This window comes from Ensifer sp. LC163 (assembly GCF_001695855.1).
Taxonomy (GTDB): Bacteria; Pseudomonadota; Alphaproteobacteria; order Rhizobiales; family Rhizobiaceae; genus Ensifer.
The window spans coordinates 1-57671 of the sequence record NZ_MBSS01000002.1 but is presented as its reverse complement, the minus strand read 5'-3'; the positions used below and the strand labels follow the sequence as shown (position 1 = coordinate 57671).

The window sequence follows — 57671 nt, the reverse complement described above, 5'->3', positions numbered from 1 at the left end:
GGCGTGGCGACATCAAGCGCGATCTCGCGCAAGGTCTGGCCCGTCTCGCGTGCCGTCTTCTTGATGCGGTCTGTCGTCGCGCGAAAGCTGTTCTTGCCGATATCGCCGATATCGGGGAAAGCTTCATCCAGCGGATAGGCGCTGAAATCGTGGTGATCGAAGAACCGGCCGAGGTAAAGCAGCGCTTCCTCGACAGTGACCAGCGCCCGGATCGCCTGGTACTTGGCTTCCGCCTCCTCGACGGTCGAGCCGACGATCGGGGCGATACCCGGGAAGAGACCGACATCGGTCGCCCTTCGCCCCTGCGCGATCGCGCTCTGCTTGATCAGCTTGTAGAAGCCCTGAGCATCTTCGATCGGGCCGCCATTGGTGAAGACGGCATCGGCATGTTTGCCGGCGAGACGGATGCCTGAATCGGAAGCCCCCGCCTGGAAAACCACCGGCTGCCCCTGGCGCGACCGGCTGATGTTGAGCGGCCCTTCGATGCGGAAGAAGCGGCCCTTGTGGTTCAACCGGCGCAGCTTGGCCTTGTCGGCATAGACGCCCGTCTCGCGGTCGCGGACAAAGGCGTCGTCGTCCCAGGAATCCCAGAGGCCCTTGGCCGCATCCAGATATTCGTCGGCGATCTCGTAGCGCAGCTCATGTTCCGGATGCTCGCGCCCATAGTTGCGGCCGGAGCCCTCCAGCGGCGACGTCACCGCATTCCAGCCGGCGCGCCCGCCGCTGATCAAGTCGAGCGAGGCAAACTGGCGGGCGATGGTGAAAGGGTCGCTGTAGGAGGTCGAAACGGTGCCGACGAGCCCGATCTTCGAGGTGGACGCGGCAAGCGCGGAGAGAATGGTCAGCGGCTCGAAGCGATTGAGAAAATGCGGGATCGACTGTTCGTTGATGTAGAGGCCGTCGGCAACGAAGGCGAAGGCGATGCCGGCCGCCTCGGCCTTGCGCGCTGTGTCGACGAAGAAGTCGAAATTGACGCTGGCGTCTGCGGGCCCACTCGGATGCTTCCAGGCATTCATGTGGCCGCCGGGGCCCTGCAGCATGATACCGAAGGTGACGTTCTTTCTGGCCGTGGGCGTTCTGGTCATGGGCGAGATCCTTTTCGGGATGTTCAGGCGACGAGCGAGAGCCGCTCTCTTGCGATGAGTTCGATCGACGCGAAGCGTTCGGCCGCAGGAAGGGCCGGCGTGTCGATCACGAATTCCTTGACGCCATAGCGCCGATGAAGCGCATCGAGTTGCTGGCGGACCTGACGCGGCGTCCCGTGCAGCACGCTCGGGCTCTTTTCCTCGACCCGGTAGTCGCTGATGCCGGCCTGGCGCGCGAATTCGGCGGCCTGCTCCTCGCTGCCGACATTGACGCTCTGGCCGTTGCCGAGGAAAACCTTGAAGATGCGAAGGCCGGCGACACGCGCGCGGGCATGTTCTTCCGTTTCCGCCGCCAGCGCCGCGACCGCCAGGATCGGCCGTCCGCCGCCCGTTGCACGCTCGTAGGCTGCGACGGTTCGCTCAAGGTTTTCCGGGTCGCCGTTGAGATGTGCGGCAAAGACAAGTTGCCAGCCTTTCGCTGCAGCGAGTTCGGCGCTCTCGACGCTGGCGCCGAGCAGGAACCGCTCCGGCGCATGCGCCGGCAATGGCGTTGCCAGAAGCGCGCTCGCTTCGGTCTTGCCGGGTGCGAGATAGTGGTTGAGATCGCTCAGTTGCTCGGCGAAACCCGGCTTGCGCTCGGGATCGGCTGCGATCTGCAGCGCCCGTGTCGCGAGCGGAAAGCCACCTGGCGCCTTGCCGACGCCGAGATCGACCCGTCCCGGCGCAAGCGACGCCAGGAGGTTGAACGTTTCGGCGACCTTGTAGGCGCTGTAATGCTGCAACATGACGCCGCCGGAGCCGACGCGGATCTTGGACGTGCGCGCCAGGAGATAGGCAATCAGCGTTTCCGGCGCCGAGCCTGCCAGGCCGGTCATGTTGTGATGCTCGGCCAACCAGAAGCGGTGATAGCCCCACTCCTCCGCTTTCGCCGCCAGCCTGGCGGTCGCCTGCAGCGCTTCAGTCGCGGTACTCCCGGGATCGATCGGGCTCTTGTCGAGAAGGCTGAGAAGATAGGACATGCCACGTGTTCCAGATTGTCTTAGCGCCACTGTCGGCCGCCGTTAATCTATAAAACACATAGACAATATGCATTATAAGAAATGCATTTCTATTTCGTGGCGGGTTGAGAGAAAACCCGCCCGGAGTTCGGCCCCTGAAATTCGGTTGAAGGCAGGGCCCGCTACACGCGCTGGCAGACAGGCGCTGGACGGAACGTGCAGGAGATGGGCTGAATTCAGCCTTGCGGGAATGACGCTCAAGCGTGGTCGCGCGGCAGGATCGCCCAGCCCTCAGCTTCGACTGCGGCAGCGCGGCGATCCGGAAAGTTAAGACGTCAAAGAAGACAGGAGAAGCATCGACGCGCAGCTGAGCCGCGCGCCGATAGAAAATCAGTTCACCGAGGTGAGCGTCATCGATGTGCCGGTGGCGGCGACATTGAGACCGAGCTGGCCCGTCACGCTGACCGTCTGCAGATGGATGGCGCCGGCCGTACCGCCGACAAGAATGTTGGCCCCGACGCCAGCACCGAGCGTGGCTTCGGCCGTCGCACCCTGGTAGATGCCGCTGAGCGACCCCTTGTGGTAGCCGGCAGTCGGCGCGAACACTGCCCAGATCAACCGGCTGCGGGTGGTGAAGCCGACGTCCACGCCGAGCTTGCGGATCGCGCCGGCATAGTGGTCGGAAGCCTCGGCACCGACAGTCGAACGGAAGACGCACTCGACTTCCTTGGCCGAACCCAGGACATAGCCGGCACCGCCGGCAATGTTGCAATCGAGGTAACCGATCTTCACGCCATTGCGCGCGTCCGGCTCCCGGTAGGTTTCCTTGTAGGTCGGCAGGTCGGCAGCATTGACAGCCCACGCACCGGCAAACGCCAGGGAGGCGGCGGCAAGTGTCAGCGCAAGACTCTTTTTCATAGGTTCGCTCCTTTTCGGGTCGTTATTGATCAACAGCACTCGGTCTTCTGGGAAACGAATCGAGCAACAGAGACGCCACCGTTGAACGCGGATCGGACATTTCGAAGGCACCGCGTCGGACGCGACGCCCCCCGCATGCAACTTTGCGGCGGACTGTTGCTCCCAGAGAACACCTAATCATGGAGAATACCAATCGCCGGCGGACACCTGCCGAACCGCAGCTGCGCCAACGTAGACATAGGATCGCCAGAGCATAGGACCAGTGTGGCGCGAAGGCCTCATATGGGGGAAAGGCCCGGAGAAGGCACGGCCGCAAAGCCTCTCCGCTTCGTCCGCCTGCGCGTCAGCTTGCCTTGCGGTCGAGTCCCGTCAACCACCCAATCGCCATCAGCAACAGGATTGCCGCGAGCGCGCATAAACCGACAGCATACATCACCAGGAATTCGACGAGACGCGGCACGAACAGGAGAACCTTCAACGACGTCGGCTGAGCGCCGCGCCACGCGGGCAACTCATCCCGATTGAAAGCCCCCAGCCGACGAACAAGGAAACGCATGCCTACCTCTTCCGGCCGGCAGCAAGCCAAAGCAGCGCACCGGCAAATCCTTTTCTAAGACCACAACCCGCCGCTTTCGCAGGCTCGCGACCAGTCCGTGGCGCCGCGCGCTCAATGCAACGGCGTCGCGCCTTCGGCCTCGCGCATCTGGTATCCGCCGATCGCCAGCTTTCCGTCACCGAACGGCAACGCCCGGCGCTGGCGAAGCTCGTCATCGATGACCGCCTGCATGCCGGCCTTGAACTTCCGGACGCTGAACTGTCCCGTGTGCGCCCTGATGACATCAGGCCGGAAGGCATCTTCCCGGGCCTCGAAGGCGTAGATCGCCTTGATCAGCGCATCGACGCTCTGCTGTTCGAAAAGCAGCCCCGTCAGATTGGGCACGACAGTCTCAAGCGCACCCCCGGCGCCAAAGGCAATGACCGGGCGGCCGCTCGCCATGGCCTCGACCGGCACGATGCCGAAATCCTCCTCTCCGGGAAAAACCAGGGCGCGGCAGCGTGCTAGCTTTTCCTTCAGCACCGCAAAGGGCGCTCGCCCCAGGAAGGTCACGGTGGGACCGGCCATGCGCTTCAACCTGGCTATATCCTGCTCCTTGCCGTCGCCGATCACGACGAGGTTCCTGCCCATCTTCGTGAAAGCCTCGACGGCCAGGTCGATCCGCTTGTAGGGGACGATCTGGCCTGCGCAGAGATAAAAGTCCTCGATCTGTATCGAGGGCGCGAAGTCCTCGGTGCTGACAGGCGGGTAAATCACCGTGGCCGGACGGCGGTAGTATTTGCTGATGCGCGCCGCCACGTGGTGGGAATTGGCGACAAAGCGGTCCACCCGCATGCTGGTGTTGACGTCCCAGGTCCGCAACATCGGTGCCAGCACCGGCATCATCACCCGCGACAACAGGCCCGCACTCGACCGATAGGCATGGTAGTGATCCCAGAGGTAACGCATGGGCGAATGGCAATAGCAGATATGGGCCGCATGCGGCGGCGGGATGATCCCCTTCGCCGGCCCGGATTCGCTTGAAATGATCAGGTCGTAGCCGCTGAGATCGAGGCTCTCCAGCGCGAAGGGCATCAGGGGCAGCAATGACTGATAGTGTCCGATGGCGCCGGGAATGCGTTGCAGGAACGATGAGGTCACCTTGTGTTTCTTGATCGTGTCGGACACGCGCCCCTGATCATAGACCAGCGTGAAGATGTCGGCCTCGGGATAAAGATCGCAAAGCGACTCGATCACCTTCTCCCCGCCCCGCATCGATACCAGCCAATAATGAACGATTGCGACGCGCATGGCGCTCCCCCATTGCAACGATCCTGTCGCAGCATGGGGCAGACGGGGCTCGCGTGCACAGCGCCAAGATCGGTCCGACGGTGCATCCGAAGGAACGATCGCCCTACTCGAAAGGTTTAGCGACCAGCAGTGGCCGTGCGGGGTTTAGACATCGGCAGAGGCTATCCTATCCGATGGTGCCGCCGGTTTAGAGCTGCTCCCCTAAAGGGATTAGCCGCGATTAGACCGCAGGGAATTTACCTCGAACGTTTTGGGCCGACAATCAGTCCGACGCGCCACGCCAAGCTGATCTGTCCGGCACCGTTGCGCCCAGGAACATCTGCGAGGCCCCATGCCCCATGCCGATCACCGTATCTTACATCGCCTGTCGTCCCTTGGCCGTGTCTCGACCCTGTGCCTGGCAATCAGCCTGAGCACTCTTGCTCCCCTCCATCAGGCTCAGGCCGAGCCGGTGTTCCGTCTGCAGCCGCAGACGAGGATCAAGGTGGCAATCGTCGAATGGGTCGCCTCGACGGGCGAGTACAAGGAATGGACCGCGCTCAACGGCGAGTATGTCGTCTCCCCTGCCGGTACGATCTCGGTTCCGCTGGTTGGTGAAGTCAAGGCCGGGGATAGAACACCCGCGGAACTGGCAGCCACGATCGCCGACCTCCTGAAGGAGCGCACCGGCCTCAGCAAGGCGCCGGAGACATCCGTCGAAGTTGTCCGCTACCCCATGATCTACGTCACCGGTCTGGTCGACCGGCCGAGCGAGCTGGAATTCCGGCCGGGCATGACCGTGATGCAGGCGGTGGCAATGGCGGGCGGACGCGAACGCCGTACAAACCCTGCCGGCGGCTACTCCGACATGGAGCAGATCCGCTACACCGGCGAATTGAACCGGATGGAACTCGAGATGATGCAGCTCGCCGCCCGTCGGGCCCGGCTGAGGGCAGAGTTCACGGACAGTACCAAGATCGAGTTTCCCCAAGCGCTCAAGGTCGCCGATGGCGCCGCCATCCAGCAGATCGTGCGCGACGAGAGTACGCTCTTCGACGCCCGGGTCGAGGCCATTCGCCGTCAGCTCGATTCCCTTGCCGAGCTTGGCACCCTGCTGAAAAACGAAATCGACGTGCTTGATGAAAAGACTGCCGTCCAGCAGCGTCAGATCGAGATCGCGCAGGATGAGCTCAAAGGCATATCCAAGTTGGTGAACGACCAGACAGTGACGAAGTCGCGCCAGACTTCGCTTGAGCGGATCGTCGCCGAGCTGCAAAGCGACAAGCTCGACCTTCAGGTGGCCGCCATGCGCGCCAAACAGAAACTCAGCGAGACGGAGCGCGACGCAGTGACCTTGCAGGGTCAGCGCCGAACCGAAGCCGGCCGCGATCTGCAGATGACGGAAGCCGCGATCGAGGATCTGAAGCTCAAGCGCAGTACGACGCTGCAACTGCTGCAGATCAACGGTGCTTCCCTCTCCCGTTTCGCCGATAGGAAAGCGATGGACCTGGAGCCGCTGGAGTACTGGATAACCCACGGCGGTGGGAACGGCACGGCCATCAAAGTCTTGGACACCACATTGCTGGATCCGGGCGACCTGCTCGACGTTCGCTCGGCGCTGACGGCTGCGCTGGACAACAAGCTCCTGACATCGGTGGGCATCGAACAGTCCCAATAGCAGCGGCAGATCGACTGAGGCGTAGTGTATTTCGTGGGGAACACCAATGGTCGTGCATGACATCTCAAAAATCGTGCTGGATGAGAACTTCGAGGCCAAGCGTTCGGCCGGTCAGGAGAACATATCCTTCCGCGATGTTTCCGACTTCCTGCGGCGACACCTCGTTCGCATCGCGATCTGTGGCATGATCGGACTGGCGCTCGGCGCCTTCTACATCTTCAATACGGCACCGACCTTTACGGCGACCGTCCGTCTGGTGATCGACCCCGAGCAGGGCCGCATCGCCTCCCAGGATGCCTCGACCGGAACGATCATCATCGAAGCAGCCGAGATCGCCAGCGAAGTCGAAATCGTCAAATCCGAGGCGATCGCCCGCGCCGTCATCGAACAGCTCGACTTGACCAACGATCCGGAAATCGTCGGCGATGGCGTTTCGATCCGAGGCATGATCGGCTCGCTTTTCTCGTCGGGTGCCAAAAGTGCCGAAGACAATGCGGCTGATGACGAATACCTGATGCGGCGCACCATGGCCACCTTCCTCTCGCGCGTCACCGTTCGGCGCGTCGGTCAGTCCTACGTCCTCGAGATTGGTTATTCCTCCACCGATCCGCAAAAGGCGGCCAAAACAGCCAATGCCATTGCCGGCGCCTATATCCGGACAGGCATGAACGAGCGATCCGACGCTGCAAGGAGCGGCGCCAGGTGGCTGGAGAGCCGCCTGATCGAAGTCGGCGCGCAGGCGCGTGCAGCGGCAATGACCGTGGAAGAGTTCCGGGCCAAGAACGACATCACCACGGTCGGCACCACGTCGACACTCGATCAGCAGCAGCTTTCCGAACTCAGCAGCCAGATGCTGGCTGCGCGCGCCGCGACTGCGGCTGAGTCCGCCAAACTGATGACGCTGCAACAACTCATGTCGAGAGACACGATGGTCGCCAGCGTCAACGACAGCCTCGACAACCCACAGATCCAGAAGCTCAACGAAGAAATGCGCCTGGCAACCGCCAAGCTCGATAATCTCAAGACCCGATACGACAGCGGAAACCCCGCCATTGTCGCCGCCGAGGCGGATATCGCTCGGCTGGACGCCGCACTTCGTAACGAATTCCTGCGCATCGAACAGTTCTACAAGTCGAATGTCGAGATCGCCAAGACCCGGGAAGAGCTGCTGGAAAGCGAGCTTGCCAATCTGACCGCGACGGGTGCCGGCAAGAACGTCGCCCGCGTCGAACTCTCCGAGATGGAAAGCCGCGCCACGACCTATCGCAATATGTACGAGGGTATTCTTCAGCAGCTCATCGGCGCGATGCAAAAACAATCCTTTCCCCTCGGCAAGGCTCGTATCGTGACGGCGGCGACTGCACCGTTGGGCAAGACCTGGCCCAAGCCTTCGACGATCATGCCGTTTTCCCTGATGTTCGGATTGGCGACCGGGCTTATCCTGTCTGTGCTGCGCGATGGCCTCGACCGACGCGTCAGCTCCAGCGAGCGCCTCCGCGCCGAGCTCGGCATTACATCGCTCGGCCATGTGCCGATGTTCAGAAGCAGCCCGCGCCCCCATCAGCCTCCGATCGCCTCCACAATGCTGCCGCTGCGATCGGTTTTGGACATGCCCTATTCGCGGTTCTCCGAGGCCTTGCGCGGGGTGAAGAACTCCGTCGATTCCGCCTTCCCGGCCAATGCGTCCGCGGTCATCGGCGTGACCTCGGTCGGTCCCGGCGAAGGCAAGACCACGATCGCTGCCAACCTCGCCCAGCTCTACATGAACGAAGGGGCCTCGGTCCTGCTCGTGGATGCGGATTTCGTCGGCTCCCGCCTCAGCCGCGTAGCCACCGAAGACGGCGCGGGCTTCGGCATGGAGAGCCTGCGGATCCTGGGCATTCCCGGCCAATATTCCCGGCGCAGATCGAGCGAGGCGCTGCAGCACGTCGAGGAATTTGACGGCAAGGCCGTGCGCTGCGTGCCGGTTCTGACGGTCGACCAGACGCGCAAGGCCGCCGTCGCGCATCAACGCTACGGCCACCTGCCGGCGCTGAAATCAGAACTCGAGCTGCTGAGACAGCGCTACAAGGTGATCATCGTCGACATGTCCGGGTTCGAAGATTCCGCCGATACGCGCGTCATCTGCACCTATCTCGACGGCATCGTCGTGGTTCTCGGGCAATCCGACAAGATGACCGTCGAACGGCTCGGCGAGGCCCTGGCGACATTCGGCAAATCACGCGTCGCGCTGCTCGGCGTCATTTCGAACAGAAGCGACGGCCCGCGCCGTACCAACATCCGCTGGGACCGAAAACAATGGCGCAAGTTGAGAAAATGATGTCAGCAACGGATGACCATCCCGACGTTCGCCCGGTAACGGTTGCCATCGGCATACCGAGCTGTGGGCGAAGAGACATTCTCTCCGCCGTCCTGCCCCTCATCGCCAGGCAGACCCGGCAGCCGGACGAAATTTACGTCTGCCTCTCGTCGCCGGAGGATATGGACCCGAGCTGCGTGGAGGGGCTTGCGGTCCGCGTCATCGTCATCATCTCGGAGCGCGGCAGCTGTCGACAGCGAAACCGCATCCTCGCCGCCGCCACGTCGGATGTCATTCTCTTTCTGGACGACGATTTCCTGATGGCGCAATCCTATATCGAGGAAGTCGGGCGGCTATTCGCCGAAAACGAAGACGTGGTCATCGCCACGGGCACGCTGGTCGCCGATGGCATCATCGGGCCCGGCATTTCGGTCGACGGCGGCCTGGAGCTGATCGCAGCGGACGATCGCCTCCCCAGATCGACGCAGGCATTCAGGCCGATCTACAACGCCTATGGTTGCAACATGGCGGTCAGGACCGGCCCCGTCCGCGACGCCCAGCTGGCTTTCGACGAGAACCTGCCCCTTTACGGCTGGCTGGAGGACGTCGACTTCAGCCGGATGGCCGCAGCGCTCGGTCGGGTGGTGCAATCCAGCAATCTCGTCGGCGTCCATCTCGGAACCAAGCTGGCGAGGACGCCGGGCATCAAGTTCGGCTACTCGCAGATCGCCAACCCGATCTACCTGATCCGCAAGGACACGATGAGCGTTCGGCACGCCAGCGTGCAGATCGTGCGCAATCTGGCGGCGAATTTGGTCAAGGTCTGGAAGCCTGAGCCCTGGGTCGATCGAAAAGGCCGCCTGCGCGGCAATGCACGCGCATTCCTGGATCTGCTCACCGGTCGGCTGGCGCCGCGGAACGTCGAAAGGCTCGAGTAGTGCCATGATGGTTCAGCCGCCCGACCGCGTCGTCGTCATCAACGATCGTTCCACCAGGGTCGGCGGCGCCACGAACCTCGCCATACTTTCCGCCGAGCTGCTCCAGCAGCGCGGAATCTCGGTCACGTTCTTTGCCGGCGACCGTGCGCCGGACGACAAGCCGGCCGCCGATACGATCAATCTCAACGCTGTTCCCTTGCTGGAGCGACGGCGGAGCGACGCAATGCGTCTCGGCCTTTACGATCCGCCCGTCTACGAGGCGCTCAACCGGCTGATCACAAGCCGCGATACCCCGTCGACGATCTACCACGTTCATGGTTGGTCGAAGATCCTGTCGCCGGCAATCTTCCGGGCGCTCGCGCCCGTGCGCGACCGCGTGGTCCTCCACGCTCACGACTATTTCCTCGCCTGCCCCAATGGCGGCTTCGTCAATTTCCAGACCCACCGCGTCTGTCAACTGAAGCCGATGTCCAGCCGTTGCCTCACAACGCAATGCGACAAACGCGGCCTGCACGAGAAGGCTTGGCGCTCGGCGCGGCATATGCTGCGCGAACACCTTTTCCCGACCAAGCGGGTGGCCGCAAACATCATCGTCGTGCACGAGAGGATGCGGGGCTACTTCGAGCGCGCCGGCACGAACGGGGCTCAGATCGAAACGATCCGAAATCCTGTCCTTCCCTTCCTCAGCGCCGGGCTCCAGCCCTGGACCAACCGCAACTTCGTGTTCGTCGGCCGATTGGAGCCTGAAAAGGGGTTCGAGGATGCAGCCAAGGCGGCAAACCTTGCCAAGGTGCCGCTTCATTTCATCGGCGATGGCGCCGGCCGCGCGCTTATCGAAAAGGAGTTTCCCCAGGCAACCGTTCACGGCTGGAAATCCAAGGACGAGATGCGGGATATCATTCGCAGCGCACGCGCCGTCGTGGTCTCGTCGCGTGTACCGGAACCGTTCGGCCTGGCGGCCCTTGAAGCCATCTCCACCGGCATACCGGTCATCCTGACCGACGCCGCCTTGCTCGCGGACGAGATTGCGGCCCTGGGCTGCGGCGTCAAATTCCGCATCGCCGATGTCGAGGATCTTGCCGCCGCGATGCGCTCCCTTGCTGCCAACGACGCACTGGTACGGCAAATGAGCGGAAACGGCTTCAGGGCGGCGGCCACGCTCGCGCATACGCCGGAATCCTGGGTGGACGCGTTGATCGACCTCTACGGTCGCGTGTTGCAACGCGCCAACCGGAGCACGGTCGACATCCGACGGCACCAACTGGTCGCCGCCGCGGCTCTAAGTGATCTGCGCAGTGGTGAGCCCCGATGAAACGGCTTCGATCAGTGCTTGGAACAAGCTGCCAGCGAAGGGCCTCCGTCTCCCGCCGATTAGGACGTTTAACCGGCGGCACGGCAATCCTGCCCGGTGCGTACCTCCATTGGACTAGGCCTTGCCCATCAGGATCGATTGTAAATCAAGGCGCCCGCTGGCAGCCTGTTATTGGCGAACGGTGTTGGGGGGGTGAGAGATATGCTGTCTGTTTCTGATGGCGCTGCACATCAAGGACACGCCGCGCGCGGAACCATCGCAGCACGACGCGGCAGCAGGTCTAAACGCCTGATCGACGTGACGGTATCCATCCTGGCGCTCATCTTCCTTGCGCCCGCCCTCGCGCTGATCGCAATCGCGCTTGTCATCGTCGACGGCCGACCCATCATCTTCCGGCAAGCCCGCGTGGGTGCACAGGGGAAAATGTTCGAGTGCCTCAAGTTCCGGACCATGCGCCGCGATGCGGCGGAACGACTTGCCGAACTTCTGGCGACGGACCCAGAGCGAAACAGGGAGTGGATGGAAAAACGCAAGCTTGTCGGCGACCCGCGTGTCCATTGGCTCGGCAAGATCCTGCGGATGACCTGCCTCGATGAATTGCCGCAGTTCTACAACGTGCTGCGCGGCGATATGAGTCTTGTCGGGCCTCGCCCGATCTCGCTGGAGGAAACGGAGAGATACGGCCCGAACCTGCACTACTACACAGCACTGAAGCCGGGCATCACCGGTATGTGGCAAGTCAAAAGACGGCCGGAAACCACCTATGACGAGCGGGTTCAGCTCGACATTGACTACTACCAGTCTCGGTCGATCTACCTCGACATCGTGATTATCGTAAAAACGGTAGGCGTCGTCCTCTTTGCAACAAACGAGATCTGACGGGGGCGTTTACCAGATGAAAAAGATTACGGCCGCCCAGAAAACAAGGCACAGCACGACCACGGACCAGCGAATGGCCAGCTTCGTGTTCCATGAAGGCCGATTGGTCATGGCGCCCTCTTTATCCAACGAGATCCGTCTCAACATCTATTGCGAGCTCCCCTCTCCCGCGGACATCTTCAGTTTTTCCCTGGCCGCAACCGGCCATGGAATTCAGGCGAACTGCGGGCGCCAACGTTCATGCCATAGCGCATTCCGCCGCACAAAACGGCCTATACCCGAATCACGGCGTCAACGCACACCATACCTTAGGAGTTGCGAATTTTCAGCAAAACGGGGCAATTTCGCAAAAGCCGGCATGCAGGACCTGCCACGCCCACTTGAGCCCGGTGCCTTCTCACGTTCCCGGCAACGCCGCTTACTCCCCGCCGTGGTGCAATGATGTCCCGCTGGTTCGAGATGGCACTTCCGCAGCTGCGAAGGCTATTACCGGGCTTCCCCCGCGCATTGCGCCTACCGCATCTGATCGGCGACGGCTTCGCTGCCCTGTGCGCCAAAGTCATCTCACAGGCCGCTCAGTTGTCGATCTTCATCGTTGCGGCGCATGTACTCGCGGCAGCCGAATTCGGCTTCTTTGCCTTCGCCTCCTCCTTCGCCATTTTCGTTCTTGTCGTCGCCGAGGGCGGCTGGGGTGAGTTCGTGATGAAAGGCGGCACTGACAAAACCGACCTCGATCAGCTTGCGACCCTGTCGATATTGTCCGGCCTTATCGCCACGCTCCTGGGGCTGTGTACGGCTGCAACCATGCTCATGCTGGGGCATGGCTGGAACGCGTTGCTGATCGCCCTCTTCAGTTCCTGGTATCTGCCGGCGTCGCTGTCGACGGTTTACGACGGCATTCTCATTTCGCATGGTCGATTGCGAGGCCAATCCATCATCAGGATCGCGGCCGAGATCATCGGGCTGCTGGTGGCCATCGGCGGGCTTTCACAGGGGTGGAACATCGTTGCGCTCATCTGCGGGCGGTTGGCGCAACAGCTGACGATCCTGATTGCCTCGATGATCCTGCTGCGGTGGTTGCCGCGTCTGCGCCTACACCGCTCATACGCCAAGCAGGTGCTGGAGTTCTCGCGCCATATCGTCGCCAGCCGGCTCGTCGTGTTCTTTCGCTCATACGCGGGCACGCTGGTGGTCGGCAGTTTCCTCGGTCTGGCTGAAGCGGGCTACTACCGCGCGGCGGAACGGATCGTCGCCGCCTTCTCCGAGCTCTTGGGCGAACCGGCCCGGATGTTTGCCTGGATCCTCTTTGGCCGCGCCGCGGGCAAGGACAAGGGTGATGTCGACCGGGTCGCGATCGGGACGACTGCCACCACGTTCATGACCGTTCTGATGGCCATCTCGACACCGATCTATCTCGGTCTCGCACTGATCTCCGCAGAACTGATCGACGTCGTGCTGGGTGAGAAATGGGCACCGGCGGCGATCCTTGTTGCAATCCTCGCCGCGAAACAGACGCTTCTGATTCCGGGCTATGTGACCGAGCCGCTACTTTCCCTGAGCGGCAACATTCACAGGATGCCGAGGGCGGTGCTGTTGAACGGCGCGGTTTCCGTCGGCCTGATCATTCTCCTGACCCCGTTCGGCGCCGTTGCCACGGCGCTCGGACAATGCGTCGCCGCAGTGTTCTCGTTCAACATATCGATGCGGCTGCAATCGCGCGAGGGCGAGCTTGCCTGGAACCGCGTCCTTCGCGACTGCGGCCTGGTTGCGATCGCCGTCTGCGCCATGGCGGCCGCCGTCTTTCTGTTCGGCCGGATAGCCGAAGCGTCGTCGCTGAGGCAGATGTCGACGATCGCCTTGCAGGTCGTTGCCGGTGCGGCGATCTATGTCGCAGCACTCGCCATTCTGCAGCGATGGAGCGACGCCCTGCGGCCGATCTTCGCGTTCGGTCGCCACGGATGAGGAACGCACGGAATAACGCAGGCGCAAAAATCAGGGGAGACGCATCGTGCTGACCAGCGACATCAAGAACACTGCCTACCCGCTTCTGCGTCGCGCGATGCGTAGCCTCAACCGCTCCCTGACCCCGCTGAAGGCAGCCGGCGGACGGCTGCGATACATGTCGAGCGAAAGCGCCGGTTTCTATTTCAAACTGCAATGACGACCAGACGCCAATAGGGGAAGGGGACCGACATCAAAGCCCGGGTGCGGCAACTGCGTCTTCAGTGACCGCGCGAGGCGTCGACGTCGCTGCCGAATGTTTTTCCAGCCGCATCTTCAGATGGTCGGCGAGACGCATCGCCAGGCCAAGCGTCATCAATGTCGGATTGGCGTGGCCGGGCGTCGGAAAGATCGAGCCGCCGGCGACAAAAAGGCCTTCCACCCCGTGCACCATGGCATTCGGATCGACGACGCTGGTGGCGAGGTCGCTTCCCATGCGTGTCGTGCAGGACGGATGCGCCATGTCGGTGAACGCAGCCTTCCCATCGTCATCCCAGGCTATCCAGTCGACCAGATGCGGCTGTGGAAGGCCATTGCGTACGAATTCGGAGGCCAGTGCCCGGGCAAGCCGTTTGACGCTCTGCACCTCTGTGGGGCCGATTTTCCAGGCGACGCGCGGCAGCGGCACGCCAAGTGGGTCCCGCTGATCCGAGAGGGTGACGCGGCTCTCCGCGTCGAGCTTCTGCTCGACCATGACATCGAAGCGCAGCTCATCGGATCTGTGCATCAATCCCCGCTTTTGTACCATCCGTCGGAAGGTGCCCTTCGCCAGGAAGGCAGGCGATCGAGCGACGACGGCAAGATCGCTCGCAAACCGCGTACGATCGCCCCGCATCAGTCGCTTCAGTGCCGCCCAGGGATCACCAGCCGAATGGATCTGCACGGGATAGGCAGCACAGTTGACGAGCGCCTCGCGTCTTTGCACGCTCGGGCTCAGGCGCAGACCATGGAGATAGAATCGGGTCGCCCCTTCCTCGGACAGGCCGTAGAAGTTGAAGTGCCGTGCCACCGCGTCGATATCCCGCCGGTCAAACCGGAGAAGCGTCGAGCGCGGGTGATCGGCGAGGTAGCGCCCAACGACACCTCTGCCATTACCGACGCCGCCTGGCATGACCGATCTCGAAGCCAGCAGCAGGCGGGCGTTCTCGATGCCGCCCGCACACAGAACGACAGTCTCGGACCGCACACTTGCGGCGGTTCCGTCAAGGCTGCGCAGATCGAGAGACGCGACACGCCGTCCGCCCTCGTCGAGATGGATCGCCGTGACCGTGGCATGGGTGAGGATGTCGATGTTCGGCGCCAGCAAATCGGCAACCACATTGGCAAACCGCATGGGTTCGCCGTGCCGATCGCGTTCATGGCTGAACTGCCAGAAGAAGGGACGAAGCAGATCGCGGTCGAAGCCGCGTTCGTCCGGCGGCGAATGCAGCCGGCCAAAGAGCCTCTCGTCATAGAGATTGGGTCCAAGATTGAGCAGGCGCGCCGCGCGATCAAGCGCCGGCGCCAGACTTTCGCGTGTCATCGGCCAACCGGACACCGGCAGCCACGGCCTTTGCTCGAGATCGATTTCGTCGAAGCTCGCGCATTTGCCGATCCAGGTATGCGTGCTGCCGCCGAGCACTCGGTTGCGCAACTCGAAAGGGGGGATGTCATTCAGCCACGCAAGGCTGCCGTTATAACCGCGACCGGGTTTTTCGACCCCGTCTCGGGCAATAGGCTCGCCGACATTCACGACGGCATTCAACGCCTGCTGCGCGGCCTCGAAGTCGGCGCCGCCGCTTTCGATGACGAGCACGCGGCAGCGGCTGTTGGCGAGTTCCCGGGCTATCGTCAGGCCGACGGGGCCGCCGCCGACGATCGCCACATCCGGACGAAACTCGGTGCCTTTGGGCGCTGATCGGAGGTCACGGATCGGCATGAAAGGAACTCCCGCGTGCTACATATCGGTCGTAGCACCAGCGCTATCGCGCCGAAATCTCCCAATATGCATAGGGGAGTAGGGCAACTACTGATTTCGGCTAGCTGGAGCCTGCACACTTTGTTCAGGCGCTGGCCGGAAGGCCATTTTGAAACGATGTCGCGACACGACTAGGCTTGTTCATTGGGGCCGGTACCCAGCAGGCGATTTGTCTTCATCCCTGGACGCCGATGGTCGGCGCGCGCGGAGAGCCGGCGAGGATCGGAGAGCACAGGATGGCGCGTGTAGGCATAAGGGAATGGCTGGCTCTCGCACCGGTCTTTGCGTCAGGAAACCTCGCCCGCTTCGGCGGTGACGGCAACGGGCCGCTCACGCGCTTCGAGGCGGATTTTTCGGCCAAGTTCGGCACAGGCCATGTGCTGACCGTCAGTAGTGGCACGGGCGCCTTGATCGCTGCTCTGGCGGCAGCGGGCATCGGGCCGGGCGACGAAGTGCTTGTGCCCGCCTATACCTGGATCGCCACTGCCGGCGCCGCACTGGCCGTCGGAGCTGTCCCCATCATCGTCGAGATAGACGAGACCTTGACGATGGATCCGGCAGATGTTCTGCGAAAGATCACGCCCTATACGCGCGCCATCGTTCCCGTGCACATGGCCAACATGGTGTGCGACATGGACGGCATCATGCAGATCGCCCGCCAGCACGGGCTCGTCGTCATCGAGGATGCCTGCCAGGCCGTCGGGTTGACCTACAAGGGCGTGCGCGTCGGCACGATCGGCGATGCCGGCGCCTTCAGCTTTAACCAGTTCAAGAACATCAATGTCGGCGAAGGCGGGGCAGTCGTGACCAACGACGACCAGCTCTTTGCAAGGGCCCGCATGTATCACGACATCGGCGCGCTGTTTCGCGGCCACCTCGACAATGCCAACGAGCCGCCCATGCTCGGCGTCAATCTCAAGGCCAGCCAGATCCAGGGCGCCATGCTGAACGTGCAGTTGAAGAAACTGGACCCGATGATCCGCCGTATGCGCCGTCGCTACGATGCGATTGCCGAGATCCTGTCCGCCAGCAATGCGATGCGCGTCGGCCCGCACAACGATCGGCCAAATGCCGCCGGCCTTCACGTGATCTTCGACACGGCCGAAGAGGCCCGGGCCTTTGCCGCCGAAAACAAACGCGGGGTCTACCGCCCCTACGATTCCAGCCGGCACGTCTACAGCAACTGGTTACCGGTGCTGGAACAGCGCACGGCAAATCCGAAGATGAACCCCTATGCCTGGGCGTCCCGCAAGATCGAGTACGCGCCGGATATGTGCCCCCGGTCGCTGGATATCCTGAAGAGGACGTGCCGCATCGGGCTCGGCGAGAACTATCCCTTGCCGCTCATGACCTATTTCGCCCGACGCATGCTGCGCCAACGGCCCGCCTCGAAGGGGAGCCTCGTCTATGCGACCTAGCCTGGACCGGATCGGTCCCAACTTCATCGACATCTGGCGCTGGAACCTCGACCCGGCCCAGGGCGAAATCGATCCGTTATTCCCTATGCTGAGCGGCGAGGAAAAGGCACGAGCCTCACGTTTCGTGTATCCGGAACACCGTCAACGTTTCATCGCCGGACGTGCCGGCCTGCGCCTCGTGCTTGGCCACTACCTCCATGTTCCGCCACACCGCATCGGTCTGACCTACAACGTCTTCGGCAAGCCGCGCATCGCCGGCGCATCAGAGTTGCTGCATTTCAATCTCAGCCACAGCGCCGACGTGGCGATGCTGGCGGTTTCCGACCATTACCCGGTGGGCATCGACATCGAAGCGATCAAACCTCTGGAAGAGGATATTGCCGGGCATTTCTTTTCGAAACGCGAGTGCAATGCTCTAGCCGCGTTCGACGGCGACGACTATCTCAACGCGTTCTATCGCTGCTGGACGCGGAAGGAAGCTTTCGTGAAGGCCCACGGCGCCGGACTGTCGCTACCACTCGACTCCTTCGACGTCACCGTCGACGCGGCCTCCCGCCCTAAGCTCGAATCCCTGGATGGAGATAGGGACGCGCCGCTGAACTGGAGCCTATTTGATGTCGCGACCCCGCCTGGGTTCGCCGGCACCCTGGCGGCGCTGACCCTCGGCAACGCCGTCCATCTTCGTTACTGGAATGATGATGTGCTCGCGCTCAAAGCGTCAGTCGCGCATCCAGCACATAGCGATCCCCGGCAGCGTCAAAATGGTGGCAACCGAGCAATCCGGGTTTGAAATCGGGTTTGATCGTCCTGATGCACCGTTCCCGATAGTTCTCCAGGTCCAGCTGCTCGATCTCCATGATGTTCAACCCATAGCCGTAAATGCCGTGGGCATTGTGCTGGGACGGGCGGAAGACGCGGCCCTCGCGCGCGAAGATCCGGCCGGCATTGCGCGCAAAGGTGCTGCCGAGCACCACCGGATTGCGCTTGTGCGGCGTAATGCGCGCCAGCCCCGGCCCGTCGACTTCAAAGATATGAAGCTCGCTGCAATGGTCCTCATAGGCGTGGAACTCGGAGAGGTTCGTAAACAGCCACCACCGCCCGTCATGGCGGGTGAGCACGCTGTCGGCGGCGGACAGGCCGTTGAGCGCCGTTGCGTGCAGCTCCCACTTCAACGGGAACTCGACACAGCGCCAGATTTCGATGCGCTTGGACTGATGCGTCTCCGGCATCATGAAGATGTCGTCGCCGTCGCGGAAGACGAACGGATAGGACAGATGATAGTCGCAGTTCAGCGCGATACCCACCGGCTCGAGGCGGTCGCCGTCGAAGCGGCCCACAGCAATATGCGCCTTGCGGTCGCCATTGGCATAGGCCTCGTAGAACAGGTAGCACTCGCCTTCATGCTGGAGCAGGAACGGATCGGCCTTGATATCCGTCAACGTCGGCGGGATCTCGACGGAAACGCCCGGCTCGAAATCGTCGATACGGCCGCTCCCGGTAAAGAGCGTCCAGACGGCCGACCCGGTCCCGGCCTTGTGTTGCACTGCCTTCTTCACTCGCCCGGCGAGGTGGCTGCTGAGGATGCCGAGGTACCTGGCCAACTCATCAATCGACGGCGGCGAGGCTGGCTGGCGCGTCGGCAGCGGTGTCGTGATCAGCTCACCGGTATCGGCCAGCCGCGCCAGTTCGCGTAGCAGCAGAGTAGCGGCACGTTCCTTGACAAAATTGATGTTTCTGACCGCGCTGAACTTGATGTTGAAGGAGGATGAAGCGATGGCAACGGACGACGCCGACGCCCCGAGGCGAACATAGAGCGCCAGGTCCACGGCCGGCGCGCCACTGACCACCTCCAGATAGCTGAACCACTCGCCTGCTCCCGATTTCTGGTCGGAGAAAGAGAGCGCCCATTCGCCATAGGGCAATTCGCGCACGGCATCGTCGGGCAGGCCGCTCGGCGTCATGCGGATCACCAGATCAAGTCCAAGCTCTGCCACCTGCGCCTGGACGGCGCCAGGCTGCGATGATGCCAATGGCACGATGCGCTGCTTGCGCCCATCGAAGTTGCAGGGATTGTATACCGCCTGGCGACCGAACACCGCCTGCTCGAGCCGATGCGCAAGCTTGAAGAGAACGGAACTCCTGCCCGCCCCATATGGCGCCGGGTGAGCAAGCAAGGCGGTCAAGGAATATCGCGGATCGGCAACGATCCGATCAAAGACCATCAGTTGCCAATTCTCGAAATGCTCGTTCTGTTCGACCAGGATGCCGATGCGCAATGGGAGGCTTGTGACACGCATGGATGTTGCCTTCGCACGTCGTGTTCAGCTCTCGCCATGAGAGCGGAATCTGTTGATGACGATGGTCGCCAGGGCCTGAATGCTGTTGCTGTTGAGACTATCCTCATGCCAGCCTTCAAGATCGAAGACTTCGCTGTCCCCGGCAATCGCACCACCCCAGCCGAAGAGCAGCTTGCGTGCGCGGCGATGCGTTGCTTCGCTGCGAAACAGCAGCACCGACTTTTCATTCGTCGGTGGCGGCCGGTAGCGACGGGCCGCATTGACCAACAGGTCGGTAACATCGGCGTTGGCGGCTTCTTCCTGGGAATAGGTCCCCGCCCGCAATCCCAGACGCTTGAGCAAGGCAAGCGTGAAGTTGAACTCCCTGAGATAGTCGATGAAACTGACGCGTCCGGAAAAGAGCTTTCGGGTGAAGTAGCAGATGCGCTTCACGCGGCGCTCGCTGTTCCAGTGAAGGCGTCGGAGCCGGGGCTGCGACCGGACATAACCCGGGGCCCAGGCATCGATCACGGCGGTGAAACGAAGATCGGCGCCGCGGTCGCGCATCTGACGGGCGATTTCGACAGCCAGCACGCCGTTGACGCAAAGCCCCATCACGCCGACCGGCCCTTTGAGAATGTCCGCGCCCATGCTGTCGACGGCATGCCCGGCGATCTCCTCGAGCGACATTGAGGCGAGGTGACCGGTGAGATCCGCATGGAACATGTTGGCGTTGTAGACCGACACGGCATCGCCGAGATCGGTGGCAAGGCGGTAGTACAGAAACGGGTGATTGAGCGTGTAAAGCGTATAGGGCGCATCGGTGCGTCCGCAGGCGCTCACGCTCCAGGGACTGGGACTTGCCGGTTCCAACGCATTCTCGCTCCGCTCCGCGCCGCCGAACAGCGCATTGGCGAAGCCGGCGAATGTCGGCTGCTTGAAGAGCAGCTCCAGGTCAGCCTTGGCTCCGAGCTTCGATCGGGCGCCCGAGAGCATGCGCAATGCCAGGAGCGAGTGGCCGCCGAGCGCAAAGAAGTTGTCATCGGGCGCTATCGTCGGGACACCGAGCACCTCTGCCCAGATCGCCGCAAGCGTCTTGGTCTGATCAGCTCGCGCTGTCGGTAGCGCCACCGGAACACCGGCCGGTTCGACGCGACCGGTCACGGTCTTGGCGAGGGCGGTCGGCGCTGCCGGGATGCGCAACGCGGCGCGATCGACGGCGCCGCTTGCATCGCGCGGAAAGTTGAGGAACACGCTGATGCCGCCCGGCATGGCCGTTTGGGACAGTTGCCGCCCGAGATACTCCATCAGATGCTCCGGCAGGCGGTCGAGCGGCTCGGTGATCGTCGATGCCGGGGTGACAAAGGCATGCACGCGCTTTCCATCGTCCTCGACCAGCACCACGGCCGAGCCGACGGATGGATGGGCGGCAAGCATCTGTTCGATCGCCGTTGCCCGACCGGTCTCTACCCGTTGGGTCTTGATCTCCCGCGTGGGGATGACCAGCGCCGAAAGCGGAGCCGAGGGATGCTCCAGTGCCGCTTCATAGGCCTCCTGCCAAAGCCGCAGCAGGGATTCGATCGTGCTCTTTTCGAACAGATCGGCATTATACTCGATGGACATGCGCCATCCGCTCGGCCTGCCGACCATGATGAAGCTCAGATCGTAGATAACGCCCGGAGATTGCGACGGCGCGCTGATCAGCTCGAAACCGCCATATTGCTGATCTTCCAGGAAGGCCTTCTGCAGGTTGAAGTTGACTGAGATCAGCGGGTTGCGCGAAGGGTCGCGGACCGGGTTGACCAGCTCGACCAGTTTGTTGAACGGCATCCTGTGATGGTTGAGCGCAGCCGTCACCTTTTCACTCGCCGAACGCACATGCTCGGCGAAGGAAATGTCGCCGGCCATGTCGAAGCGCAGAACGACATTGTTGATGAAGACCCCGATGAGGTTCTCCAGGTCCGTCTCGTCGCGCCCGGCAACCTGGGACCCGAACATGACGGTGTTTTGTCCGGTGTAGCGATGGAGCAAAGCGCTGACGACGGCAGCCCCGAAACTGTAGAGCGACACCCGGTGTGCGCGTGCAGCAGCGTCGATCCGCTCGCTGAAATCACCCGTATTGTTGACGGAGAGGATGTTGCCACGGCTGGTCTTTACCGGCCCGCGCGGCGTATCGGGAACAACCTCGAAATACGGCGCGCCGGTCAGTTGCTCGCGCCAGAACGATTTCTCCGTCTCAAAGCCGTAACTGTTCAGATACTCCTGCTGCCACAGCGAGAAATCGCCGTATTGCAGCGGCAGATCCGGAACAGACGGCTGCCGGCCGACATCAAGCGCCGCTGCGATCTCGCCGACCTCGCGACCGAGGACGCGGATCGACCAACCGTCAAAGCAACTCTGGTGGGCGGTGATCAGCAAGAAGCCCCGCTCGTTCTCCACCATCAGCAGAGATACGCGGAAGAGATACGGGATGGTGAGATCGAACGGCGCGCGGGCGGTTTCCTCGCCGATCGACAGGATGCGCTGATCGCGCTGTTCTGCCGGCACGTTTCGCAGGTCGATGACGGACATCTTGAAGTCGACCTGATCGACCACCTGCTGGCAGGGCCTGCCGCCGACCTCTACGAAGCGAGTGCGAAGGATCTCGTGGCGCTGGATCACCGTTCGGAAGGCCGCCTCCAACGTCGAGGAGCGGAACGCGCCACGGATCTCCCAGCGCACGGCAACGTTGAGCGCCGGGTTGCCCGGCCTCAACTGATCGAGGATCCAGCAGCGCAACTGTGTCTGGGAGCAAGGGAACTCCGCAATCACGGTGGGTTCGGCCACAGGTGCAATGTTGTTGGTCTCTTTCATGCTCGTGATACCTGCTCAAACCGGCGCCGGGCGCCATTGCGGAAATCTCTCAGCGAAGGGACCTGCGGCTGGGTGCCGTTCAGATCGATGTCGTCGCGTGTCTCGGCAAAGGTGGCCAGTTCTGCGATGGAGGGATGCATCATCAGATGTTTCGCCTCCAGGCGCAGGCCACTGTCCAGCATGCGGGCGGCGATGCGGAAGATGATCAGTGAATCCGCCCCGAGCGCGTAGAGGTTGTCCTCGACGCCGATCTCCTGCGAGTTCAGGACGTCGCACCAGATCTCGCAGAGCCGTGTCTCCATGGCGGTGCGCGGCGGTACCCTGATGGCGGCGACCTCGCGTTGCGGCAGGCCGCGCTGTTCGAGCGTCTTGCGGTCGAGCTTTCCGTTCGCCGTCTGGGGAAGCGCCTCCTCCAGCACCCAGAAACCGGGCACCATATGTGCAGGCAGATTGGCCTCCGCATGCGCGGCAAGCATGGATGTCGACGGCTTGCTGTCCTGGTTTTCCGGAATGACATAGCAGACCAGCTGCTTGTCGCCGTTGCTGTTCTGGGCGGCGACAACAGCGCATTGGCGAACACCGGGAGCACTGGCTATCGCAGCCTCTATGTCGCCGAGCTCGATGCGGAAACCGCGCAGCTTGATCTGCTGGTCGCGCCGGCCAAGCAATTGCAGCGAACCATCCGCGAGCCGCCGGCCGACGTCGCCGGTCTTGTAGAGACGCTGGACAGTTCCGGTGCCGATGTCGATATCGACAAAGGCCTTCTCTGTCAGATCCGGGCGGGCCAAGTAACCGTTGGCGAGGCCCTCGCCACCGATATGCAGTTCACCAGTGACGCCGATGGCGGCAACCCGGTTGGCCTTGTCGAGGATGAGGAGCTGCGTGTTGGCAATGGGATGGCCGATGGTGACCGGCTTTTCGCCATCTTCGATCCGCTGCACCGACGACCAGACCGTCGTCTCGGTCGGGCCATACATGTTCCACAGCTCGGCCCCGCGACCGAGCAATGAGGATGCCAGCGCCTTGGGAAGCGGTTCGCCGCCGCACAGCATCTTGAGGCCCGGGCGGCTGAGGCCGGCCTCGACCAGCATCTGCCAGAGCGTCGGCGTCGCCTGAAGCACGGTCGCACGGCTGCTTTCGACGAGCCGCACGAGAGCAAAACCGTCCTGCACCGTGTGCCGGCCGGCAAGCACGACCTTGGCGCCGGTGATCAGCGGCAGGTAGAGTTCGAGGCCGGCAATGTCGAAGGAGATCGTCGTCACCGCGACGATCGTGTCGCGATCGTTAAGCCCCGGTTCCCGCGCCATCGACGTCAGAAAGTTGACCAGGGCACGATGGGAAACTTCGACCCCCTTCGGGGCTCCGGTCGATCCCGAGGTAAAGATGATATAGGCGGCTGTCGCTGCGTCCGTCGGGATTTTCGGCAGCTCCGTTGCCAAGTTTGCAGCCCCGGCGGCGCCGTCGATGCGGAGGATGGCGACATCCTTGCCCGCCAGCCCCTCCGCCCGGTCGCTATCGCAGATCATGCCCGCGACCCGCGCAACCTCCAGTGTCTGCGACAGGCGCGTTTCCGGATGCGCCGGGTCGAGCGGCACGTAGGCATGTCCCGATTTCATGATCGCCAGCAGGGCGATCACCATTTCAAGCGACCGTTCGACCAGAAGTGCCACGCGCTGCCCCGGTTCCGGGATTGCCTTCTGGATCCGGCAGGCCAGCTGGTTGGATCGCGTTTCGAGATCGCCATAGGTCATCGTCTCGCCGTCGAGTTCGACGGCGACCGCGGTCGGCTGCTCGGCAGCCCTGCGGGCAAACAGCGAGAAGACGAATGCGTCGCGATCGTAGTCGGCGGACGTATCGTTCAGGCCCTCGGCAAGCCAGGCCTGTTCGGCCGCAGACAGCAGCGGCAGATCGTGGATCGGCCGGGTCATGTCGGCAGCCAGCGCCGTAACCAGTGTCGCGAAATGGCCGATCCAGCGCTCGATCGTGCTGCGCTCGAACACTTCGGCATTGTAGTCGACATCGATGCGAACGCCCTTGGGGCTTTCGGTCAGATTGAAGAACATGTCGAAATTGGAGAACGCCTTGGCGTTCGACGCGATCCTGGTCTGCAGCCCGCCGAACTCCAGATTGTCCGGAATCCGCTCCAGATTGAACTGGATCTCGGTCAGCGGCAGGCGATGCGTATCGCGCTTGACGCCGAGCTTTCGGACCAGCGTACCGTAGGTGTAGTCCTGGTGCTCGAACGCGCCGAGCACGAGCTGCTGCGTCGCCTTGAGGTGCTCGTCGAAGCGTTTATCGGACGAGACCGTCTGGCGAAGCGGCAGGAGATTGACGCAATGGCCGACGAGCGTCTGGCCATCGAGCAGGCTCTGCCCGGCCGAAGGCACGGCGACGACGATGTCGTCCTGCCCGGAGAGGCGGGAGATCATGATCTGCAGCGCCGCCAGCAAGGTCGAAAACAGCGTGGCGCCGGACTTTGCACCCGCCTTCTTCAGGGCTTTGTAGGTTTCCGCCTCTATGTTGCCGGTGACGGTGCCGCCGGCAAAGCTGCGGCGATCCGACCGCGGCCGATCCAGCGGCATTTCCGGCAGGTCGGGGACATCCTTGTATTGGTCGAGCCAGAACTGTTCGGTCGCGTTTGATATCTCCGCATTGGGAGCCAGATCGGTCGCATAGGTGGCAAAGGACAGCGGCGGCGCCAGCCCGGCCTCGGCGTTGCGCACATAGGCCGAATAGGTTGTGGCAAGCTCTTGGATCAGGACATTCACCGACCAGCCATCACAGACGATGTGATGCGCCGTGAGGACCAGGCGGTGGCTATCGGGCGCCACCCGGACGATGGAAGCCCTGACCAGCGGCCCGTTGGCAAGATCGAAGGGGGTGTGCGCATCCTCATCGATCAGCTGTCGGAACAACGCCTCGCCATCGCTCTCACCGGCAAGGTCGATATCGGCCACATCGAGCTCGAAATCGGGAATGAATTCGAAATGATCGCCTGCCCGGCCGAAGCGGATCTGCAGTGCGTCGTGTCTTGCGACCACCGCGTCGAGCGCCCGACCAAGGCGCTCGCGGTCAAGCGGCCCGTCCAAAACCATCGTGAAGGACTCGTTGAAGGAGCACGAGGCTTCGTCGCCGACCTGGGCAGCCAGCCAGATCTCCTTTTGCGCTTCCGTCAGCGGCGCCGTTGACGGTCGGGCAGCGATCACGGCTGCGGGCGCTGGCGCAATATCCTCTGCCTGGCGTTGCGTGCCCAGGATGCCGACCGATTGAAATGCGTCAAGGCTCGTGCGGAAGGCGGCGGCAATCGCTTGGAAATCCGCCTCACTGTGGGCGGTCGTCAGGAAGCAGGGATAGCCGTCCTGGATATGGACGCCTTGCATGCGCATTTTGGCATAGATGAGCGAGCCGAGCGGGTCGTTGCTGCCGAAGTCGGTGAAGAACCAGCTCTTGTAGCCGTTGACGGTCTTGGCGATCCCGCGCCGGGTGAGATCGGCGTTGATCTCCGCGACCAGAGCCTGTGTACGATCGGCGACGGCGCCATAGAGTGCGGCCCCTTCGCCCTTGATGTGCTGGAGAACGGCCCTGGCCGCCGCAAGCACGAGAGGATGGCGCACGAACGTCCCGGCAAAGAAGGTCGGCGCGGTCATCGGAACGCTTTCATCGCCGTAGTTCCAGCATCCGCCGTCAAGCGCATCCATGAAGCGGCTGTCGCCGACCAGCACGCCGATCGGCATGCCGCCGCCGATGACCTTGCCATAGGTCGCCATGTCGCCCTTGATGCCCCAGACCGCCTGAATGCCGCCGGGGTCGACGCGGAAGCCGGTGACGACCTCGTCGAAGACCAGTGCGAATTCGGATTTCGTCGCGATATCGCGCAGCTCGCGCACGAACTCGACCGGCCGCAATTCCGGATGACGGCTTTGAACCGGCTCGATGATCACCGCGGCGATATCGCCGGCGTTGGCTCTGATCCACTCAAGGCTTTCCGGATCGCCGTAGCGAAGCACCGTCATGTTGGCGACGGAGGCAGACGGGATCCCGGCGGCAACCGGTATCGCGACGGGCGCGCCCGTTCGGTTCTTGCCCTTGACCAGCACCTCGTCGAACTGCCCGTGATAATCATTGCCGAAAACCACGATCCGGTCCCGGCCGGTCACCGTGCGCGCCACCCGCATGGCCGCCATGACGGCTTCCGAGCCGGTGTTGCAGAAGGTCACGCGCTCGTGTCCGGTCATATCGGTGATCATCTCGGCGACTTCGCCGGCAAGCGGCGTCTGCGGGCCGATGGCAAATCCGGCGTCGGCCTGCGCCTTCACCGCTTCCACGACGAAATCCGGCGCATGGCCGAAGGCCGTCTGCCCCATGCCGTTGACCAGATCGATATATTCGTTGCCGTCGACGTCCCAGATGCGCGATCCCTTCGACCGGTCGGAAACGACGGGGAAGACGATCTCCTTCCAGTCCTGGCGGAATCCGGCAGCGGTGCGCGGATCGGCCAGCCATTTCCGGTTCTGGTCGGTGAAGCTCTTCGACTTTCCGTTTCGCTCCTCATAGGCCGCGATCAATTCCGAAACGAACGCCTGTTTCTGTGGGGTCATCTCCGCCGCGAGGCTCTTGGCGCCCGGGCGGTAGAGCTTGATGCGCTCCGCTCCGATCTCGCCATCGGCCGGGCGATCGACCTGCTCCTTCGGCGCCGGCTGCGGCTCATTCGACGCAATCGGGCTGGGGATCGCCGCCGAAGCAGCAATCGAGATTGCAGGCGGGGTGGCGACGGAACCCGTCGCCTGGAGCACCTGCAACTGCTGTGAAACGATCGTCTGCAGCAGCTGCAGTTGCGACTGGAGGACGGACTCGATGCCGGCAACAGTCGCTGCCGTCGTGACGGGCAAAACCGGCAGCGGCGCCTGTGCTGCTACGGCCGGAGCCACGGCCGCTGCGAGCGGCGGCGTGGCCACCGGTGCGGCTGCCGGCGCCTGCTGCGGCTCGGGCGGCAGCTGCCGATCGAGATGCGCGGCCAGATCCTGGATGGTGGGAATATTGCTCAGGAGCTCCCGGAACGAGAGCTTGATCTTGTAGTCCTTCTCGATCCTCTGGGCGAACTGGCCGATGAAGAGCGAGTCAAAGCCGAGCTCCAGGAATGTCGCGCCCGTTTCGCCCGGTCCGAGCGCCTCCCCCGACATGTCGCTGAGCAAAGTGATGAGGGAAGTTTGCAATGCAGGGATACGGCTTGCGGCAGCAACTGGTGTGGCAACATCCATGATTTTCATCCCGTCAATCGGTTGCGCTTGAGTGTCGATGGAAGCCGGTTCGGTGGCAGGTGGCTGCACGGCCGACGACGCCGGCCGGCTTACGCCGCGCCGCGCCGAGGCTGGAGCGTCGATCCAGTGGCGCTGTCGCTGGAACGGATAGGTAGGCAGCACCAGCGGTGCCCTGCCGGCAGAAGACGACGTCGGCCAGTTGATGTCGCAGCCCGACATCCAGAGCTTGCCGTGCGCCTCGGCGAGGGTTTCGCCGGCGGCATGCGCGCGGTCATGTTCCGGCAGCGACTGGACGACTGCGGTGACGGCATCGCGGGCGAGCGTCTGTGCGGCAAAGACCGACAGAGTGCGACCAGGGCCGACCTCCAGCAAGACAGGCTTCCGCCCCTCGCAAAGGGCCGACAGCCCGTCGGAAAACCGGACGGCGGCGCGGCAATGCTTCGCCCAGTAGTCGGGTGACATGCCCTGTTCGATCGTCTGCCAACCGCCGGTGACGCAGGAGATATAGGGCGTTATGGCAGTACCGTAGGTGACCTTTGCCGTCTCTTCGCGCAGGGCATCAGTGACGCCGTCCATCATCGCCGAATGAAACGCATGGGACGTGTGAAGCCGGCTGAAGGCGATACCGGCGCGCTCCATCGCAGCGCACGCCGCATCGACGGCGGCGAAGGTGCCGGAGATCACGCAGAGTTTCGGGGCATTGACTGCGGCGATTTCGACCTCGTCGCCGAGATGGGCGGAGACTGTCTCGACATCCGCACGCACGGAAACCATCGCGCCTTGCGGCTGCGACTGCATCAAGCGTCCGCGCGCAGCGACGAGCCGCACTCCGTCCTCGAAAGAGATGACATTGGCGAGCGTCGCGGCGACGAATTCGCCGACGCTATGGCCGATCATGGCGTCGGGCTTCAAGCCACGGCTCATCCATAGCCGTGCCAGAGCATATTCGACGAGATAGAGACAGGGCTGCGCTATGCGGGTCTCGCGCTGTTCGTCGGCCATGGCCTGGCTCACCGTGCCAGCGTGGCAGATGAAATCGCGCAGGTCCGTCTTCAGCGGTGCCCGGAGCAACTCCGTGCCCCTGTCGATCCAGCGGGTGAATTCCGGCTCGCGGTTATAGAGCGCCGCTCCCATGCCGACATATTGCGATCCCTGGCCGGGGAACATGAAGGCGAGCGACGGCCTGTCCGTCGCGACCGCGCTCGGCGTTCGCTCGCCGCCGAGGCGCTCGATCGCCTGGTCGATATCGTTGACGGCAATGGCAGTGCGATGGCTGAAGGCGCGCCGTCCAGTTTGCAGCGTGTGCGCGACCTGCGACAGCGGCAACGCCGGATGCGCCTGCAGATGATCACGCAGGTTCAGCCGCATGGCCGCAAGCGCGGCTTCGTTGCGGGCAGACAGCGGCAGGATATACGGCCCCCGCGCCATGTCGGCGACGTCGCCTTGCGACACCGGCGCCTGCTCAAGCACGAGATGGACATTGGTGCCGCCGACGCCGAACGAGCTGATGCCGGCACGGCGCGGACCTTCGGTGGCCGGCCAGTCGGTGGTGCTGGCGGGAATGTAGAAGGGGCTGTCGTCGAGATTGATGCGCGGGTTCGGCCGTTGATAATTCGCCATTCCCGGTATCTTGGCGTGATAGAGCGCCAGCGTGGTCTTGATCAGTCCGCAGACGCCCGCGGCCGCATCGAGGTGACCGACATTGCCCTTGACCGAGCCCAGGGCACAAAGCTGCCGCTTGTCGCCCGCCTCGGCAAAGGCGGCGCACAATCCGCCGAACTCGATCGGATCGCCGAGCGGGGTCGCGGTGCCGTGGCATTCGACATAGCCGATCGTCTGGGGATCGACGCCCGCGTTTGCCAGAGCCGACGAAATCGCATCCGCCTGCCCGTCGACGCTTGGCGCCGTAAACCCGATCTTGTCCGAACCGTCGTTGTTGATGCCATAGCCGCGAATGACCGCGAAGATCCGGTCGCCATCCCGAAGCGCGTCTTCAAGCCGCTTCAACAAAACGATGCCCGCGCCACTGCCGAAAACCGTTCCGGCCGCCTGTTCATCGAACGGTCGGCAGACGCCGTCGGGCGAAACCATGCCGCCCTCCTGGTAGATATAGCCGCGCCGTTGCGGGATCGTGATCGATACCCCACCCGCAAGCGCCATGTCGCAGCTGTAGGTCAGCAGATTCTGGCAGGCCTGGGACACGGCCAACAGAGACGTGGAGCAGGCCGACTGGATGGCGATTGCCGGTCCGCGCAGGTTGAACTTGTAGGCGATACGGGTCGCCAGAACGTCCGTCACCGAGCCGACGATCTGCTGGAAACAACCGATCTGATAGTTGGAGGTGAACTCCTCGGTCTTCGCCCTCTCGCCCAGGACATTGTTGATGAGATAGGTGGGCATCGAAGCCCCGGCGAAGACACCGATCAAGCCGGGATAGCGGTGGGGATCGTACCCGGCCCGCTCCAGCGCCTCCCAGCAGACCTCGAGAAAGACGCGGTGCTGGGGATCTGTGACCGCCGCCTCCCGCGGGAACATGCCGAAGAACTCGGCGTCGAACATGTCGATGTAAGGGAGCTGCGGCCGGGCCGGCACATAGTTCGCCGCCGCACGTTCCTCGTCGGTGAACGCATCCTCGATTTCTTCCGGTCTCAATTTCGAAAATGCGTGCCGCCCCTCGCACACGAGATCCCAAAGCGCCTCGACCGACGGGGCATCCGGAAAGCGGCCAGACATGCCGATGATCGCAATACCCGTCACCTCCTGGTCATTGCGATCCGAACCGCGGGCGTCACCCGCATCGTTGAAAACGGTCATGAAGCGCTCCTGCGGAAGTGGGACATGTTCTTCTTTTGCAACGCGGCACGTTCGGCCGCTGTCATCGCCCGGGCACTGGCCGACGATTTTCCGTCGAGGAAGCCAGCCAACTCGCGAATGGTCGGGTGCTTGAACAGGGCAACCACGTCGATCGGACGGGCGAGATTTGCCTCCAGCCCCGCATGCACCCGCATCAGTTGCAGCGACGTACCCCCCAAATCGAAGAAATTGCGATCGAGCTCCACGGCCTGCAGGCTGAGCACGTTGCGCCAGAGGTCTTGCAAGAGTGCCTCGGTCCGACTGGCGACCGGCGCGTTTTCGGCCGGCAAAGCGTCCACCGGTAGCGGCAGGCTGGCACGGTCGACCTTGCCCGACTGATGCAGCGGCAGTTGGTCGAGCACGATGACGCTGCTCGGGATCATGTAGGCGGGCAGACTGTTGCGCAGTCTCTCCATCACGCCGCGGATCAGCTCGGCGTCATCTGCACGGGTGCCCTCACGCGGGCACAGGTAACCGACGATGCGCTTGTGCGACTGATCCAGATGCTGGCAGATGACGACACCGTCGGCGAGCCGCGGGTCACGCCGCAAGGCGGCTTCGATCTCGTCAAGCTCAATGCGTTTTCCGTTCAGCTTGATCTGCCGGTCCCGCCGCCCTCGGAAAAGCAGGATGCCGTCGTCGCCGAGTACGGAGAGGTCGCCCGTCAGGTAACCGCGCACATCGCCCTGTTCGGTGCGGATGGTGACGAACCGTTCAGCCGTCAGCTCGGGACGCCGGAAATAGCCGATGGCAACGCCCTCGCCGGTGAGGACGAGCTCACCCTCTATGCCGCACCCGACCGGGCGATGGTCCTCATCGACGATCAATATTCCGGTGTGGCTGACAGCCCCGCCAATCGGCACGTCCTTGCCGTCGAAACCCGCGGGAATGTCGAAAGCAGTGGCGATGACGGTGATTTCCGTCGGTCCGTAACCGTTGGTCAGGCGGCAACCCGGGTGTGCCTTCTGAAAGCGTTTGACGTGTTCGGCCGAGGCGACTTCGCCGCCGAACAACATGTGCCGCAACGCCGGCAGCTCGCCGCAGGAGAAATCAGCGAGCAGGTTGAACAGGCCGGTGGTGAGCAAGGAAACGGTGACGCCGTTGTCGCGAATGACGTCCCTAAGCCGGCCAATCGAGAAATTTCCGTCTGGCAACCCGGCGATGGTCCCACCGTTTGTCAATGTGGCCCAAATCTCGAACGTGGAGGCATCGAAAGCGATTGTAGCGGCGTGCAGCATCACGTCGGCACTGCCGATCTGCACGTAATTTTGATCGAGGCCGAGGCGGGTAATGCCACGATGCGGAATGGAAACGCCCTTTGGCCGGCCGGTCGAACCCGAAGTGTACATAACGTAGGCCATATCGCCGCCGCCGACAGGCACTGGATCGAACGGCTTTTTCTCGGCTTGCTGCGCGAGATCGGCGACAACGGCATCCAGATCGGCGATCATCCCCTTGACGCTCGGCACCAGACGCATGGTGGCGAGCGTACAGGTATCGACAAAGATCACCTTGGGCTCACAGTCGCCGATGACATAGTCGAGATGATCGACGGGAAAGGTCGTGTCGAGGGGAAGATAGGCAGCGCCGGCCTTGAGGGTGGCCAGCATGGCGACGATCGTTTCAAGGGAGCGCGGAACGAAGAGGCAGACAATATCGCCCTTCTTTACGCCCTGCCCCATCAGATAGGCGGCGAGCAGATCGGACAACAGATCAAGTTCGCCATAGGTGATCGAGTGGTCGTCGAAAACGATCGCCGTTGCAAGCGGGGCAGCCTGGGCCTGCTGGTGAACAACGGCATGAACGGAGCGGTCAGGGTCATAGTGCAGCGTTTCCCGCGAGCGGCCCGCCGCACCGCCGGACATCGCCGCCGAACCGTCGGGCTCGGGAAATCGGAACTCAGCCATCTTTCGCCTCCTGTCCCTCTCGCTTCGCTACCCCCGCGGAAGACGAAGACGTCTCCTTGCAGCGGACGGCCGGCGAAATTTGCTGCAATGCCGTCGTCAGCCAGAATTCCATGGTGGCGGAAAATGAACAGATGATCATTGGGATAGCCGCATCGCCACCCGGCCATCAAAAGGGTTAGGCCCGCTTAGTCCTTAGGGGGATGCAAGCCACGGAGATGCACGAACGACACGCAGGCCTGGCGGTCAAACCCGCTCGTCATCGATTTGTTTTTCTGGATTTTTCCCGATCGCAGGCAGAACGCGCCCGAGTGGAGCGAGGAAGGCGAAACGACTTGGCCGGCGCCGCCTATTGAAGGTCGTAGGCCCTGACATAGTCGATGAACATGTGAGATGGATCCGGCGCCTGGTCGGCGGTTTTTTCGACGAGCGCGAGGTTGAGCAGCACGTACATCGGCTGCCGGTGTTCAGGCCGCGTTTCGGCCTTCCACACGAGTTTCCGATCGAAATACATCCGGATGAACTGGGAATCGATCTTCACCCCATAGCTATGAAATTCTCCGGGGTCGGCATCGCGAAATACCTCGATCCGGCTGAATTGGGAATCGTCCTTGTCACCGCGATGCCAGACATGGATGACCGAGGAATAGCCTTCCGGCTTGTCGCCGTAGAATTCCATCACGTCGATCTCGGCCGTCGACTTCGAGCGGTCCTTGCCGATCAGCCAGAAGGCGGGCCACACGCCCGGGCCGACCGGCAAACGCGCGCGCATTTCGAAATAGCCGTATTGCTGGGCAAAGCCATTGCCCTTGGCGTCCACCGAGGCCAGCAGGCCGGACTGCCAGTCGCCTTCCGGGTCACGCTTGGCTTCGATCCTCAGTATGCCATTCTCAGTCTTGAACGGAGTGCGTTGACCGGGATTGGCAAAGCGAGCTCCACCGAAATCCCCCGACCAGGGCGTATGTGCGATCCACCGGGTGCCGGGCCCCCAGGCAGATACGCTCAGATCGTCGAAATTCTCGTCGAAGGTCAGCGGCATGTCGTCGATCGGAAGCTCATCGCCCGTATCGCCGGCCGTGTATCCGTCGGCATAGGTCACCGACATATGCATCATCAAGCACAGGCAGCCGACGACAGGCCGGATGAAAAACCGAACTGGCAGGCGGCGGGCCGGGCAAGGGCAAGCTTCGCGAACAGATGGGGTCATGATGCAAAACTAACGCGGCCCCCCATCAAGGGTCCATTACCGATTCAGGCCGCCGCTTTATGCGAAAGGCTTAGCCGCAGGCGTAAATACGCGACATGCCGCCTTTGATAGGATTGTTCCGGTAACTGGAACTAGTGGCATGAGCTTCGAACTGATCGGCTTCGCTACCGTACTCGTTGGAGTGGGCGTCCTGATGGCGCCGATCCACTGGGCATTGACGTTCATGGTCGTTTCAACGGCTCTCGGCTCTGCGGCCGCCATCAACCTTCCCGCGCTCGGTGGTGCATCCATCCTCGTTCCCAATGTTCTCCTGTTGTTCTTCGGCCTTCGCATCCTGATGGCCTATGGCGAGGGGCCCGTGCTTGCTGCCTTCGCGCCCGCCGGTGCCGGCTTCTGGCTGATGGTGCTCACTTTTTTCGGCGTGCTGACGGCGGTCCTGTCGCCTCGCCTCTTCCAGGGCGCCGTCGACGTGATGACAGTCGAGCGATCAGTCGGCGCGAGAAGTTTCATATCGCTGTCGCCGCTGCGATTTTCGTCCAACAACATAACGCAGGCCGTCTATGCGCTCGGCGGCCTTGCCTGTTTCGGATTCTGTCATGCCTATCTGCGCCGGACGGCTGCACCGTCACACCTCGTCAACGCCATCCTCATTGCTGCAGCGGTCAACCTCGCCTTCGCGGCGGCCGACATTGTCACCTATTTCTCCGGCACCGAATATCTGCTGAGCGTGGTGCGGACGGCCAACTACGCCCTTCTGACCGCGGCGGAAAAAGGTGGTCTGAAGCGGATTTCCGGATCGTTCCCCGAAGCATCAGCCTTTGCCGATTACACCCTGGTCCTGTTTGGCGCGACCGCCAGCCTGTGGCTCGACCGGGTGCGTTCGCCGGCGACAGCCTTCCTCGCGACCGCCTCGCTCGCAGGGCTGGTGTTCTCCACCTCGGCGACCGCACTGCTCGGGCTTGCGGTGGTCTTCCCATTTCTCTGGATACGCGCGCTGGTGACGGTCTTCGAGCGAAAAAAGCCGGCACGTCCAGTCTTTCTGGCCGCTCTCTTCCTGGTCGTGCCGCTCGTCATACTCACCGTCGTCAACGTGTTTCCGGAAACCGTGTCGACTGTTTACGACTTTCTCGATGAGATGCTCCTGTCAAAGGTCGACAGCCAGTCCGGCCGCGAGCGGGCGATGTGGAACGCTGCCGCCTACGAGGCCTTCGTCAACACCTTCGGCATGGGGGCGGGCCTGGGGAGTGCACGCGCCTCGAGCTATCTGATGGTTCTCCTTTCGAATGTCGGCGTCCTGGGGCTCGTCATTTTCTGCGTCTTTGTCACGACCATCCTGTGCGCTCGCGTGGCGCCAGGCGCCCAGCGGCGAGCAGAGAGCGTTGCCGCGCTGAGGGCGGCGAAAGCCGGCGTTATCGCCGCACTCAGCACGGCTCTCGTATCGGGCACCGTCTATGACCTGGGCCTTATGTTCTACATCCTCGCCGGTAGCGTGTCGGCGCTGACATGCCGGCAAATCGCCGAGGCAAGAACGGCAAGACCGCGGTTGGTTGATGCGACCAGTCCGCGCCGCATGGGAGGCTCCTGATGAAGATCGTCATCTTCAACGTCAAATACAGCGAAAACCTCGGCGACGGCATCCTTGCCCAGTGCCTGGAGACGGCGCTGGCGCGCGGCGCCAGGGGACTGGAGGTCAAGACGATCGATCTGGCCGGCAGGACGGCTTTCGGTACCGGCGGTGGCGGGCGGCGCCGGCGGTTGTTGAAGGTGCTGCAAGCACTGCCGTCATTCGCGCGTCGGCTGGTCGTAAGGCAGGCACTTGGTCCGACACTCCGCCGATTACAAGTGGAATGGCAGAAGGAGATCGACGATGCCGATGCTGTTGTCATTGGCGGGGGAAACCTGTTTCAGGACGATGATCTGAACTTCCCGCTCAAGGTCGGCGCGGCGCTCGATTGCGTCAAACGCAGCGGCAAACCTTTGGCTGTCTATGCCGTCGGCACCAGCCGGGACTGGTCGTCGCAGGCAAGGCAACTCTTCGGCGTGCTCGAGGAAAGCCAACTCGTCCACGTCTCGGTTCGCGATACCATTGCCGGCCGCAACTGGCTCGGCCATTTTCCAGCCGGGCCGCACGCCCGGATACTGCCCGACCCCGGGTTGCTCGTTCGCGAGATCGTCGCAAGCCACGCACTCGAGCCGCTGAAAGTCGATGACCGGGCAATTGGTATCTGCGTCACCGATCCGCTCATCCTGCGGCGTCATTCCAGCCACGGTTCGCAAGGAATTCCGTTCCGACACGCCGATGACTATCACCAATTGCTCGACCTGATGCTCGATGCCGGATATCGGGTCTGCCTCTTCACCAATGGAGCGCAGGAAGACCAGGCCTTTGCGCGGCGCGTTCTTAACGGCGGGGGTCTCGCTGCCCATATCGACAGCGGTAATCTCTGTCTCGCCCCCCGCCCCAAAACGCCCGAGGAACTGATCCACATCCTCGCATCGACTCAGGTCATACTGGCGCATCGCCTGCACGCCTGCATCGCCGCCTATTCGCTCGGCGTGCCACAGGTCGGTCTTGGCTGGGATCCAAAAGTCGACGGCTTCTTCCAGTTCGTCGGCCGGTCGGAATATTTTGCCGGAGAAGCCGATATCTCCGCACAGCATGTGGCCTCACTGCTTGAGGAGGCGGCCCGCAAGGGCATCGACCCCGCGGTCCACGGCTCGGTCCTCCATCAGGCCCGCGAAGGTATCAGCCAGCTGCGAGATTGCCTGGTAGCACATCAAAACCGCGGCGTGAGCCGGAAGACCCAGCCAGCGGTTGCGACGAGCGACAGAGGCATGGCCGACTACGCCTGGTCAAACGGTCTCTAGCCATCACGGGTCACGCCCACTGCGGCGCGCGGTCTTCGGCACGGCCGACGCCTAAAGCACAAGCGCTTCAGCCTCTTACCACCGGCCCCACCCAGCCGGATTAAGCTCATATCGATGTGTTTTCCCGCCATTACTAACCATCTTGGGTAATATTCCTAACCACCGGTTGTTTGCTATATACTTAAGTACAATCGAAAAGATCGAAGAGAGAGTGCGCCTTTATGGTGGGGCAACTTGGTGCATCGATAGGCTCGCCCGTGTATCGCGAACCGTCGAGTTTCGACACAGACCAGCAGAAGTCGGAACTCTCCATCGCGCGAAAGCGGGTGTTCCCGGCGGGCTCGATTCTTTTCGAGCCCGAAGGCAGATCATGCGTTCTGTTCTTCATCTCCGGCTGGAGCGTCAGCCGCAAGATTCTGGCGAACGGTACCCGCATTGTCATCGAATTCATGCTGCGCGGCGACATGGTTTGGACCTTGTCTTCGGACATGACGCAGGAAACGATCCAGGCACTTTCCGACGTTACCGCCTACGAGTTCGCGGTGCCTCCCGGCACCAGGGGACCCGATTTGTCACCCAGAATCCAGCAGAACTTCGTGCACGAGATGCTGAAGCGCCAGGCCAGACTGACAGAGCGGTTGGCAAACATCGCACGTCGCGACGCGTTGGAGCGTACGGGGCACCTTCTGCTCGAGCTCGCAGTCCGGGCGGGTAAACCCGACAGGCCGGGATTTGACGGCTTCGAATGCCCGCTGACGCAGTCCGACATCGGCGACGCCGTCGGACTGTCGACCGTGCACATCAATCGCGTTCTGAAGGAGATGAGGTTGAAGGGATTGTTATCCTTCAGGAATGGCATCGTCGAATTTCTCGACCGCAGACGGCTGGCCGAACTGGTCGACTTCGATCCGGGCTATCTCAGCACGAATCCCGGTTGATTCCTGGCTGTCCTTTAACCTGTGTTAATGCGCACCACCAATATATGTGGTCTGATTGCCAAGCTATAACAACAAAATATGAGAGGAACCCGAAGGAATACTAATACCAATACTTGTATGTAGAATATTTACACCCATGAAAATAAGAATAAGAAGGAGCAAATTCAATGGATATTCGTACAGCAACAATTGCAAGAAACACCACGACGCGGCCGACATCCTTCCCAAGCGTACTGGAGCAGCGTCCGCCGCAAAGCCTGGCCGGTTCGGATATGACCGATCAGGAGGAGGACCTCGACTACATCCTGCTCATCGACCCTCGTGCTCTCGACCGGGAGTGTCTGTCGAAAAGCCTGACGGGCTACGACCCCGGGCTGACCATCGTCACCGTCGGATCGTTTGACGAATGGCGCAGCCGCAAGCTGCAGACCGACCCTTCCGCGATTCTTCTTATCGTCGGCGGCAGCAAAGTGGGCGACCTCGCAGTCTGCGAAAAGATCGAGACGCTGGTTGAGAAGTTCAAGTACAGCCCGGTGATCGTGGTCGCCGAAACGGATGAACTCGGCCAGATTCTCAAAGCATTGGAATGCGGTGCCCGTGGCTACATTCCAAGCAATGTCGGCATCAATGTCGCTGCCGAAGCGATTGCGCTTGCGCGCGCTGGTGGCGTCTTCGTTCCGGCAAGCAGCATCCTGACGATGAGAGAGGCAATCAACTCCGTCGTCAATGGCGCCCGTTGCTCCGACAGCCTGTTCACGCCGCGGGAAATCGAAGTGGCCGAAGCCTTGCGCCGTGGAAAGGCAAACAAGATCATCGCCTATGAGATGGATCTGTGTGAAAGCACCGTGAAGGTTCACATCAGAAACATCATGAAAAAGCTGAACGCGACCAACCGCACCGAGGTCGCCTACAAGATCAGGGAGTTCATGAAGTAGGCCGGCTGCGCAAACGACCCGGCAGGCCTCACGAACAATGAAGGCACCGACAGGCGTGTTTTGATCACCGTCTGCGGACGGCGGCTCTGACCGGCGAACACGTCCCTCCTATGTCCGGCAATGCGGCCGGCATGGGGAGACATGTGTGGCGATGAAATCACCCGCCTTCGCCAGGCTTGGCAAGAGCTCGACGTGGACGTCTTGTTTCAGCGCGCCGATCGGCCTTCAAGGCGGTCTGTGCTGATGACCTGCGTTCCGAGGTGCGGGTGGAGATCCGTATGCGGCTGCGTCAACGACTTGCGGCACCATTGACGAGTTTGAGGATCAGCTGGTGGATATTGCCGCCGTCGCTGAGTTCGACCCGATCGAAGTCCCGGCTCCTCTGGCGTTGAGCAACGGACAGCTCGCCCAGACGCCTTGTCAGCTCGGTCCTGATCTTGCGGCAGTTGGGGTCAGCGTCAACGAAGAGCCCGACCGACGTGCTTTCTATCGCCTTGACCAGATCCTTGATGAAGTCGCCATGGACCAGCTCGTGCCTGCGAACGCCTGAGATAAAGGCTTCCCAATTCTGCGCCATGGCTCCCTGCAGCGGTCTCGACGGCTTCGGCAGTGTATAGGTGATGATGAGCTTCGGCTTGGCCGAAACAAGCGTGCAGGCATTGCCCTGCGGCTCATATTTCCTGGTCCAGGTCAGTTTGAAATCGGTGTGAGCAATGGCGCGAACCAATCCGCCGACCTTTGGTCCCCGCTCGCCGATCGACGCATAGAGCTCAGCCCCCGTCTGGCCGGAGATCGCATAGGTGCTGACCTTTTCGACCGCCTGCCATTCCGCATGCGCCATGTGCGGCCACGAAAATGCGCAGATCATAATGCTGCAAAAGAGAACGCCTAGCTTCACCCGAATCCCCTGGAAGGCCCCTGAACGCGCGTGACACTACTGCATAATTCCTGAGATCGGCATCGATTTAAGCAGAAAGGCGGCCGCACGTTTTCACGTTCGCGCGCCCGCCTTCATTCAACCGACTTTCCCGGCGCCGCCGAGCTTGCAACAGCTTTGGCGGCTGCGCTGTCATTTGATCCTACCGGCCGCCGCCCACCGACGGCATTGGATGCCACCCCCGTCGGCAGTGCTATTCGGCGGCGACCGCCGGCGGATAGATCATCGGTATGGCAGGCTCGGCTTCACCCTTTTGAGCGGTTTCCGGCTCAGGCGTCTGCTTCTTCGGCTCCCGGCCGAAGAACAGCGCGTAGCCAGCCGGCAGCACCAGAATTGTCAGAACGGTGGCGACAAGGATGCCGCCCATCATCGCATAGGCCAAAGGCCCCCAGAACACGCCGCGCGAGATCGGGATCAGCGCCAGAACCGCTGTCAGTGCCGTCAGCATGATCGGACGGAACCTGCGCACCGCCGAGCCGATGATGGCTTCGGAGCGATCCATGCCCGCAGCGATATCCTGATCGATCTGGTCCACCAGGATGATCGAGTTGCGCATGATGATGCCGAGCAGCGCGATAACCCCGAGGATCGCAACGAAACCGAAGGGCGCGCCGCTGATCAGCAGTGCTGCCGCCGCTCCGATAATGCCGAGCGGACCGGTTGCCAGAACCAGCATCGCCTTGCCGAAATGCTGGAGCTGGACCATCAGCAGCACGACGATGACGGCCAGCATGATCGGCGCCTTGGCGGCGATCGAACCCTGGCTTTCGGCCGCGTCTTCGGCACCACCCTGGATGCTGATGCTGTATCCGGGAGCAAGACCATCGCGTAGCGTCTGCATGTCGCCATACATCTTCAACGCCACATCGTTCGGCTGCACACCGTCGGGCAAGGTGCCGCGAACGGTAATGGTCGGCAGCCGATCCCTCCGCCATTCGATACCTTGTTCGAGCACGGGCACGACCTTGGCCACCTGCGAAAGCGGAACGAAACTGCCGAAATCGGTCGGGATATAGATGGACTCCACCGACGACAGCAGCGCGCGTGTGGCGTCCGGTTCACGGGCGACGATCGAGACCGTCTCCTCGCCATCGCGGAAGTTGTCGAGCGGCACGCCGGACATGGTGGCCTGCAGCATCTGCCGGACACGCTGCGAGGTGACGCCGAGGGCACGGGCGCGATCCTGGTCGATCACCAGCTTCATCGCCGTCACCGGCTCCAGCCAGTCGTCATGCACGGCACCGAGCTGCGGGTTTTCGGCGAACTTCGCCTTGACCTGATCGGCGATGCGGCGAACCTCCTGGCGATCCGGCCCCATCACGCGCATCTGCACCGGCCAGCCGGTCGGCGGGCCGAGGAAGAGGCGATCGACCTTGGAGCGGATCGACGGGAAATCCTCGGCAAGGATCTTGCGCAGCTTGACGATCAGCCGTTCGCGCGCCGGCTCGTCATTGGCCATGACGAGGAGCTGGGCGAAGTTCGGATTGCGCAGTTGCTGGTCGAGCGGCAGGAAGAAGCGCGGCGCGCCTTCGCCGATATAGGTCGCAATGAAGCGCTTGTCCGCATCGTCCATCATCCGCGCTTCGAGCGCCTTGGCCTGGGTCTCGACTTCCTTGATGCTGGTGCCTTCCGGCAGCCACAGATCGACGAGGATTTCCGGTCGGGAGGATTGCGGGAAGAAGTTCTTCGGAATGAACTGGAACGCCCACAGGCTGACGACGAAGGCGACAAGCGTCATCGACAGCACGATGATGCGATGGTGAACCGCCCAGGACACCGTCGAGCGCAGGCGCCGATAGAAGCGCGTGTCGAAGACATCGTGGTGGCCGCCGGCATGGTGGCGCTGCTTCAGGATCATATTGCCGAGCCACGGCGTGAAATAGACGGCAACGAACCAGGAGACCACCAGGGCGATGCCTACCACATAAAACAGCGAGCGGACATATTCGCCCGCCGTCGAGGCGGCAAAGCCGACCGGAATGAAGCCGGCGGTGGTGATGAGCGTGCCGGTCAGCATGGGGAAGGCCGTCGAGGAGTAGGCGAAACTGGCGGCCTCGACCTTGACTAGCCCCTCCTCCAGCTTGCGCTCCATCATTTCAACGACGATCATCGCGTCGTCGACCAAAAGCCCGAGGGCAATGATAAGCGCCCCAAGCGAGATGCGCTGCAGATCGATGCCAAGCTCGTACATGATGGCAAAGGTCGCCGCGAGCACCAGCGGGATGGTGATGGCGATGACCAGGCCGGAGCGCCAGCCAATCGACAGGAACGAGACGACAAGGACGATCACCAGCGCTTCGCCGAGCGCCTTCATGAATTCGCCGACGGCTTCCGTGACCACTTCCGGCTGGTTGGAGATCTGGTCGACGACGACGCCGTAAGGCAAGGCCGCCTCGAAACGCTGATAGGTCTCTTCGACGGCAGTGCCGACATCGGTGACCTTGAAACCCTTGGCCATCACCACGCCGATCTGGACGCTGTCCTGGCCGTTGAAGCGGAACTTGCGCGAATAGGGATCCTCAAGACCAGACGTGACGGTGGCGATATCGCCAAGGCGGGTGACCTGATCACCGGCGCGCAGGCTGAGGTTGCGCAGATCCTCGACCTTGTCGAGGCCGCCCTCGACGGAAATGCGCACGGAGCGCGTACCGGTATCGACCGAGCCCGCCGGATCGACATTGTTCTGTCCGGCGATGGTATTTCTAAGATCGTTGAGCGTCAGACCGCGCGCAGCCAACACCTTGGAGGAAACGTCGATATAGATCTTCTCGGGCTGGTCGCCGAGGATCACCGCTTTCTCGACGCCCGGCGTCGTCAAAAGCATGTCACGCGCCTCGATCGCAAACTTCTTCAGCTCGGGATAGCTGTATCCGTCGCCGCTCAATGAATGCAGGGTGATGAAGGTGTCGCCGAACTCGTCGTTGAAATACGGCCCGAGCAGCCCTTCAGGCAGCTCATTGGCGATATCGCCGACCTTCTTGCGGACTTGGTAGAACGCGTCAGCCACCTGCTCAGCATTGGTGTCGCCCTCGACCTGCAGGGTGATGATCGCGCTTCCGGCGCGCGTGTAGGAGCGCACGAAATCGAGATGCGGGGTCTCCTGCAGCTTGCGCTCGATCTTGTTGACGACCTGGTCCTCCATCTCCTGGATCGAGGCGCCCGGCCAGAAAGCCTGCACGACCATGACGCGGAAGGTGAAATCGGGATCTTCCTTCTGACCCATGCGCATCAGACCGAGGGCACCGGTGATGATGATCAGGCCGAACAGGAAACGCGCGATGCTGGGATGGGCGATCGCCCAGCGCGAAAGATTGAAAGGCCGCTTTTCTTCGGTGGGCATGGACATCGGCATCATTCCGCGGTTGGGTTGTTTCAGCGCACGATTTCGGCGGCAGCGGTCTTGTCGGCCGCAGCAGACTGGCGGACGACATCGCCCGATATCGCTACCTTCAGGTCTTCGGTCATGAACTGCGTGCCGGCCGCAACGACGAGATCGCCGCGCTTCAGCCCGTCCATCACGCGCACGCCCTCACCGGTAAAATCGGCAATGGCGATCGACCGGCTTTTCACGGTTTGGCTTTCAGGGTCGACGACCCACACCGTTGTCCCACCGTCCTTCTGAGCCAGAGCACTTAGGGGCACGGACATGTGACGCTCGGCATCACCTGCCGACGCCAGGATCGTCGCGGTCATGCCGAGCAGAACGCGTGGATCGTTGGGCAGGCTGACGCGCACAGCAAAGGTTCGCGACGGCTGTTCGGCACTGCCGGCCACCTCGCGGACCTTGCCATCGAGCATCAGGCCCTGGTCCGACCAGAAGGCGGTCTTGACCGCCATGCCAGGCTTGAAATTGGCAACGTCGACCTCCGGAACGGCGATGAGCACTTCCTTCTCGCCGTCGACGGCAACCGCGGCGACCGGGGTACCTGAGCCGACCACCTGACCGACATCGGCCGCGATCGCGGTGACGATGCCGCTGCGGTCGGCAACCAGTTCGGTATAGGTCACCTGGTTCTTCGCCTGAGACAGCGCCGAGCTCGCGGCGTCGCGCGTTGCCGCGGCCTGGTTATGGCTGAGTGTCGCCTGATCCAGTTGCGCCTTGGAGGCGACCTTCTTGGCGAAGAGCTGTTCGGCCCGCGTGCGGACCAGCGCCGTGGTTTCGACCTGACGCTCCGCGGCCTCAAGGTTCGCGGCCGCGCTCTTGACCGAAAGGTCATAGTCCGTCGCGTCGATGCGGGCGAGCCGGTCGCCGGACTTCACCCGGTCACCCACGTTCACCAGACGTTCGGTGATCTTGCCATTGACGCGGAAGCCGAGGTTCATCTCCGTTCGGGCGCGCACGACACCGGAATAGTTCATCGTCCGCGCTTCGCCGGCATCGCCAATTTCAACCACCTTGACCGGCCGCACGACCGGCTTGGCCTCCTCGGCCTCCTCGGAGCAGGCCGCGAGAACAACGGAGATCGCAGCAAGAAGAGCCATCCTTCCGCGGAACGCGAAACGGCTACGGGTTTGAACGGGCAAGGGCATTTCCGCACTCCTGGGGTGGCATCAGCCAAACGGTTCACATCGGGGCAGCAGGCGGCCAGGTCAGTTTTTCAGTGCCTTGATCGCAAATTCGATCAGCTCATCGGGCGTCGCCCGGTTTTCCTTCGAGAGACATTGCGCCACCATCTGCGGGTGGCAGAGGATCACGGTTGCAGCCCCAAAGCATCTGGAGGCAGCATCGGCGTCCTGTTCGGGGAATTCGCCCGCAAGAATGCCTTCGCGGATCACCTCGGCGACAAGGGCGTGCAGGCGATCGATATGCTTGTCGATCACATGCCAGTCGCGCTCCATCGCGATGACGACCATCTCGTGCACCTTCTGGTCGTCGAGCATGACCTCCACGGTCATCTGATGCTGTGCGCGGATATATTGCCGCAAGCGCTCGGTCGCGCTCAGCTGCAACCGACAGATCTCCTGGGCCTGCTGGTAGCTGGCCGCCAGCATGCGACCGCAGATCGCCTGGTGAATCTCGGCCTTCGAGGCGAAGAAGCGGTAGATGTTGGCCGGCGACATGCCGAGATCGCGAGCGATGTCGGCGACATTGGTCTTCGAGTAGCCGAAATGCCGGAAGAGCTGCTCGGCCGAATCCAGAATCCGCGAGACGTTTTCTTGACGCGTGGTGTCCAGCTGGCTTTCGATGCTGTCGTCCATTTAAACTTGCCTTCGACTTACGACTGACGATTTTCGTATTTCGTCATTCGTAAATCGAAAGTGACTTTGCGTCAATCCAAACGAGCCGTTTTTCGCCTCACAATATGGTGTCCGCCCACCAGCCGTTTTGCATGTCGTTGACTCGACACGCTGCGGTGGTTACTGCCGAATCCTCTGGAGTAACCGCTCCACGGAATTTCAGCGCAAAGGGTTAGCGTTCAATGGCTACTGGTCTCATCGCCCTGCTCGACGACGTTGCGGCCATCGCCAAGATGGCAGCCGCTTCGCTTGACGACATCGCCGCGCAGACCGCAAAGGCCGGCACGAAGGCGGCAGGCGTGGTCATCGACGACGCAGCCGTGACACCGCGCTACGTCGTCGGGCTGACACCGGAACGCGAGCTACCGATCATCGGCCGCATTGCGCTCGGCTCGCTCAAGAACAAGCTCTTGTTCCTGCTGCCAGGCGCATTGTTGCTCAGCTATTTCGCCCCCTGGGCGATAACTCCCCTGCTGATGCTGGGCGGCATCTACCTCTGCTACGAGGGTGCCGAGAAGCTCTATGGCGTCTTCTTTCCGCACGCGGCCCACCAGCACGAAAACGCCGTGCTCGGTCAAAAGACCGACCCCGTCGCGCTGGAAAACGAGAAGGTTGCCGGCGCAGTGCGCACCGACTTCATCCTGTCGGCCGAGATCATGGCGCTGACGCTCTCAACCGTTGCCGACGCCAGCATCTACGCCCAGGCCGCAGTGCTTGCCGCGGTTGGCATCGCCATCACGCTCGCCGTCTATGGCGTCGTCGGACTGATCGTCAAGGCCGATGATGCGGGCGTCGCATTGGCCAGAACCTCCATATTGGCCCTGCGCGCCATCGGCCGCGGCCTGGTCGTCGGCATGCCGATCTTTCTGAAAATTCTCGCCGCCATCGGCACCGCCGCGATGCTCTGGGTCGGGGGCAGCATTCTCGTCCATGGCCTCGCGCAGATGGGATATGCCGGACCTGAACATATCATCCATGACATCACCGAAGCCGTGGTCCACGCCCTGTCTGTTGCCCCGGGTCTTGTCGGCTGGATCGCCACGTCGGCGCAGCAAGCCCTGCTCGCAATCGCCGTCGGTGCGGCGACGATCGCAATCATGGGCAACATTGTCGCCCCGATCTGGGGACGGCTGAGACCCGCAACCCACTGACCTCGCCGCGTACCGGCGCCACCAAGCTCCGGCCCTATCGGGGCCAGAGATATGTACGTTCATTGGGCAACACCTGCCGACCCGCCGCGATCAACTGGTTGCGAGGTGCGCCTTCGACGGGTCGGGAATAACGACGATCGGGCTGCCGTCACGGACCTGATCGTGGAGATAGACCACGTCCTGATGGAGCATGCGGATACACCCGGACGAGACGGCCTTGCCGATCGAACGTGCCTCGGGACTGCCGTGGATACGGTAGAGCGTGTCCTTGCCGTCCTTGTGGATATAGAGCGCGCGCGCGCCGAGCGGGTTCTTCAGGCCCGGCCCCATGCCGCCGTTCTTGATGCTGAAGGGCTCGAGCTTCGGCTGCCGCGCCACCATTTCGTCAGGCGGCGTCCAGCGCGGCCATTTCCGCTTATAGGCCACGACCGCCCGCCCGGACCAGGCAAAGCCCTCGCGGCCGACGCCGATACCATAGCGCATGGCCCGCTGGCCGGGCAGCACATGATAGAGATACTTCGCCGGCGTATCGACGATGATCGTGCCCGGACGCTCCTCACTGAGATAGTCGACTTCCTGGCGCCAGAATTTCGGATCGACCTGGGACACATCGACCGCGGGAATGGGAAACGGCTCGTTCGGCATCGCGTAGTACATCGGCGGAACGCCGCCCTTGGACGGCGGCGTCATCTCGACCACCGCCGGTTTCGGTGTCGGACGCGCGGTTGCTGCACAGCCTGAAAGCAGCATGGCAGTCGCACCAACGAAAAGGCTGCGGCGCGTCAGCGCGCCGCCTGACCACATATCGGGTTTGGCTGATGACAACTGGTTCGGTTCAACTCTATCGGACATTCATCGACTCAGGGCTTGTTACGATGACGCCCAAAGGAATGCGCTACCTTAAGGCTGCCTTAAGGGAGGTGCTAAACAACGACCGCCGATTATGTCGTGGAGATCTAAGTGCGGGTACTGATTGTCGAAGACGATGACATCTTGCGGGACGGGCTGAAGGTCGGGCTGGCGCTCGCCGGTTTTACGACCGATGCCGTCGCCACCCGAGAGAGCGCCGAGGCGGCGCTGGCCGCCGGCAGCTTCGACGCCGTCGTGCTCGATCTCATGCTTCCGGACGGCTCCGGCACGGACGTGCTGAAGAAACTGCGCGACGCCCGCAACGATACGCCGGTGCTGCTGCTGACGGCCCGTGACACGGTGGCCGATCGCGTCAGCGGGCTCGACATGGGCGCTGACGATTACCTCGGTAAACCCTTCGATCTCGATGAGGTCGCAGCGCGACTGCGCGCGCTCGCGCGTCGCTCTGCCGGCCGGTCGACCGCCCTCATCGAATGGGCGACGATCCGGCTGGATCCGGCCCGGCAATCGGTGGAAAAGGCCGGCATCCCGGTCCGGCTCTCGCGCCGGGAATACTCCATCCTGCATGCGCTCATGTCGCAGCCCGGCGCCATCTTTTCGAAGGCAACGCTGGAGGACAAGCTTTACGGCTGGCAGGAAGAGGTCGAAAGCAACGCCGTCGAGGTGCATATCCATCACCTGCGCAACAAACTCGGAGCCGGCCTGATCGAAACCGTCAGGGGCATCGGCTACCGGCTCGGCAGCGACATCTGATGCGCTCGATCCGCGCACGGCTCTTCTTCATCCTGCTCGTCACCACCGGGCTCATGTGGCTGTCGGCCACCCTATGGATCTTCTTCAGCACCCGCGCCGAGGTCGAGCAGGTGCTCGACGCCCGGCTGATGGAGGCGGCGAAGATGGTCAGCTCGCTGGTGGTCAACCAGGAGATCGACCCGGACAGGCCGGCACAGACGAAGGCAAAGATCCCGGTTCTCGACCACCCCCACTACGACCGGCAGCTTTCCTGCCAGATCTGGTCACTGGACGGCACCCTGATCGGCAAGTCGGAAAGCGCGCCGGAAACGATGCTGTCGGCGCATGCGACCGGCCTTTCCGAAACGGTGATCAACGGCGAAACCTGGCGGGTCTATGCGGTCGAGAACGCCGAGCTCGGCGTGCGCGTGCTGGTCGGCGACAACCTGCGCATCCGCGACAGGCTGGTCAACGACGTCGTCAAGGGCCTGCTCTTTCCGGCCCTCTTGATCATACCGCTGCTGGCAACCCTGATCTGGCTCAGCGTCGGGCGCGGACTGGCACCGCTCAGAAAACTGGCCGGCGATCTCGCCGCGCGCGACGCCTCGGACCTGCACCCGATCGAGGAGACCGCGACGCCGAGCGAGATCAGCCCCGTGCTTCGGGCGCTCAACGGCCTTTTCGGCCGCGTCGCCGGCGCGCGTCAGCGCGAGCAGAACTTTATCGCCTTTGCCGCCCATGAACTGAGAACGCCGCTGGCCGGATTGAAAACCCAGGCCCAGGTGGCGCTGGCGAGCAACGATGCCGAGATCCGGGAAAAGGCCCTTGGCCAGATCGTTGCCGGCGTCGACCGTACCGGACGGCTCGTGAAGCAATTGCTCGACATCGCCTCGGTCGAAGCATCCGAAACGGTGTGCGCCGCGGTGGAGGTCAGCGCGGGCGAGATGCTGGTTTCGCTCAGGAATGAACTGCTTGGCCATGCCGGCAGTGCCGCCATGGTTGTCGTCGATCCCGACCTCCTCGAATTGCGGGTCAAAATCAATCCGGACCTGCTACGGCTTGCGGCGCGCAATCTGATGGAAAATGCACTCCACCACTCACCAGCGAGCGGCACCATCCACTGCTCGCTCGAAAACGATGACGGCACCACGACAATCGCGATTAATGACGATGGCCCGGGGATCCCGCCGGAGGAGATGGCCCACGTCACCGAGCGTTTCTTCCGCGGTCGCTTCAAGGCCGCGATCGGCAGCGGCCTCGGCCTCAGCATTGCCGAACTCGCGCTCGATCACGCCGGCGCTGCGTTGGAATTGCGAAACAGGATCGGGGGTGGATTGTCCGCCAGGATCGTCCTGCCCAAACACCTGATCGCGTGAGCATGGTTGGCCCGAATCTGCCATATCGGCAAAACCAATTTCTGCAGCGAGTCGTGAGCCAACGATGATGGACAAGCGTATTGAAACCTTCCTCGCCGATATCCGCGACCGTGGCGAGATCCAGTTCGCGATCGTTTCGCGGCTGCGCGAGATTGTGTTGGGTTCCGGAGCGGGCATCTCGGAAGAAATCAAATATGGCGGCTTGCTGTTTTCGGCGGCGCAGCCGTTCTGCGGCATATTTCCCTATTCCGCTCATGTCACGCTGGAGTTCAGCGAGGGCGCGGCATTGCCGGACGCGCATGGGGTGCTGATGGGCCAAGGCAAAGGGCGCCGCCATATCAAGATGCAGTCCCTGTCCGACATCGCGGCAAAGCATGTGGCCGCCTATGTCGACTTGGCTCTGGGAGCCGCCGGCTGATCAAGATGAGACGCCGCGTCAGCGGATCGCGCCATCCGACGGCAGGCTGACTTTCTCGACGTAGTAGCGCGGAATGCTGGTGCGCTCGCGATCGCGATAAAAGTCGATGCAGAATTCGACAAAGGCCCTGAAGCGCTTCGACACGTGCCGCCGGCGCGAATAGATGAGGTTGATCGCCGTTTTCGGCGAACGCCATTCGGCAAGAACGGGTTGAAGCAGGCCGGCCTGTCGCTCCGTCTCGACGAAGAATTCCGGCAGGTAGGCGATCCCCTCGCCCGCAACCGCGAAATACTTGATCGTCCAGTAGTCGTTGGTCGTGCAGGTCGCAGCCGGCAGCAGATCCATCTCCGCTTGACCGGGCCGCGTGAGATACCAGGATTGCAGGCGCGTCGGCTGGCGAAAGACAAGACCGCGGTGCCCGGACAGTTCATCCGGCTTTGTCGGCGAACCATGGCGGGCGACGTATTCGGGGCTGGCGAAGAGGCCGTAGGACGAGACGGAGAGCCGCCGGCTGATGTAGTCGACATCTGACGGCTCGCCCCAGTGAAAGATGCCGTCGAGCGCCTGCTCGGTGACATCGGAGAACGGCTGCCTGGAGCTCAGAAACACAACGTCGAGATTGACCTGCGGATATTGCTGCCGAAATGCATAGAGCAGTTCGGAGGTGATCGTCGTGCCGAATTCGCCGGTCGAGCCGACGCGCAGCGTGCCGGCTACTTCCTGGCGCATCTCCGCCATCGCCGTTGCCGCATCCTCGCAATTCGCCTGAATGAGCCTGGCGTAGCGCAGGAGTTCGGCTCCGGCGTCGGTCACATGGAGCTGATGCCCCTCGCGCACGAAGAGCTCGATGCCGAACTCGTCCTCCAATTGCCGGATCTTGTGGCTGAGGGTCGATTTCGGCAGTCGATGCAGGCGCGAAGCCGCTGAAATCGAACGGGAATCGGCAACTTTCACGAAGCAGTCGAGAAGCGAGAGGTCCATTTTTCGTCCAAAATCTTGGATGATATGTCCGACAAATACGCCATTTCGGCCCATTGTACAAACGAAACCAAACTGGGAATATTCGCCGACGCTAAGGGAGAGGTTTCAGTGAGCAATATCAGAGAATTCATCCGGGCAGCCTCCGGCACCGGCAACAAGGCCACATTGGCGATCCGCGGCGGCCGGCTTGTCAACGTCGTGTCGGAAGAAATCTACCAGGCCGATGTCGCGATCTATGGCGAACGGATCATCGCTGTCGGCGACATCTCCGACTATGTCGGGCCGGAGACGAAAATCGTCGACGCCACCGACAAGTACCTGGCGCCCGGCATGATCGACGGCCATCTGCATGTCGAATGCTCGAAGATGTCGCTGACGAGCTTTGCCAAGGCGGTCGTGCCGCTCGGCACGACGTCGATCGTCACCGGGCTCGACCAGATCATCGTTGTCGGCGGGCCGGCGGCGGCGCGCGAATTCCTCGACGAGGCCAGAGAGACGCCGCTCAAGGTGTTCTGGGGCGCGCCGTGCAAGACCCCCTACACCATGCCGCGCTCGACCGTCGGCCACTATTTCAGCCCGGCCGATCACCAGGCCACCCATCACTGGCCGGAATGCGTCGGCATCTGGGAAACGGTGCGCGAATTCATCCAGGAGGAAGACAGCGACGTTCTGGCGGCGCTCGAGCTCGCTGAAAAGAGCCGGCTTCCGGTGCTCGGCTGCTGCCCGATGACCCGCGGCGCGCGTCTCAACGGCTACCAGCAATCGGGCGTGCGCGCCGACCACGAAAGCTATTCGCCGGAGGAAATGCTCGAGAAACTCAGAGCCGGCATGCATGTGGTCGTGCGTGAATCCTCGATCTCGCACTTCCTTTCCGACAATCTGCGCATCGTCACCGAGATGGGCGTCAAGGCCCTGCGCCGCATCAGCTTCTGCACCGACGACGTCGTTGCCAGCGACATTCTCAAGCGCGGGCATCTCGACAACATGGTTCGCATGGCGATCGCCATGGGCATCTCGCCGATGGCCGCAATCCAGATGGCAACAATCAATGGTGCCGATGCGCTTCGCATCGACGACAAGGTCGGCTCGATCTCGCCGGGCCGCGCCGCCGACATCCTGCTCGTCAACGACCTGCGCGAATTCAGGATTGAAGCCGTCATCGCCAAGGGCGAGGAAGTCGCGCGCGACGGCCGTTTGACGATCGAGCTCGCGCCGCCGCCGCGCAGCGCCGTGTTGCTGACGTCGATGAAGGTCGCGCCGCTTGAGCTCGACGATCTGAAGCTGCGCTACGACGGCGCCGGCGACAGCGCCGCGGCCATGGCGATCGCCGTCACGCCGGAGAAGATCTTCGTGCGCACGCGCCGCGACGTGATCCTGCCGGTGAAGGACGGCTGCGTGCTCGCCGACCTGGCCCAGGACATCCAATATGTCACCGTGGTCGAGCGCTACGGCAAGACGAAAAACCGCCCCGTCGCCTTCACCTCCGGCTTCGGACTACAGGAAGGCGCAATCGCCAGTTCCACCGCGCCCGACGACAACAACATCATCTGCATCGGCGCCAACCCGGAGGACATGCGGGTCGCCATCAACCACCTGATCGCCAACCATGGCGGCCAGGTGGTGGTCAGGGACGGTCAGGTCGTCGCCTTCCTGCATCTTCCGATCGGCGGCATCGTGTCCGACATCGAGCCCTCCGAAATGGCGGCGCTGGAGGAGGAACTGGACGATGCGGCACGGGCGCTCGGCTGCACGCTGCCATGGCCGTTCATGTATATGTTCGTGCTGCAGATCACGGCGATCCCGGAATATGCCATTACCGATCTCGGCGTCGTCGATTGCGTTCAGCTCAAGGTGATCTCGCCGCTCGCTGGGAACGGCGGCGAGGAAGAGCACGCCGCCGCAGCGGAATAAAGCCTTGGAGGGGGTCGGCATCGCCGGCCCCTTCCTCATTTCAAAAAAAGGGGAACAAAATGAACTACCAACCCAAGGCCGTGGAGTCGGCGGCGGGCAAGGCGCAAGCCTCCTGGCTCGCCAACCTGCTCGACCGTTACTTCCTGATCTCCAAATTCGGCTCGACCATCCGCACCGAAATTCTCGCCGGGCTGACGACCTTTCTCGCCGCATCCTATGTGATCGTCGTCAACCCTTCGATCCTGTCCCATGCCGGCATTCCTTTCTCGGCCGGCGTCACGGCGACCGTGCTCGTCAGCTTCATCGGCAGTTGCGCCATGGGGCTCTATGCGCGAAGCCCCATCCTGGTGGCGCCGGGCATGGGCATCAACGCGCTGTTTGCCTATACGATGGTCGTCGGCGCCAAGGTGCCGCTCGAAATCGCGCTCGGCTGCGTCTTCTGGGCCGGCGTGCTCTTTACCATCATGGCCTTCTTCAATCTCAGACAGGCGATCATCGAGGCGATCCCGGTCGACCTTCGCTACGGCATCGCCTGCGGCATCGGCCTGTTCATCGCGCTGATCGGCTTTGAAAACGCCAAGTTCATCGTCGCCAATCCGGACACGATCGTCGGCTTGACGACCTTCAACCCGGTCACGCTTACCTTCATCGCCGGTTTTATCCTGACGGTGGCACTGGTGGTCCGCCGGGTTCCCGGCGCCATGATGGCCGGCATGATCCTCACCACCATCCTCTCCATCCCGATCGGCCGCTGGTGGGGCGATGGCAGCGCCTTCTGGCCGGATACGCCTGATGTGCACACGCTGGTCAACTGGAGCGGCTTTTCCGCAGCGCCTGATTTCAGCTTCGTCGGCCAGATCGATCTCGTCGGCGCCTTGAGCCTGATCTACGTGCCGTTCATCTTCGTCTTCCTGTTCACCAACTTCATCGAGGCGCTCTCGACCTTCCTCGGCCTTGCCGAAGCGGCTGATCTCAAGGACGAGCAGGGATTGCCGCGCAACATCAAGCAATCCATGCATGTCGACGCCGTCGCCGCACTGATCTCCGCGCCGCTCGGCACCAGCCCCGCCACCGTCTACCTGGAATCGGGCGCCGGCATTGCCCAAGGCGGCCGAACCGGCCTTGTCGCCCTTGTCGCCGGCCTGCTGTTCGTGCCGTTCCTGTTCCTGTCGCCGCTGCTGTCGCTCGTTCCGGCGGTGGCAACCGCACCAGTGCTGATCCTCACTGGTCTGTTCATGTCCGAGCCGATGAGCAAGATCCGCTGGACCGACATCGACGAGGCAATTCCCGCCTTCCTCGCCATCGTGCTGATCCCGCTGACATTCTCGATCACGCTCGGTCTGTCGCTGGCGATCATCGCCTATGTGCTGATCAAGCTGGTCTGCGGCCGCCCCCGCGATGTAAAGCCGGTCATGTGGTTCGTCGCCCTGCTGGCCGCAGCGCTCGTCGCACAGACCCAGTAAAGCCTGCCGGCGCCCTTTTGTTGAGAAGTGAAAAAGGGCGCCGGACCGTCTCCATTCGAAGGAACCTGTCATGCTTCAATCCTGGTCGAGGACCGCACCCGAGCTCGTCGACGTCGCCATGGGCCGGACGCCGGCGGACCTCGTGGTCCGCAACGGAAAGTGGGTCAACGTCTATTCCGGCGAGATCATTCCGCACACCGACATCGCCGTCAAAGCCGGCCGCTTTGCCTATGTCGGGGCCGACGCCAGCCATACGATCGGCGAAGGCACCAAGGTCGTCGACGCTAGCGGCCGCTATCTCGTGCCGGGGCTCTGCGACGCGCATATGCATGTCGAAAGCGGCCTCGTCACCGTCACCGAGTTTGCCCGCGCCGTCATCCCGCACGGCACGACGACGATGTTCATCGACCCGCATGAGATCGCCAACGTGCTCGGCCTTGCCGGCGTGCGGCTGATGAACGATGAAGCACAGAGCCTGCCGATCAACGTCTATGTCCAGGTGCCGAGCTGCGTGCCGAGCGCGCCCGGGCTTGAAACCGCCGGCGCCGAACTCTCGGCCAAGGACGTCGCCGAAGCCTTGAGCTGGCCCAATATCATCGGCCTCGGCGAGATGATGAATTTTCCGGGCGTCGCCTTCAATGACCCCAAGATGGTCGCCGAGATCGCGGCGACCCAGGATGCGCGGCTGACCGTCGGCGGGCACTATGCCTCGCCGCATCTCGGCCGTGAATTTCACGCCTATGCCGCCGGCGGCCCGGCCGACGACCATGAAGGAACGACCGTCGAGGACGCGATTGCCCGCGTCAGACAGGGCATGCGCGCCATGCTCCGGCTCGGCTCCGCCTGGTTCGACGTTGCCGCTCAGGTCAAGGCGATCACCGAGGCCGGGGTCGATCCGCGCAACTTCCTGCTCTGCACCGATGACAGCCACTCCGGCACGCTGGTCCACGATGGCCATATGAACCGGGTGGTGCGCCACGCCATCGCGCAAGGGCTGAAGCCGATCACCGCCATCCAGATGGCCACACTCAACACCGCCCAGCATTTCGGCGTCGAGCGGGAACTCGGCTCGATCGCACCCGGCCGGCGCGCCGACCTGATCATCACCTCGGACCTCGCCGCCCTGCCGATCGAGATGGTGTTTGCCCGCGGCGAACTGCTGGCAGAGTCCGGCGCACTGGTGCGCGATATCCCGCCCTTCGTCTATCCGGAAAGTGCCCGCGACACCGTACACCTCGGCAAGACGCTCAAGGCCGGAGATTTCGACATCGGCCTCAACACCACCGCGACCCGCGCGCGCGTCCGGGTGATCGGCGTTGTCGAGAACCAGGCGCCGACGCGTGCGCTTGAGGCCGAACTTTCAGCGAGCGGCGGCATCATCGAGATGGATCGCGCACTGGACGTCTGTCAGATCGCGTTGGTGGAGCGCCATCGCGGCACCGGCGACGTCGTCAACGCCTTTGTTTCCGGCTTCGGCTACGACAGCGATTGCGCGGTTGCGAGTACCGTCGCCCATGACAGCCATCACATGATCGTCGTCGGTACCAACAAGGGCGATATGGCGCAGGCCGCCAACCGGCTGCACGAAGTCGGCGGCGGCATCGTCGTGATCAAGGACGGCAAGGAGCTCGCACTGGTGGAACTGCCGGTGGCGGGGCTGATGTCGGACCAGCGCGCCGAGATCGTGGCCGACAAGGCCGCGGCGATCATTGAGGCAATGCGTATCTGCGGCTGCAGCTTGAACAACGCCTACATGCAGCATTCGCTGCTGGCGCTTGTCGTCATCCCTGAACTGCGCATCTCCGACAAGGGCCTGATCGATGTCCGGACCTTCCAGAAGGTCGACGTCGTTCTCTCATAGCCAGCGCTGCCACGTTCCCTCGACCGCCCGGACCGGGCGGTCGAGCTCTGTTTGAAACCTGGTCGCGGATGGGTCGGTTGACATCGCGAGTACGGCAACTTATTCACTAAGTCATCTGATGACTTGATGAGTCTATCATGCAGCCGGTCAATCGAACCAATCTAGCCGACAGTGCGGCCGAAAGCCTGCGCGCCGAAATCCGCAGCGGCCGCTGGAGCGTCGGCGACCGTATCCCGAACGAAACCGCACTGACCGAGCTTTTGTCCGTCAGCCGAGGAACGGTGCGCGAGGCCGTGCGCGTGCTGGTCTCGCAAGGTCTGCTCGATACCCGCCAGGGCTCGGGCACCTATGTGCGCTCGACGGTCGATCCAGCCGGCGCGCTAGACCGCGTCAAACGCGCCGGACTGCGCGACCAATGGGAAGCGCGCACCGTCCTTGATGTCGAAGCCGCCAGACTTGCGGCGATCCGCCATACGCCCGCCGACCTCGAGCGCATGACCCGGTTGCTCAAGGCGCGCGGCACCGTTGCCGATGGCGGTTACGAGGCGTTCGGCCATCGCGACATCGCCTTTCACAAATCGATCGTCGAAGCATCGGGCAACCGGGCAATCGTCGAACTCTACGATTTCTTCACCTCATCGATCCTCGAAACCATTCATTCGACGCTCAAGGGCGATGTGCCGGAACCCGACGAACAGGCTCATATGGCGATCGTCGCGGCGATCGCCACCGGCGACCCGGATCGCGCGGCTTCCGCCGTCCGCGCCTTCATGGCGCCCGTGCTCCGTGAACTCGATAGGCTTCTTTCGCAATGAACCAAACTTTCCGCGATCCCCCTTCCTCGGCCCATCAGGTCGCAGCCATCAACGGCCTCGAAGACCAACTGATCGACGCCGAAGCCGACAGTGTTCCCGAACCTCAGCCGCCAGTGCTTCCAAGCGCTGCAACCCGTTTCGTCCTCGGCGCCAGCCTCGTGCTGATCGCCTTCAACCTGCGCCCGCTGTTTTCCAGCCTCTCGGTGCTGCTGCCGGAAGTGATGCGCGATACCGGCCTAACGACTGCCGGCGCCAGCCTGCTGACGACACTGCCCGTGCTCTGCCTTGGCCTGTTTGCCCCGCTCGCGCCGAAGCTGGCACAGCGCTTCGGCGCCGAACGCACTCTTCTGGGCGCACTGCTTCTGCTGGCGCTCGGCACAGCGCTCCGCGGTTTCGGGCCGGTGCCGCTGCTCTTTCTGTCGACATTCGCCGCCGGGGCGGCGATCGCCATCGGCAACGTGCTGCTTCCCGGCCTCGTCAAGCGCGACTTTGCCGACAAGGCGGCGATCATGACCGGGCTCTATACCATGGCGTTGTGCGCCGGGGCCGCCGGAGCCGCTGGCTTGACCCTGCCGCTCGAACACGGCGTGACCGGCTCCTGGTCCGGCGCGCTCGCCATCTGGGCGCTTCCTGCCTTCTTCGTGCTGTTGATCTGGGCGCCGCAGGCGCTTGGCAGCAAGGTGCAGGTCAGGCACAGCGGCTTTCGTGTCGTCGGCCTCTGGCGTGACCGGCTGGCATGGCAAGTCACACTGTTCATGGGCCTGCAGTCGGCGCTGGCCTACTGCATCTTCGGCTGGCTCGCGCCCATTCTTCGGGAGCGCGGGTTCGACGCAGCGACTGCAGGGTTGATCGTTTCGGTCTCGATCATGACCCAGGTCGTCACCTGCCTGCTGGTCCCCTCCTTTGCCGTTCGCCGCAAGGACCAGCGCGGTATCAACGTCGCGCTGATATCCGCCGCGGTGATCGCGCTTCTCGGCATTCTCTTCGGGCCGCCATCGACGGTGATCTTCTGGGCTATTTTGCAGGGGTTCGGCCAGGGCGGCCTGATTGCCGTGGCGATGACGCTCATCGTGTTGCGCTCGCCGGATTCCCACGTCGCAGCCCATCTCTCGGGCATGGCGCAGGGGGTCGGCTATGTGCTTGCAGCCATCGGCCCGCTGCTCGTCGGCCTGATCCGCGACTGGACGGGAAGTTTTGATGCCGCAGCCTTCCTGTTCGTCGCCCTTGGCCTCGGCGCGGCGATCATGGGCTTTGGCGCCGGCCGGGCGCTGCATGTCGGTGCGCGGACCATCAGGATCGACGGCTAAATTCTATCCGCTCAGCCGTCGACCTTACGCTTGCTCAGGAAGCCCGTTCCATTTCCGGCAGGGCCTCGAACAGGTCGGCGACGAGGCCGTAGTCGGCGACCTGGAAGATCGGCGCCTCCTCGTCCTTGTTGATGGCGACGATGACCTTCGAATCCTTCATGCCGGCCAGATGCTGGATCGCCCCGGAGATGCCGCAGGCGATGTAGAGATC

The 57671-nt window shown here is 62.7% G+C and carries 40 protein-coding genes (1 of these 40 running past the window's edge); 22 read left to right on the top strand and 18 right to left on the bottom strand.

Translation table 11 applies throughout. The features are described from left to right. From BC360_RS03725 to BC360_RS03705, 5 genes are all read right to left on the bottom strand, one after another. Window positions 1–1085: the 5' portion of an LLM class flavin-dependent oxidoreductase gene (locus BC360_RS03725; RefSeq protein ID WP_065794324.1), read on the bottom strand. 280 nt of this gene lie to the left of the window's left edge; only the first 1085 of its 1365 coding nucleotides appear in the window; the start codon lies at window positions 1083–1085; its stop codon lies beyond the left edge, outside the window. Between the two features lie 23 nt (window positions 1086–1108). Beyond that, window positions 1109–2104: an LLM class flavin-dependent oxidoreductase gene (locus BC360_RS03720; protein ID WP_065794323.1), complete on the bottom strand. Its 996-nt coding sequence runs from the start codon at window positions 2102–2104 to the stop codon at window positions 1109–1111. A 369-nt stretch (window positions 2105–2473) separates the two neighbouring features. Then, window positions 2474–3001 carry a DUF992 domain-containing protein gene (locus tag BC360_RS03715; RefSeq protein WP_065787397.1) on the bottom strand — a complete coding sequence of 176 codons (528 nt, stop codon included), beginning with the start codon at window positions 2999–3001 and terminating at the stop codon, window positions 2474–2476. A gap of 343 nt (window positions 3002–3344) precedes the next feature. Then, window positions 3345–3557, bottom strand: a complete 213-nt coding sequence (locus tag BC360_RS03710; protein WP_065787396.1) for a hypothetical protein — start codon at window positions 3555–3557, stop codon at window positions 3345–3347. 111 nt (window positions 3558–3668) lie between these two features. Next, window positions 3669–4847: a glycosyltransferase gene (locus tag BC360_RS03705; RefSeq protein ID WP_083222430.1), complete on the bottom strand. Its 1179-nt coding sequence runs from the start codon at window positions 4845–4847 to the stop codon at window positions 3669–3671. A 331-nt stretch (window positions 4848–5178) separates the two neighbouring features. Here BC360_RS03705 and BC360_RS03700 point away from each other — a divergent pair, with 331 nt between their 5' ends. From BC360_RS03700 to BC360_RS32085, 7 genes are all read left to right on the top strand, one after another. Next, entirely contained in the window at window positions 5179–6504 is a 1326-nt protein-coding gene (locus tag BC360_RS03700) for a polysaccharide biosynthesis/export family protein (RefSeq protein WP_083222429.1), read from the top strand. Window positions 6505–6550: 46 nt separating this feature from the next. Next, the gene (locus BC360_RS03695) at window positions 6551–8824 is read left to right on the top strand and encodes a GumC family protein (protein WP_065794321.1); all 2274 of its coding nucleotides are present in this window, start codon (window positions 6551–6553) and stop codon (window positions 8822–8824) included. Beyond that, window positions 8824–9741: a glycosyltransferase family 2 protein gene (locus BC360_RS03690; protein WP_065794320.1), complete on the top strand. Its 918-nt coding sequence runs from the start codon at window positions 8824–8826 to the stop codon at window positions 9739–9741. The genes BC360_RS03695 and BC360_RS03690 overlap by 1 nt, the downstream gene beginning before the upstream one ends. Before the next feature lie 4 nt (window positions 9742–9745). Beyond that, window positions 9746–11053: a glycosyltransferase family 4 protein gene (locus tag BC360_RS03685; RefSeq protein ID WP_065794319.1), complete on the top strand. Its 1308-nt coding sequence runs from the start codon at window positions 9746–9748 to the stop codon at window positions 11051–11053. A 201-nt stretch (window positions 11054–11254) separates the two neighbouring features. Then, window positions 11255–11932 carry a sugar transferase gene (locus BC360_RS03680; RefSeq protein WP_065787391.1) on the top strand — a complete coding sequence of 226 codons (678 nt, stop codon included), beginning with the start codon at window positions 11255–11257 and terminating at the stop codon, window positions 11930–11932. A gap of 441 nt (window positions 11933–12373) precedes the next feature. Further along, window positions 12374–13894 carry an oligosaccharide flippase family protein gene (locus BC360_RS03675; RefSeq protein WP_161491358.1) on the top strand — a complete coding sequence of 507 codons (1521 nt, stop codon included), beginning with the start codon at window positions 12374–12376 and terminating at the stop codon, window positions 13892–13894. 46 nt (window positions 13895–13940) lie between these two features. Beyond that, complete coding sequence (locus tag BC360_RS32085; RefSeq protein WP_161491357.1) at window positions 13941–14093, top strand: hypothetical protein; 153 nt, start codon at window positions 13941–13943, stop codon at window positions 14091–14093. A gap of 33 nt (window positions 14094–14126) precedes the next feature. Here BC360_RS32085 and BC360_RS03670 read toward each other — a convergent pair whose 3' ends face one another. Continuing rightward, entirely contained in the window at window positions 14127–15851 is a 1725-nt protein-coding gene (locus tag BC360_RS03670) for an FAD-dependent oxidoreductase (protein WP_065794318.1), read from the bottom strand. A gap of 275 nt (window positions 15852–16126) precedes the next feature. On the opposite strand from BC360_RS03670, the gene BC360_RS03665 reads away from it, so the two are divergent. Together BC360_RS03665 and BC360_RS03660 are read left to right on the top strand one after the other, a co-directional pair. After that, on the top strand, window positions 16127–17308 hold the full coding sequence (locus tag BC360_RS03665; RefSeq protein WP_065794317.1) for a DegT/DnrJ/EryC1/StrS family aminotransferase: 1182 nt from the start codon (window positions 16127–16129) through the stop codon (window positions 17306–17308). Then, entirely contained in the window at window positions 17298–18098 is an 801-nt protein-coding gene (locus BC360_RS03660) for a 4'-phosphopantetheinyl transferase family protein (RefSeq protein ID WP_065787388.1), read from the top strand. Before BC360_RS03665 ends, BC360_RS03660 begins: the two co-directional genes overlap by 11 nt. On the opposite strand, the gene BC360_RS03655 is transcribed toward BC360_RS03660, so the two are convergent. From BC360_RS03655 to BC360_RS03635, 5 genes are all read right to left on the bottom strand, one after another. Next, on the bottom strand, window positions 18019–19605 hold the full coding sequence (locus BC360_RS03655) for a hypothetical protein (RefSeq protein WP_065794316.1): 1587 nt from the start codon (window positions 19603–19605) through the stop codon (window positions 18019–18021). The genes BC360_RS03660 and BC360_RS03655 overlap by 80 nt on opposite strands. Before the next feature lie 24 nt (window positions 19606–19629). After that, the gene (locus BC360_RS03650) at window positions 19630–22437 is read right to left on the bottom strand and encodes a condensation domain-containing protein (RefSeq protein WP_065794315.1); all 2808 of its coding nucleotides are present in this window, start codon (window positions 22435–22437) and stop codon (window positions 19630–19632) included. Next, window positions 22434–30509 (bottom strand): hybrid non-ribosomal peptide synthetase/type I polyketide synthase, encoded by an 8076-nt coding sequence (locus BC360_RS03645; protein ID WP_065794314.1) that lies wholly within the window; start codon window positions 30507–30509, stop codon window positions 22434–22436. The genes BC360_RS03650 and BC360_RS03645 overlap by 4 nt, the downstream gene beginning before the upstream one ends. After that, complete coding sequence (locus tag BC360_RS03640) at window positions 30506–32455, bottom strand: non-ribosomal peptide synthetase (protein ID WP_083222427.1); 1950 nt, start codon at window positions 32453–32455, stop codon at window positions 30506–30508. The genes BC360_RS03645 and BC360_RS03640 overlap by 4 nt, the downstream gene beginning before the upstream one ends. A 346-nt stretch (window positions 32456–32801) precedes the next feature. Then, window positions 32802–33557, bottom strand: coding sequence for a glycoside hydrolase family 16 protein (locus BC360_RS03635; RefSeq protein WP_065787384.1), 756 nt, complete (start codon window positions 33555–33557; stop codon window positions 32802–32804). A 241-nt stretch (window positions 33558–33798) separates the two neighbouring features. Between BC360_RS03635 and BC360_RS03630 the strand changes: the two genes are divergently transcribed. The 4 genes from BC360_RS03630 to BC360_RS03615 all read left to right on the top strand — a co-directional run bounded on the left by BC360_RS03630 (window position 33799) and on the right by BC360_RS03615 (window position 38400). Further along, the gene (locus BC360_RS03630) at window positions 33799–35244 is read left to right on the top strand and encodes a hypothetical protein (protein WP_065794313.1); all 1446 of its coding nucleotides are present in this window, start codon (window positions 33799–33801) and stop codon (window positions 35242–35244) included. After that, window positions 35244–36527 (top strand): polysaccharide pyruvyl transferase family protein, encoded by a 1284-nt coding sequence (locus tag BC360_RS03625; protein ID WP_065794312.1) that lies wholly within the window; start codon window positions 35244–35246, stop codon window positions 36525–36527. Before BC360_RS03630 ends, BC360_RS03625 begins: the two co-directional genes overlap by 1 nt. Window positions 36528–36784: 257 nt before the next feature. Then, entirely contained in the window at window positions 36785–37465 is a 681-nt protein-coding gene (locus tag BC360_RS03620) for a Crp/Fnr family transcriptional regulator (protein WP_244512660.1), read from the top strand. Between the two features lie 167 nt (window positions 37466–37632). Next, window positions 37633–38400, top strand: a complete 768-nt coding sequence (locus BC360_RS03615) for a response regulator transcription factor (protein WP_320416822.1) — start codon at window positions 37633–37635, stop codon at window positions 38398–38400. Between the two features lie 289 nt (window positions 38401–38689). On the opposite strand, the gene BC360_RS03610 is transcribed toward BC360_RS03615, so the two are convergent. The 4 genes from BC360_RS03610 to BC360_RS03595 form a co-directional block, all read right to left on the bottom strand. Further along, a complete protein-coding gene (locus BC360_RS03610; protein WP_065794311.1) occupies window positions 38690–39268 on the bottom strand; it encodes a DUF922 domain-containing Zn-dependent protease in 579 nt (192 codons plus the stop codon). 262 nt (window positions 39269–39530) lie between these two features. After that, complete coding sequence (locus BC360_RS03605; RefSeq protein ID WP_065787483.1) at window positions 39531–42683, bottom strand: efflux RND transporter permease subunit; 3153 nt, start codon at window positions 42681–42683, stop codon at window positions 39531–39533. 26 nt (window positions 42684–42709) lie between these two features. Further along, complete coding sequence (locus BC360_RS03600) at window positions 42710–43819, bottom strand: efflux RND transporter periplasmic adaptor subunit (protein ID WP_139109903.1); 1110 nt, start codon at window positions 43817–43819, stop codon at window positions 42710–42712. A 108-nt stretch (window positions 43820–43927) separates the two neighbouring features. Then, window positions 43928–44536 carry a TetR family transcriptional regulator gene (locus BC360_RS03595; RefSeq protein ID WP_065787380.1) on the bottom strand — a complete coding sequence of 203 codons (609 nt, stop codon included), beginning with the start codon at window positions 44534–44536 and terminating at the stop codon, window positions 43928–43930. A gap of 221 nt (window positions 44537–44757) precedes the next feature. Here BC360_RS03595 and BC360_RS03590 point away from each other — a divergent pair, with 221 nt between their 5' ends. Further along, entirely contained in the window at window positions 44758–45726 is a 969-nt protein-coding gene (locus BC360_RS03590) for a DUF808 domain-containing protein (RefSeq protein ID WP_065794309.1), read from the top strand. A gap of 90 nt (window positions 45727–45816) precedes the next feature. Here BC360_RS03590 and BC360_RS03585 read toward each other — a convergent pair whose 3' ends face one another. Further along, window positions 45817–46530 carry a L,D-transpeptidase gene (locus BC360_RS03585; protein ID WP_413813723.1) on the bottom strand — a complete coding sequence of 238 codons (714 nt, stop codon included), beginning with the start codon at window positions 46528–46530 and terminating at the stop codon, window positions 45817–45819. A 156-nt stretch (window positions 46531–46686) separates the two neighbouring features. Here BC360_RS03585 and BC360_RS03580 point away from each other — a divergent pair, with 156 nt between their 5' ends. From BC360_RS03580 to BC360_RS03570, 3 genes are all read left to right on the top strand, one after another. Further along, entirely contained in the window at window positions 46687–47349 is a 663-nt protein-coding gene (locus BC360_RS03580) for a response regulator transcription factor (protein ID WP_065794307.1), read from the top strand. After that, complete coding sequence (locus BC360_RS03575) at window positions 47349–48704, top strand: ATP-binding protein (RefSeq protein ID WP_065794306.1); 1356 nt, start codon at window positions 47349–47351, stop codon at window positions 48702–48704. Before BC360_RS03580 ends, BC360_RS03575 begins: the two co-directional genes overlap by 1 nt. Window positions 48705–48768: 64 nt before the next feature. Then, on the top strand, window positions 48769–49122 hold the full coding sequence (locus tag BC360_RS03570) for a DUF1801 domain-containing protein (RefSeq protein WP_065787375.1): 354 nt from the start codon (window positions 48769–48771) through the stop codon (window positions 49120–49122). An 18-nt stretch (window positions 49123–49140) separates the two neighbouring features. On the opposite strand, the gene BC360_RS03565 is transcribed toward BC360_RS03570, so the two are convergent. Beyond that, window positions 49141–50103 carry a LysR family transcriptional regulator gene (locus BC360_RS03565; protein WP_065794305.1) on the bottom strand — a complete coding sequence of 321 codons (963 nt, stop codon included), beginning with the start codon at window positions 50101–50103 and terminating at the stop codon, window positions 49141–49143. Window positions 50104–50211: 108 nt separating this feature from the next. Between BC360_RS03565 and BC360_RS03560 the strand changes: the two genes are divergently transcribed. From BC360_RS03560 to BC360_RS03540, 5 genes are all read left to right on the top strand, one after another. After that, window positions 50212–52014, top strand: a complete 1803-nt coding sequence (locus tag BC360_RS03560) for an adenine deaminase (RefSeq protein WP_065794304.1) — start codon at window positions 50212–50214, stop codon at window positions 52012–52014. 59 nt (window positions 52015–52073) lie between these two features. Further along, window positions 52074–53477 carry an NCS2 family permease gene (locus BC360_RS03555; protein WP_083222424.1) on the top strand — a complete coding sequence of 468 codons (1404 nt, stop codon included), beginning with the start codon at window positions 52074–52076 and terminating at the stop codon, window positions 53475–53477. 70 nt (window positions 53478–53547) lie between these two features. Next, on the top strand, window positions 53548–55338 hold the full coding sequence (gene ade, locus BC360_RS03550; RefSeq protein WP_065794303.1) for an adenine deaminase: 1791 nt from the start codon (window positions 53548–53550) through the stop codon (window positions 55336–55338). Window positions 55339–55475: 137 nt separating this feature from the next. Then, complete coding sequence (locus BC360_RS03545; RefSeq protein WP_065794302.1) at window positions 55476–56153, top strand: FadR/GntR family transcriptional regulator; 678 nt, start codon at window positions 55476–55478, stop codon at window positions 56151–56153. Then, window positions 56150–57460 carry a CynX/NimT family MFS transporter gene (locus BC360_RS03540; protein ID WP_065794301.1) on the top strand — a complete coding sequence of 437 codons (1311 nt, stop codon included), beginning with the start codon at window positions 56150–56152 and terminating at the stop codon, window positions 57458–57460. The genes BC360_RS03545 and BC360_RS03540 overlap by 4 nt, the downstream gene beginning before the upstream one ends. Before the next feature lie 34 nt (window positions 57461–57494). Here BC360_RS03540 and BC360_RS03535 read toward each other — a convergent pair. Beyond that, the coding region (locus tag BC360_RS03535; protein WP_208858152.1) for an electron transfer flavoprotein subunit alpha/FixB family protein at window positions 57495–57671 on the bottom strand (177 nt) is incomplete at its 5' end.

Coding starts and splice junctions, on each gene's coding strand:
- BC360_RS03680 (WP_065787391.1), top strand. CDS start 11,255: ATGCTGTCTGTTTCTGATGGCGCTGCACATCAAGGACACGCCGCGCGC.
- BC360_RS03595 (WP_065787380.1), bottom strand. CDS start 44,536: ATGGACGACAGCATCGAAAGCCAGCTGGACACCACGCGTCAAGAAAAC.
- BC360_RS03695 (WP_065794321.1), top strand. CDS start 6,551: ATGGTCGTGCATGACATCTCAAAAATCGTGCTGGATGAGAACTTCGAG.
- BC360_RS03650 (WP_065794315.1), bottom strand. CDS start 22,437: ATGAAAGAGACCAACAACATTGCACCTGTGGCCGAACCCACCGTGATT.
- BC360_RS03715 (WP_065787397.1), bottom strand. CDS start 3,001: ATGAAAAAGAGTCTTGCGCTGACACTTGCCGCCGCCTCCCTGGCGTTT.
- BC360_RS03645 (WP_065794314.1), bottom strand. CDS start 30,509: ATGACCGTTTTCAACGATGCGGGTGACGCCCGCGGTTCGGATCGCAAT.
- BC360_RS03665 (WP_065794317.1), top strand. CDS start 16,127: ATGGCGCGTGTAGGCATAAGGGAATGGCTGGCTCTCGCACCGGTCTTT.
- BC360_RS03635 (WP_065787384.1), bottom strand. CDS start 33,557: ATGTCGGTGACCTATGCCGACGGATACACGGCCGGCGATACGGGCGAT.
- BC360_RS03720 (WP_065794323.1), bottom strand. CDS start 2,104: ATGTCCTATCTTCTCAGCCTTCTCGACAAGAGCCCGATCGATCCCGGG.
- BC360_RS03570 (WP_065787375.1), top strand. CDS start 48,769: ATGATGGACAAGCGTATTGAAACCTTCCTCGCCGATATCCGCGACCGT.
- BC360_RS03590 (WP_065794309.1), top strand. CDS start 44,758: ATGGCTACTGGTCTCATCGCCCTGCTCGACGACGTTGCGGCCATCGCC.
- BC360_RS03605 (WP_065787483.1), bottom strand. CDS start 42,683: ATGTCCATGCCCACCGAAGAAAAGCGGCCTTTCAATCTTTCGCGCTGG.
- BC360_RS03710 (WP_065787396.1), bottom strand. CDS start 3,557: ATGCGTTTCCTTGTTCGTCGGCTGGGGGCTTTCAATCGGGATGAGTTG.
- BC360_RS03675 (WP_161491358.1), top strand. CDS start 12,374: ATGTCCCGCTGGTTCGAGATGGCACTTCCGCAGCTGCGAAGGCTATTA.
- BC360_RS03610 (WP_065794311.1), bottom strand. CDS start 39,268: ATGATCTGCGCATTTTCGTGGCCGCACATGGCGCATGCGGAATGGCAG.
- BC360_RS03565 (WP_065794305.1), bottom strand. CDS start 50,103: ATGGACCTCTCGCTTCTCGACTGCTTCGTGAAAGTTGCCGATTCCCGT.
- ade (WP_065794303.1), top strand. CDS start 53,548: ATGCTTCAATCCTGGTCGAGGACCGCACCCGAGCTCGTCGACGTCGCC.
- BC360_RS03585 (WP_413813723.1), bottom strand. CDS start 46,530: ATGTGGTCAGGCGGCGCGCTGACGCGCCGCAGCCTTTTCGTTGGTGCG.
- BC360_RS03630 (WP_065794313.1), top strand. CDS start 33,799: ATGAGCTTCGAACTGATCGGCTTCGCTACCGTACTCGTTGGAGTGGGC.
- BC360_RS03625 (WP_065794312.1), top strand. CDS start 35,244: ATGAAGATCGTCATCTTCAACGTCAAATACAGCGAAAACCTCGGCGAC.
- BC360_RS03670 (WP_065794318.1), bottom strand. CDS start 15,851: ATGCCGATCCGTGACCTCCGATCAGCGCCCAAAGGCACCGAGTTTCGT.
- BC360_RS03690 (WP_065794320.1), top strand. CDS start 8,824: ATGTCAGCAACGGATGACCATCCCGACGTTCGCCCGGTAACGGTTGCC.
- BC360_RS03655 (WP_065794316.1), bottom strand. CDS start 19,605: ATGCGTGTCACAAGCCTCCCATTGCGCATCGGCATCCTGGTCGAACAG.
- BC360_RS03700 (WP_083222429.1), top strand. CDS start 5,179: ATGCCCCATGCCGATCACCGTATCTTACATCGCCTGTCGTCCCTTGGC.
- BC360_RS03540 (WP_065794301.1), top strand. CDS start 56,150: ATGAACCAAACTTTCCGCGATCCCCCTTCCTCGGCCCATCAGGTCGCA.
- BC360_RS03545 (WP_065794302.1), top strand. CDS start 55,476: ATGCAGCCGGTCAATCGAACCAATCTAGCCGACAGTGCGGCCGAAAGC.
- BC360_RS03615 (WP_320416822.1), top strand. CDS start 37,633: ATGGATATTCGTACAGCAACAATTGCAAGAAACACCACGACGCGGCCG.
- BC360_RS03555 (WP_083222424.1), top strand. CDS start 52,074: ATGAACTACCAACCCAAGGCCGTGGAGTCGGCGGCGGGCAAGGCGCAA.
- BC360_RS03705 (WP_083222430.1), bottom strand. CDS start 4,847: ATGCGCGTCGCAATCGTTCATTATTGGCTGGTATCGATGCGGGGCGGG.
- BC360_RS03685 (WP_065794319.1), top strand. CDS start 9,746: ATGATGGTTCAGCCGCCCGACCGCGTCGTCGTCATCAACGATCGTTCC.
- BC360_RS03640 (WP_083222427.1), bottom strand. CDS start 32,455: ATGGCTGAGTTCCGATTTCCCGAGCCCGACGGTTCGGCGGCGATGTCC.
- BC360_RS03600 (WP_139109903.1), bottom strand. CDS start 43,819: ATGGCTCTTCTTGCTGCGATCTCCGTTGTTCTCGCGGCCTGCTCCGAG.
- BC360_RS03660 (WP_065787388.1), top strand. CDS start 17,298: ATGCGACCTAGCCTGGACCGGATCGGTCCCAACTTCATCGACATCTGG.
- BC360_RS03575 (WP_065794306.1), top strand. CDS start 47,349: ATGCGCTCGATCCGCGCACGGCTCTTCTTCATCCTGCTCGTCACCACC.